General features: G+C 42.5%; 56 protein-coding genes (2 of these 56 only partly in view). 35 read left to right on the top strand and 21 right to left on the bottom strand.

What is annotated here, in order from left to right; all coding sequences use genetic code 11:
• Positions 1–149: the start of a sodium/glutamate symporter gene (gene gltS, locus J6836_RS18895; RefSeq protein WP_206084875.1), read on the bottom strand. The gene continues 1066 nt to the left of window position 1, outside the view; only the first 149 of its 1215 coding nucleotides appear in the window; the start codon lies at positions 147–149; its stop codon lies beyond the left edge, outside the window.
• A gap of 236 nt (positions 150–385) precedes the next feature.
• On the opposite strand from gltS, the gene J6836_RS18890 reads away from it, so the two are divergent.
• Both J6836_RS18890 and J6836_RS18885 read left to right on the top strand, forming a co-directional pair.
• Positions 386–1774 carry a uracil-xanthine permease family protein gene (locus J6836_RS18890; RefSeq protein ID WP_219245400.1) on the top strand — a complete coding sequence of 463 codons (1389 nt, stop codon included), beginning with the start codon at positions 386–388 and terminating at the stop codon, positions 1772–1774.
• 111 nt (positions 1775–1885) lie between these two features.
• Complete coding sequence (locus J6836_RS18885; protein ID WP_219245399.1) at positions 1886–3658, top strand: AsmA family protein; 1773 nt, start codon at positions 1886–1888, stop codon at positions 3656–3658.
• 66 nt (positions 3659–3724) lie between these two features.
• Here J6836_RS18885 and fabY read toward each other — a convergent pair whose 3' ends face one another.
• The 3 genes from fabY to yihX form a co-directional block, all read right to left on the bottom strand.
• Complete coding sequence (fabY, locus tag J6836_RS18880) at positions 3725–4639, bottom strand: fatty acid biosynthesis protein FabY (RefSeq protein ID WP_219245398.1); 915 nt, start codon at positions 4637–4639, stop codon at positions 3725–3727.
• A 23-nt stretch (positions 4640–4662) separates the two neighbouring features.
• Entirely contained in the window at positions 4663–5100 is a 438-nt protein-coding gene (dtd, locus tag J6836_RS18875; protein ID WP_219245397.1) for a D-aminoacyl-tRNA deacylase, read from the bottom strand.
• 61 nt (positions 5101–5161) lie between these two features.
• The gene (gene yihX, locus J6836_RS18870; RefSeq protein WP_219245396.1) at positions 5162–5776 is read right to left on the bottom strand and encodes a glucose-1-phosphatase; all 615 of its coding nucleotides are present in this window, start codon (positions 5774–5776) and stop codon (positions 5162–5164) included.
• 389 nt (positions 5777–6165) lie between these two features.
• Between yihX and J6836_RS23370 the strand changes: the two genes are divergently transcribed.
• Positions 6166–6402 carry a helix-turn-helix transcriptional regulator gene (locus J6836_RS23370; RefSeq protein ID WP_219249551.1) on the top strand — a complete coding sequence of 79 codons (237 nt, stop codon included), beginning with the start codon at positions 6166–6168 and terminating at the stop codon, positions 6400–6402.
• Between the two features lie 91 nt (positions 6403–6493).
• On the opposite strand, the gene typA is transcribed toward J6836_RS23370, so the two are convergent.
• Positions 6494–8317: a ribosome-dependent GTPase TypA gene (typA, locus tag J6836_RS18860; RefSeq protein WP_219245395.1), complete on the bottom strand. Its 1824-nt coding sequence runs from the start codon at positions 8315–8317 to the stop codon at positions 6494–6496.
• A 432-nt stretch (positions 8318–8749) separates the two neighbouring features.
• Between typA and J6836_RS22810 the strand changes: the two genes are divergently transcribed.
• From J6836_RS22810 to J6836_RS18750, 22 genes are all read left to right on the top strand, one after another.
• Positions 8750–9685, top strand: a complete 936-nt coding sequence (locus J6836_RS22810) for a PadR family transcriptional regulator (protein WP_255586263.1) — start codon at positions 8750–8752, stop codon at positions 9683–9685.
• 357 nt (positions 9686–10042) lie between these two features.
• Positions 10043–11452, top strand: coding sequence for a glutamate--ammonia ligase (glnA, locus tag J6836_RS18850; RefSeq protein ID WP_219245394.1), 1410 nt, complete (start codon positions 10043–10045; stop codon positions 11450–11452).
• A 155-nt stretch (positions 11453–11607) separates the two neighbouring features.
• Positions 11608–12657 carry a nitrogen regulation protein NR(II) gene (gene glnL / locus J6836_RS18845; protein ID WP_219245393.1) on the top strand — a complete coding sequence of 350 codons (1050 nt, stop codon included), beginning with the start codon at positions 11608–11610 and terminating at the stop codon, positions 12655–12657.
• Positions 12658–12666: 9 nt separating this feature from the next.
• Positions 12667–14139 (top strand): nitrogen regulation protein NR(I), encoded by a 1473-nt coding sequence (gene glnG, locus J6836_RS18840; protein ID WP_219245392.1) that lies wholly within the window; start codon positions 12667–12669, stop codon positions 14137–14139.
• Positions 14140–14745: 606 nt separating this feature from the next.
• The gene (locus J6836_RS18835) at positions 14746–15276 is read left to right on the top strand and encodes a fimbrial protein (protein ID WP_219245391.1); all 531 of its coding nucleotides are present in this window, start codon (positions 14746–14748) and stop codon (positions 15274–15276) included.
• A 57-nt stretch (positions 15277–15333) separates the two neighbouring features.
• Positions 15334–16002 carry a fimbrial biogenesis chaperone gene (locus J6836_RS18830; RefSeq protein ID WP_219245390.1) on the top strand — a complete coding sequence of 223 codons (669 nt, stop codon included), beginning with the start codon at positions 15334–15336 and terminating at the stop codon, positions 16000–16002.
• Positions 16003–16026: 24 nt separating this feature from the next.
• Positions 16027–18549 carry a fimbria/pilus outer membrane usher protein gene (locus tag J6836_RS18825; RefSeq protein WP_219245389.1) on the top strand — a complete coding sequence of 841 codons (2523 nt, stop codon included), beginning with the start codon at positions 16027–16029 and terminating at the stop codon, positions 18547–18549.
• The gene (locus J6836_RS18820) at positions 18546–19595 is read left to right on the top strand and encodes a fimbrial protein (RefSeq protein ID WP_219245388.1); all 1050 of its coding nucleotides are present in this window, start codon (positions 18546–18548) and stop codon (positions 19593–19595) included. Before J6836_RS18825 ends, J6836_RS18820 begins: the two co-directional genes overlap by 4 nt.
• 9 nt (positions 19596–19604) lie before the next feature.
• On the top strand, positions 19605–20123 hold the full coding sequence (locus J6836_RS18815) for a fimbrial protein (protein ID WP_219245387.1): 519 nt from the start codon (positions 19605–19607) through the stop codon (positions 20121–20123).
• A 16-nt stretch (positions 20124–20139) separates the two neighbouring features.
• Positions 20140–20637, top strand: a complete 498-nt coding sequence (locus tag J6836_RS18810) for a fimbrial protein (protein WP_219245386.1) — start codon at positions 20140–20142, stop codon at positions 20635–20637.
• A 195-nt stretch (positions 20638–20832) separates the two neighbouring features.
• Entirely contained in the window at positions 20833–21102 is a 270-nt protein-coding gene (locus J6836_RS18805) for a helix-turn-helix domain-containing protein (protein WP_219245385.1), read from the top strand.
• A 117-nt stretch (positions 21103–21219) separates the two neighbouring features.
• Positions 21220–21477 carry a helix-turn-helix domain-containing protein gene (locus J6836_RS18800; protein WP_219245384.1) on the top strand — a complete coding sequence of 86 codons (258 nt, stop codon included), beginning with the start codon at positions 21220–21222 and terminating at the stop codon, positions 21475–21477.
• A 567-nt stretch (positions 21478–22044) separates the two neighbouring features.
• On the top strand, positions 22045–22569 hold the full coding sequence (locus J6836_RS18795) for a fimbrial protein (protein ID WP_219245383.1): 525 nt from the start codon (positions 22045–22047) through the stop codon (positions 22567–22569).
• A gap of 57 nt (positions 22570–22626) precedes the next feature.
• Positions 22627–23295, top strand: a complete 669-nt coding sequence (locus J6836_RS18790) for a fimbrial biogenesis chaperone (protein WP_219245382.1) — start codon at positions 22627–22629, stop codon at positions 23293–23295.
• 25 nt (positions 23296–23320) lie between these two features.
• On the top strand, positions 23321–25843 hold the full coding sequence (locus tag J6836_RS18785; RefSeq protein WP_219245381.1) for a fimbria/pilus outer membrane usher protein: 2523 nt from the start codon (positions 23321–23323) through the stop codon (positions 25841–25843).
• Between the two features lie 14 nt (positions 25844–25857).
• Positions 25858–26835, top strand: coding sequence for a fimbrial protein (locus J6836_RS18780; RefSeq protein ID WP_219245380.1), 978 nt, complete (start codon positions 25858–25860; stop codon positions 26833–26835).
• A 10-nt stretch (positions 26836–26845) separates the two neighbouring features.
• Complete coding sequence (locus J6836_RS18775) at positions 26846–27364, top strand: fimbrial protein (RefSeq protein WP_219245379.1); 519 nt, start codon at positions 26846–26848, stop codon at positions 27362–27364.
• 16 nt (positions 27365–27380) lie between these two features.
• On the top strand, positions 27381–27878 hold the full coding sequence (locus J6836_RS18770; RefSeq protein ID WP_219245378.1) for a fimbrial protein: 498 nt from the start codon (positions 27381–27383) through the stop codon (positions 27876–27878).
• 48 nt (positions 27879–27926) lie between these two features.
• Positions 27927–28196, top strand: a complete 270-nt coding sequence (locus J6836_RS18765; RefSeq protein ID WP_219245377.1) for a helix-turn-helix domain-containing protein — start codon at positions 27927–27929, stop codon at positions 28194–28196.
• A gap of 2 nt (positions 28197–28198) precedes the next feature.
• Positions 28199–29194, top strand: coding sequence for a fimbrial protein (locus J6836_RS18760; RefSeq protein ID WP_219245376.1), 996 nt, complete (start codon positions 28199–28201; stop codon positions 29192–29194).
• A gap of 269 nt (positions 29195–29463) precedes the next feature.
• Positions 29464–29712 carry a helix-turn-helix domain-containing protein gene (locus tag J6836_RS18755; protein WP_219245375.1) on the top strand — a complete coding sequence of 83 codons (249 nt, stop codon included), beginning with the start codon at positions 29464–29466 and terminating at the stop codon, positions 29710–29712.
• Positions 29713–29760: 48 nt separating this feature from the next.
• On the top strand, positions 29761–30048 hold the full coding sequence (locus J6836_RS18750) for a helix-turn-helix domain-containing protein (RefSeq protein ID WP_219245374.1): 288 nt from the start codon (positions 29761–29763) through the stop codon (positions 30046–30048).
• 63 nt (positions 30049–30111) lie between these two features.
• Here J6836_RS18750 and J6836_RS18745 read toward each other — a convergent pair whose 3' ends face one another.
• Positions 30112–30993 carry a LysR substrate-binding domain-containing protein gene (locus J6836_RS18745; RefSeq protein WP_219245373.1) on the bottom strand — a complete coding sequence of 294 codons (882 nt, stop codon included), beginning with the start codon at positions 30991–30993 and terminating at the stop codon, positions 30112–30114.
• Positions 30994–31185: 192 nt separating this feature from the next.
• Between J6836_RS18745 and ampC the strand changes: the two genes are divergently transcribed.
• Entirely contained in the window at positions 31186–32325 is a 1140-nt protein-coding gene (gene ampC / locus J6836_RS18740) for a class C beta-lactamase (protein ID WP_425299643.1), read from the top strand.
• 269 nt (positions 32326–32594) lie between these two features.
• Here ampC and hemN read toward each other — a convergent pair whose 3' ends face one another.
• From hemN to greB, 14 genes are all read right to left on the bottom strand, one after another.
• Positions 32595–33968, bottom strand: a complete 1374-nt coding sequence (hemN, locus tag J6836_RS18735) for an oxygen-independent coproporphyrinogen III oxidase (protein WP_219245371.1) — start codon at positions 33966–33968, stop codon at positions 32595–32597.
• Positions 33969–34572: 604 nt separating this feature from the next.
• Positions 34573–35091 carry a Der GTPase-activating protein YihI gene (yihI, locus tag J6836_RS18730; RefSeq protein ID WP_219245370.1) on the bottom strand — a complete coding sequence of 173 codons (519 nt, stop codon included), beginning with the start codon at positions 35089–35091 and terminating at the stop codon, positions 34573–34575.
• A gap of 395 nt (positions 35092–35486) precedes the next feature.
• Positions 35487–36821, bottom strand: a complete 1335-nt coding sequence (locus tag J6836_RS18725; protein WP_219245369.1) for an NCS2 family permease — start codon at positions 36819–36821, stop codon at positions 35487–35489.
• A gap of 182 nt (positions 36822–37003) precedes the next feature.
• Positions 37004–37756: an amino acid ABC transporter permease gene (locus tag J6836_RS18720; protein WP_219245368.1), complete on the bottom strand. Its 753-nt coding sequence runs from the start codon at positions 37754–37756 to the stop codon at positions 37004–37006.
• A gap of 1 nt (position 37757) precedes the next feature.
• Positions 37758–38510: an amino acid ABC transporter permease gene (locus tag J6836_RS18715; protein ID WP_219245367.1), complete on the bottom strand. Its 753-nt coding sequence runs from the start codon at positions 38508–38510 to the stop codon at positions 37758–37760.
• A 111-nt stretch (positions 38511–38621) separates the two neighbouring features.
• Positions 38622–39461, bottom strand: coding sequence for an ABC transporter substrate-binding protein (locus J6836_RS18710; protein ID WP_219245366.1), 840 nt, complete (start codon positions 39459–39461; stop codon positions 38622–38624).
• Positions 39462–40006: 545 nt separating this feature from the next.
• Positions 40007–40717, bottom strand: coding sequence for a phosphate signaling complex protein PhoU (phoU, locus tag J6836_RS18705; RefSeq protein ID WP_206084968.1), 711 nt, complete (start codon positions 40715–40717; stop codon positions 40007–40009).
• Positions 40718–40730: 13 nt separating this feature from the next.
• Complete coding sequence (gene pstB, locus J6836_RS18700) at positions 40731–41507, bottom strand: phosphate ABC transporter ATP-binding protein PstB (RefSeq protein WP_219245365.1); 777 nt, start codon at positions 41505–41507, stop codon at positions 40731–40733.
• A 37-nt stretch (positions 41508–41544) separates the two neighbouring features.
• Entirely contained in the window at positions 41545–42426 is an 882-nt protein-coding gene (pstA, locus tag J6836_RS18695) for a phosphate ABC transporter permease PstA (RefSeq protein ID WP_374445521.1), read from the bottom strand.
• 1 nt (position 42427) lies between these two features.
• On the bottom strand, positions 42428–43384 hold the full coding sequence (gene pstC / locus J6836_RS18690) for a phosphate ABC transporter permease PstC (RefSeq protein WP_219245364.1): 957 nt from the start codon (positions 43382–43384) through the stop codon (positions 42428–42430).
• Positions 43385–43493: 109 nt separating this feature from the next.
• Positions 43494–44537 (bottom strand): phosphate ABC transporter substrate-binding protein PstS, encoded by a 1044-nt coding sequence (pstS, locus tag J6836_RS18685; protein ID WP_219245363.1) that lies wholly within the window; start codon positions 44535–44537, stop codon positions 43494–43496.
• Between the two features lie 981 nt (positions 44538–45518).
• On the bottom strand, positions 45519–46850 hold the full coding sequence (gene envZ / locus J6836_RS18680) for a two-component system sensor histidine kinase EnvZ (RefSeq protein WP_219245362.1): 1332 nt from the start codon (positions 46848–46850) through the stop codon (positions 45519–45521).
• Positions 46847–47566, bottom strand: a complete 720-nt coding sequence (gene ompR, locus J6836_RS18675; protein WP_042847751.1) for an osmolarity response regulator transcription factor OmpR — start codon at positions 47564–47566, stop codon at positions 46847–46849. The genes envZ and ompR overlap by 4 nt, the downstream gene beginning before the upstream one ends.
• A gap of 114 nt (positions 47567–47680) precedes the next feature.
• Positions 47681–48166: a transcription elongation factor GreB gene (greB, locus tag J6836_RS18670; protein ID WP_219245361.1), complete on the bottom strand. Its 486-nt coding sequence runs from the start codon at positions 48164–48166 to the stop codon at positions 47681–47683.
• A 169-nt stretch (positions 48167–48335) separates the two neighbouring features.
• Between greB and J6836_RS18665 the strand changes: the two genes are divergently transcribed.
• The 4 genes from J6836_RS18665 to J6836_RS18650 all read left to right on the top strand — a co-directional run bounded on the left by J6836_RS18665 (position 48336) and on the right by J6836_RS18650 (position 54136).
• Entirely contained in the window at positions 48336–50666 is a 2331-nt protein-coding gene (locus tag J6836_RS18665; protein WP_219245360.1) for a Tex family protein, read from the top strand.
• Positions 50667–51031: 365 nt separating this feature from the next.
• The gene (gene feoA / locus J6836_RS18660) at positions 51032–51262 is read left to right on the top strand and encodes a ferrous iron transporter A (protein ID WP_047756225.1); all 231 of its coding nucleotides are present in this window, start codon (positions 51032–51034) and stop codon (positions 51260–51262) included.
• Positions 51263–51291: 29 nt separating this feature from the next.
• A complete protein-coding gene (feoB, locus tag J6836_RS18655; protein ID WP_219245359.1) occupies positions 51292–53610 on the top strand; it encodes a Fe(2+) transporter permease subunit FeoB in 2319 nt (772 codons plus the stop codon).
• Positions 53611–53902: 292 nt separating this feature from the next.
• The gene (locus tag J6836_RS18650; RefSeq protein ID WP_219245358.1) at positions 53903–54136 is read left to right on the top strand and encodes a FeoC-like transcriptional regulator; all 234 of its coding nucleotides are present in this window, start codon (positions 53903–53905) and stop codon (positions 54134–54136) included.
• Positions 54137–54162: 26 nt separating this feature from the next.
• Here the strand turns inward: J6836_RS18650 and bioH are convergent, their stop codons facing one another.
• The gene (gene bioH / locus J6836_RS18645; protein ID WP_219245357.1) at positions 54163–54939 is read right to left on the bottom strand and encodes a pimeloyl-ACP methyl ester esterase BioH; all 777 of its coding nucleotides are present in this window, start codon (positions 54937–54939) and stop codon (positions 54163–54165) included.
• Positions 54940–54985: 46 nt separating this feature from the next.
• Here bioH and J6836_RS18640 point away from each other — a divergent pair, with 46 nt between their 5' ends.
• The 5 genes from J6836_RS18640 to J6836_RS18620 all read left to right on the top strand — a co-directional run.
• The gene (locus J6836_RS18640) at positions 54986–55669 is read left to right on the top strand and encodes a DNA utilization protein GntX (protein WP_219245356.1); all 684 of its coding nucleotides are present in this window, start codon (positions 54986–54988) and stop codon (positions 55667–55669) included.
• A gap of 63 nt (positions 55670–55732) precedes the next feature.
• A complete protein-coding gene (nfuA, locus tag J6836_RS18635) occupies positions 55733–56311 on the top strand; it encodes a Fe-S biogenesis protein NfuA (protein WP_219245355.1) in 579 nt (192 codons plus the stop codon).
• Between the two features lie 86 nt (positions 56312–56397).
• Positions 56398–56721, top strand: coding sequence for a thiosulfate sulfurtransferase GlpE (glpE, locus tag J6836_RS18630; RefSeq protein WP_219245354.1), 324 nt, complete (start codon positions 56398–56400; stop codon positions 56719–56721).
• A gap of 16 nt (positions 56722–56737) precedes the next feature.
• Positions 56738–57586, top strand: a complete 849-nt coding sequence (gene glpG / locus J6836_RS18625; protein WP_219245353.1) for a rhomboid family intramembrane serine protease GlpG — start codon at positions 56738–56740, stop codon at positions 57584–57586.
• Positions 57587–57614: 28 nt separating this feature from the next.
• Positions 57615–57671, top strand: partial view of a DeoR/GlpR family transcriptional regulator gene (locus tag J6836_RS18620; RefSeq protein WP_004262881.1) — the start only. Its footprint extends 702 nt past the window's final position; only the first 57 of its 759 coding nucleotides appear in the window; its start codon is at positions 57615–57617; the stop codon falls past the right edge of the window.

Here is a 57671-nt window from a genome sequence, read left to right as displayed (position 1 = left end):
AGTAGACTAAAAGCAACTAACAATCCGCCTGCAACAGGCTCTGGAATTGTATATTTTTCTAAAAAAGGAACGGTTTTAACGAGTTTCCGCCCAAGCAGTAGTACTAGTGTTGCTGCTACCAAAGTCCCGTAGACATCGAGATGATACATTTACGTACCTCGTCTGTTGTTAAAATTATTAAATATTAGTAAGACGTTAATATCTTCCTTAAAACGCCAAAAACAGGTGAACAGATTAGAAAAAAAAACTGTTATAAATACAAGTTAAAAGATATAAAAATGTGATGAACTTAGTTTAACCATTTACAATATTTATTTTGCGCAAACGATTGCTTTTTAATTTAGTCGCTTTACAATGCGTTTTTTGTTGGTGGGAAATGAAGGCAATGAATACAGCAACGTCTGAAAAACAAAATACAGAATCAACCATAAATACCCAGAGCGAGCTCATCTATAAATTAGAAGATAGGCCACCGCTTCCCCAAGCGCTCTTCGCCGCTGGGCAGCACCTTCTCGCGATGTTTGTTGCTGTTATCACTCCTGCCATGCTGATCTGCCAAGCCCTTGGCTTGCCTGCACACGATACCCAACGCATTATTAGCATGTCTTTATTTGCCTCTGGCGTTGCTTCGTTAATTCAAATTAGAGCATGGGGGCCGATTGGTTCAGGGCTGTTATCTATTCAAGGAACCAGTTTTAACTTTGTTGCACCTTTAATTATGGGAGGTGTTGCACTCAAGCAAGGTGGAGCGGATATCCCTTCCATGATGGCAGCACTATTTGGTACGTTATTAGTCGCTGCACTCACTGAAGTCATTTTATCTCGCTTCTTGCATTTAGCACGTCGCGTCATTACCCCACTAGTGTCAGGTGTGGTCGTGATGATTATTGGGTTATCATTGATCCAAGTTGGGCTAACCTCCATTGGCGGTGGCTATAGCGCAATTAGTGATAACACCTTTGGTTCCCCCGACTACTTGATTTTGGCGGGTATCGTTCTTGCGGTCATTATTTTACTCAATCGCCAAAAAAACCCATATTTGCGCGTAGCCTCTTTGGTGATTGCAATGGCGGTAGGCTACCTTGCTGCGTGGTGGATGGATATGTTGCCAAATGCGCAACCGACTGAACCAAACCAATCCTTTATTACCGTTCCTGAGCCTTTTTATTACGGGCTGTCATTTGATTGGAACTTGTTAGTCCCACTGATTTTAATCTTTATGGTGACCTCTTTGGAAACCATTGGTGATATCACCGCAACCTCTGATGTTTCTGAACAACCTGTTCGCGGGCCACTTTATATGAAACGCATTAAGGGCGGTGTATTAGCAAATGGCTTAAACTCAATGGTTTCTGCCGTATTTAATACTTTCCCTAATTCCTGTTTTGGTCAGAACAACGGAGTTATTCAGTTAACGGGTGTGGCTAGCCGCTATGTGGGTTATATCGTCGCATTAATGCTTGTTTTGCTGGGCCTGTTCCCTGCTGTTGCGGGTTTTGTACAGCAAATTCCTGAACCCATTCTTGGCGGTGCAACCATTGTGATGTTTGGTACCATTGCGGCATCTGGCGTGCGTATTGTTTCTCGTGAACCACTTAACCGCCGAGCCATTATGATTATCGCACTGTCCCTTGCCGTTGGCATGGGCGTTTCACAGCAGCCACTAATTCTTCAGTTTGCTCCTGACTGGCTGAAAACCTTGTTTTCTTCTGGTATTGCTGCAGGTGGATTAACAGCAATTGTGCTGAATTTAGTTTTCCCACTCGAAAAATAATCTTTCATCTAAACCGCTAGAGTTGAATATTCTGGCGGTTCTTCTGTATGCTATCCTTAAATTGTTGCGATATTAAACGCATTCCCCCACAAATTTGAGGAGCAGTTAGCTGTGAAATGGTTAATTAAATTTGTTACCTATGCATTATTGCTACTGCTGCTCTTGTTTATCGCCGCTTACGTAGGGTTACAAACGCGCTGGGGCGCTTCTTATTCGAGCCAATTCCTTAGCAAATTTACTGACTACGATATCCATGTAGGGATTATGGGCCATGAATTTTCCAATCCCGGGGAATTCATCTTCCAAGATGTTAAATTAGCGTCACAAAACAAAGATTTGTCCTTAGATGCACGCCAAATCGTGGTTGATGTGAATTGGCGCAATATTTTCAGCGGCACAGCAATTCACCGCTTCGTCATCACACAAGGTGAGCTTTCCGCCACCATATCCCCTGAATCAACGCCACTGCCTATTTCGGCGAGTATTCTGCAATTTGAAAATAGCCAATTAACCCTTAACCAAGGTGATGAAACTATTTCCGCCACGGGCTTTACTGGGGGGATCACACCATGGAAACCAACAGTTAATCACCCGTTTGGCTATGGTGATTTTCGGTTTACCGCTAACCAGTTAAAAATTAATGAATTACCATTTAAAAATGTCGCGCTGACTGGGAAATTGCAAGAGCAAGTCACTGAAATCAGCAAAGCAAGTGCCTACCTGAATAACGGTTATATTGCGGGTGAAGGTAAAGTGTTTACTGATGGGGCAATAACCATTGACTCCTTGGCAATGAATAAGGTTGGCTGGGAAAATAATGTTGATTTCGATACATTATTTGATGCGATTAATAGTGATAGAACTATTCAAATCAAAAACCTTGAATTAACCAATGTTGATATTCAAGGAAAAGATTGGGCGCTTTCAGGGCTGAGTACACAAATCGATCAGCTAAGTTTGGTCAGAGGCAGTTGGACAAGCCCTAAAAGTAAAATTAGCTTTAACGTTGACCAGTTGGTCATGAAAGATCAGCAGCTTAGTACACTAATTGGTGACCTAAATATTGATGGAGACAAACTCAACATCAATAAATTATCAGGCTACTACAACAAAGGTGTATTTAATTTAAGTGGTGCTTGGCAACGTAATGACCAGCTTCTTACCATTAATGAAGGTAAATTAGGTGGCATTTTATATACCCTGCCAGAAACATGGCTGACCTTTTTTGCTGAGCCCGCGCCATCTTGGCTGTCTGGCTTATCCATCAAAAAATTTACTGTCTCTCAATCTTTATTAATGAATATCCAGCCAGAGTTCCCGTTCGAATTCACGGCATTAAGCGCCAATATTGAAGATGTTGACCTCATTAAGCAAAAACAGTGGGGAATTTGGAACGGTAAGGCGACATTCAACGCTGATAGCGGCACAATTAACCAAGTTTTAGTCCGCCGTCCGTTCTTAGAAGTACGTCAAAGTGGAAAATCCTCTGCAGCGGCTAGTTTAACGGTCAGTACCGATAGAGGGATCAGTAAAATTGGTGTATTGGTGAAACAAGAACCGAAAAAAGTGCCGTTTTTATTGCGGGCCTCTGGGACTAACATTGATTTAATCGATTTAAACCAATGGGGATGGTCAGGTTTCCCAGCACAAGTTATCGGGGATTTTGATGCAACACTACAGGGCGATTTTCTTGCACCTTCAGTCGCCAAAAGTTTAAATGGCGAACTGATGGCGATGCCACTTCAAGGTAAGCGCTTATATCGCACGGTAGTAAAAGGGGTTGTGACCTCTTCGGTGGAAACACAAGAAGACGTACCAAATATGGAAACAACGCCAGTGCCACAAGATGCAACACCACAAGTTCCTGCTTTAATGGCTCAATAGCGAACAAGCAAAAGGCAGGTCACTTGACCTGCCCTCTTCGTATTATTCAACCAGCAATAATATGTTCTACTTTGTTTTCTCGACAGGCAACACCATATACACCCCGCTGAATACTGCACCAATTTGGTTGTCTGGGTTGCTCACTTCCACTTTTAGTTTTACGCGTGCTTTACTGCCCCGCGCTAAGCGGTCGAGGTCACCACTCATATTCGCTAAATCTGCAATGGCCGTTGGCCTACCACTCACGGGCTTACCATAGCGGATGTTGGCATCCACTAACACAATGTCGCCACCGAGTTGGTGCTCTTGCATTAACAGCCAAATCAGCCCCCAGCCAGTTAATGTAGCGAGTGAAAATTGGCTACCTGCAAAAATGGTTTCATGAGGGTTTTGGTTACCTGCTTCTGGCATCGTCGTAATAAAACGGGTTCCTGTATATTGCTCGATGCGAGCACCCATTTTTTCGCTTAACGGAATGTATTTATACCACGCTTGCTGTAACTCACCACACCAATCAGGGCGATGTAGAATTTGGTCTAGGGTTTCAATCGGCTTGATCATCAAATAGTGGCGAACAGGTGTTTTAAGCTGCCCTGCAACTTGCCCTCTATTTTCAAACCCCATTTTATTAAAGAAAGGAACGGCTTCTTCGCGTACGCTGGAAACAATACGTTTTACGCCTTCTTGCCGTGCAACCGACTCCAGCGCCATAATAATCAACTTACCCAAGCCTTTACCTTGCATAACAGGGTTCACGGCGAGGAAACGAATTGCGCCTTCGTTATCGGCATTAATATATAAACGGCCAATCGCCAAAATGCGATTTTTATCATCCACCACCATTTGGTGATGAGCGGTTAAATCATAGCCATCTTTTTCAGAACCGAGGGGTTGGTTGAAGGGTTTTCGCAACATTTCCCAACGAAAGTGGTAGTAAGTCGCAAATTCAATTTCATCTTTCGGTGTACGTAAATGGTACATCGGCTCCCCCTTTAAAAATGGAATCACACTTGCAGCCAGAAGGTCACAGGGCCATCATTGGTTAAGCTTACTTGCATATCAGCAGCAAATTGCCCTGTTTGGGTCGTGATACCCTGTTGACGACTTTGTTCCACAAAATATTGATATAACTTGTCGGCTTTTTCAGGCTCTGCTCCCCCAGAAAAACTGGGTCTCATGCCTTTTTTGGTATCTGCCGCTAACGTGAATTGAGAGACTACCAGTAAACTGCCTCCCGCTTGCTGAACATTCAGGTTCATCTTCCCTTGTTCATCACTGAAAATACGGTAGCCCAGTACCTTTTCACATAAGCGTTTAGCTTTTTGCTCGTCATCGTCTTTTTCGACGCCAAGCAGAACCAATAAACCGGAGTCTATTTGCCCAACTGTTTTTTCATCAACAACAACACTCGCATGAGTGACTCTCTGGATTAATGCAATCATGATTACTCTGCACAAAAAGATAGAGCAACGTTATCCGTTGCTCCATCATCAATATCAAATGTTATTCAACTTCAGCACTAAAATCGTAAGTACGGAAATATTCAGGAACAGTGTCTTTATCCACGACATGAACGCCATGGATACCAAGGGCTTGTGCTGCCTTGACATTTTCCTCTACATCATCGAAGAAAACTGCATCTGCCGCTTCAAACTCTTCAGATTGCAGAACGTATTTGAAGATTTCAGGGTCGGGCTTACGCATGCCTAAATCTTGGGATAAATAAAGAAAATCGGAGGACGCTGCAATTTCTGGGTAGTGTTCTGGCCAGTAGTCTAAATGTAGACGATTGGTATTCGATAAGACGACAACACGGTGGCCTTGCTCACGCAGGCGTTCCATAATATCAATCACTTCTGGTCTTAACGAAATGAAAATAGCGTGCCAGCCTTCAGCAAAGTCTTCAAAGCTCAGCGTGATCCCCATTTCTTCACAAAGTAGCTCTGCAAACTCTATATCTGAAATTTTTCCACACTCATGTAATTGAAAGATATTGCCAAAAGTAAACCGCGATTTGATTTCTTCACTTGGCGTGCCGCTCAGTTCAGACCATTTATCAAACACACGATTAAAGTCGATATCAATAATCACATTACCCATATCGAAGATATACAGCATAAATTTTCCTCATTGTTATTCACTAAATTTACTTTAATCATTATTCGTCCAACTGAACAGCCCTAATTGGTGATAATTCACGTTATTTTGTCAATTTATCGATTGATGGAATCAGAGTTGGAAAATAAGCTAGCTCATGAATAAAGTCATAACGTTGAATTAGAAAATAGATTAAAAGAATTAACCTCAGAATACGACCAACTTAATCATCATTCTAACCGATTAAAGCTGGAAATCGCTCAGTTAAATCAAGAAAAAAATGCTATTTATACGCAGCGGTTTTCACATAAAAATACTGCCGAAATTACTGTTTTTCAACAGAATATAATTAGATTAAATGAAAATGAAAGCCACATGCTTGATATTTTAACAGAGCTTTTTTAAACAAGATCTCTATCGGTAATACAATAAAAAAACTCAGAGTTAATATATTAAAAATTAATCAAGAGCAGTTTGGTAAACTTGTTGGCATTTCACGAAAGACTATTTCTGAGATAGAAAATGACCGAGGTAATTTATCTGCTGACTCACTCAGTGCCATAATGAAACCGTTCAACCTCAGATTAACACTATTACCAACGTCAAATGATCTTCTCGAACAGTTTAAAAATAGAATAAACCAATAAAAAAGCTAACCTAGATAGGTTCTAGATTAGCTTTTATTGCGAATAATTTTTATCTTGAGGCACCACTAATCGGCACCTCATTATTTAAAAATTAGTCATCTTTAGAACGGCTTGCACGACGGCGATCGTTCTCAGTCAGGTGACGTTTACGCAGACGGATAGACTGCGGAGTCACTTCAACTAATTCGTCATCATCAATAAACTCAAGCGCTTGTTCCAGAGTCATTTTAATTGGTGGTGACAGAGTTGTTGCTTCATCGGTACCTGACGCACGCATGTTAGTCAGTTTTTTACCGGTTAAGCAGTTAACGGTTAAGTCATTAGAACGTGAGTGAATACCGATGATTTGACCTTCATACACTTCAGCACCGTGACCTAAGAACAGTTTACCGCGATCTTGCAGGCTGTACAGTGCGTAAGCAACCGCTTTACCTTGACCGTTAGAGATCAGAACGCCGTTTTGACGACCACCGATTTCGCCTGGGCGAACATCGTCGTAATGGCTGAATGTTGAGTACAGTAAGCCAGTACCTGAAGTCATTGTCATGAACTCAGTACGGAAGCCAATCAGACCACGGCTTGGAATGATGTAGTCAAGACGCACACGGCCTTTACCGTCTGGCATCATGTCACGCAGGTCGCCTTTACGCTCACCTAACGCTTTCATGACATCACCTTGGTTTTGTTCTTCAACGTCTAAAGTCACTTGCTCAAATGGCTCTTGTTTACGGCCATCGATTTCACGAATGATAACTTTTGGACGGGATACTGCCAACTCAAAGCCTTCACGACGCATGTTTTCGATCAGAACAGATAAGTGTAACTCACCACGACCAGATACACGGAATGCATCAGGGTCTTGAGTTTCTTCAACACGCAGCGCAACGTTGTGAACCAGCTCTTTATTCAGGCGGTCAAGGATTTGACGTGAAGTGACGAATTTACCTTCTTTACCACAGAATGGTGAGGTGTTAACACAATAGAACATGCTAACTGTTGGCTCATCAACTGCTAACGCAGGCAATGCTTCAACGCTACCCACTTGGCAGATAGTGTCAGAGATATTCAGTTCACCTAAACCTGTCAGTGCAACGATATCGCCCGCTTCAGCTTGTTGTGAATCGATACGCTCTAAGCCTAAGTGCGTTAATACTTTACCGATTTTACCGTTGCGAGTTTTACCTTCGCTATCGATAACAGTCACTTGTTGGTTAGGTTTAACCACGCCACGTTTGATACGGCCGATACCGATAACGCCTAAGTAGCTGTTGTAATCCAACTGCGAAACTTGCATTTGGAAAGGACCATCGACATCAACGGCTGGTGCCGCGACGTGCTCTACGATAGCTTCGTACAGCGGGGTCATATCTTCAGCCATTTCAGTGTGGTCAAGACCTGCGATACCGTTTAATGCAGATGCGTAAACGATAGGGAAATCGAGTTGCTCATCCGTTGCACCTAAGTTCACGAATAAGTCGAATACTTGGTCAACAACCCAATCAGGACGTGCGCCTGGGCGGTCAACTTTATTAATAACAACAATTGGACGTAAACCGTGGTCGAACGCTTTTTGCGTTACGAAACGTGTTTGTGGCATTGGGCCATCCATCGCATCAACAACCAGCAGAACGCAGTCAACCATAGACATTACGCGCTCAACCTCACCACCGAAATCGGCGTGGCCTGGGGTGTCTACGATATTGATGTGATAACCATTCCATTGGATTGCCGTATTTTTAGCAAGAATGGTAATACCACGCTCTTTCTCCAAGTCGTTGGAGTCCATAACACGCTCATCGACAGTTTCACGTTCGCCGAACGTACCTGACTGTTGCAATAATTTACCAACCAGTGTTGTCTTGCCATGGTCAACGTGAGCGATGATGGCGATGTTTCTTAAGTTTTGAATTGACAAGGATTTTTACCGTTTAATTGACAGGAAAGGAATATGTTTTTTGCGGTATTTTAATTACCCAAACATACTTTCTACGTTAATTTGCTGTTATTTTACACGTTTTTCCGCACAAGTGGAATAAATGTGAAACCCATCACTGTATAAAAAGTTTTTAACGAAAAAACATTCAGTTGCGTAACAGTGCCAGATTCCCTCATAAAATAATGAGCATCATCTCTGCGAAACCACGAAGTGACAGAATAATACGCTAAAAACTTAATATTAGCAGCCCAAAAAAAGAACAAAAAATAGACTTTCTTTCTTAACCGCCATTTTTAATGTCTTTTTATGTTATTTAGATATATCTAAATTGACTAATTAGATATATCTAAATATAGTAAAACCATAAAATGAATTCGATATATCTAAAATTACAAACTAAGGAGTAACTATATGCTAATTAAATCTTGTCGTCATGTATATTATGCACACCATGACGAAAATCAGCGCGGCCACCACGATGGCTGCTGCCATGGTGAAGGCCGTCACGGGCATAATGAACGCCGCCATGGTCATGATGAATGTTGCCATGGAGGCGAGCATCGCAGCCAGGGTGACCATTATTATGGTGATGACCGTCATGGTCACGGACACGGCGAACGTTGCCACGGCGAAGGCCGTCATAGTCACGAGCATGGTGAGCGTTGTCACGGTGAAGGCCGTCATGGTCACGAGCACAGCGAACGTTGCCACGGTGAAGGCCGTCATGGACACGGGCATGGCGAACGTTGTCATGGCGAAGGCCGTCATGGACACGGGCACGGCGAACGCTGCCACGGTGAAGGCCGTCATGGGCACGGTGAACGCCAAAAAGGTCGTGGAAGAGGCAAAGGCCTACGCCGCCTATTCGACCACGGCGATCTTCACATTATGGTACTTTCATTGGTCGCGAAAAAACCGAGCTATGGCTATGAAATTATCAAAGACATCCAAGAAGCCTCAAACGGCCTCTATGTCCCAAGCCCGGGTGTTATTTATCCAACACTAACACTGTTGGAAGAACAAGGCTTTTTAGAGTCTCAAATTGTTGAGCGCAATCGCAAAAGTTTTACGATTACGCCGGAAGGCGCTGCGCACTTAGCACAGAATAAAGAAACAGAAGCGGTAATTGCTCGCAAGCTGGCAAAAGCACGTGATATGCAGCAAGGCAGTAATTTAGCAGAAGACATCGAAATGGCGGTCAGCCGTTTTAAAGCCCTGCTGCGCCACAAAATGGTTCTGAAACAACTGAATGAAGAACAAACGCGCCAAATTGCTTCCATCATTAATGATGCAGTGAAACAAATTGAAGAAGTGAATACATTATTAACCAACAGTGATGATGAATAACATCTCCTCGCGCGTTAAATAATGTCTGCCAATTCAGCTTTGGGCTTATATATTAAGCACAAAGCTGGTCTTTTCTCTCTATCCCCATCCTTGAGCGCACCAAAATAATGCAAACCATCGCAAAACCGCACCAATACAGTGCAATCTGCAGCTATTTTTAACTCAATCGATTGACATTCCTTCGTAACAATCAGTATTTACTCTTCTTTTAAAAGTTGGCACGCTTTTCGCTTATAGTATTCATAGTGAGCGAGCAACGTATATTAATGTGATTAATCACCGCCGCCACGCCAGACAAACCAACAAACGCAAAATATGATGCGATTTGTTGATTAGACCCGACCAGGAGAGCCGAGAATGTCCGCTGAACATGTTTTATCGTTAATTAAAGAGCACAATGTAAGATTTATTGATCTGCGTTTTACCGACACGAAAGGTAAAGAGCAACATATCACTATCCCTGCTCACCAAGTTGACGAAGACTTCTTTGAAGAAGGCCAGATGTTCGACGGTTCATCAATTGGTGGCTGGAAAGGTATCAACGAATCTGACATGGTACTGATGCCAGATGCATCTACCGCAATGTTAGACCCATTCTTTGCTGATGTGACCTTAATTATCCGTTGCGATATTTTAGAGCCGGGTACCATGCAAGGTTACGACAGAGATCCACGTTCCATTTCCAAACGTGCGGAAGATTTCCTGCGTTCAAGCGGTATCGCTGACATCGTGTTATTTGGCCCAGAACCTGAATTCTTCGTTTTTGACGATATTCGTTTCGGTAACAACATGCACGGCAGCTACTACCATATCGATGATATCGAAGCAGCATGGAACACAGGCACAAAATACGAAGGCGGCAATAAAGGCCACCGTCCAGCGGTTAAAGGCGGTTACTTCCCAGTGCCACCGGTTGACTCATCACAAGACTTGCGTTCTGCAATGTGTACCACAATGGAAGAGATGGGCTTAGTTGTTGAAGCTCACCACCATGAAGTGGCAACCGCAGGCCAAAACGAAGTCGCTACGCGCTTTAATACCATGACCAAAAAAGCGGATGAGACTCAAATTTATAAATATGTCGTTCACAATGTTGCGCATGCCTACGGCAAAACAGCGACCTTTATGCCGAAACCATTAGTGGGTGATAACGGTTCAGGTATGCACTGCCACATGTCTTTATCAAAAGACGGCGTGAACCTGTTTGCGGGTGACAAATACGGCGGTTTATCTGAAATGGCGCTGTACTACATCGGCGGTATTATTAAACACGCACGTGCGCTGAACGCATTTACCAACCCAACAACTAACTCATACAAACGTTTAGTTCCAGGCTTTGAAGCACCCGTTATGCTGGCTTACTCAGCACGTAACCGCTCTGCATCTATCCGTATCCCTGTGGTTGCAAGCACCAAAGCACGCCGTATTGAAGTGCGCTTCCCAGACCCAGCGGCTAACCCATACTTGGCGTTTGCTGCGCAGTTAATGGCAGGTCTTGATGGCATCATCAATAAGATCCACCCAGGTGATGCAATGGACAAAAACTTGTATGACTTACCACCAGAAGAAGCGAAAGAAATCCCAACTGTTGCGGGCTCTTTAGATGAAGCGCTGGCTGAGCTGGATAAAAATCGCGAGTTCTTAACCCGTGGTGGTGTGTTTACGAATGACGCTATCGATGCATACATTGAATTAACCCGTGCCGACATCCAACGTGTTCGTATGGCACCGCACCCTCTCGAATTTGAAATGTACTACAGTGTGTAACACGCCGTTCCACTGATAGTCTTTGTTGCCGTGAAGCACTTGCCCCATCTTTTGATGGGGCCTTTTCTCTCTACTGCACCAAAGAGGCAAAATCAAATATCGGTTGTTTGGTCTATCAGGTATAATGCACCAAAATAGTGCAGGAGCAACATTACATGAAAACCGAACATTTGCCAGCACCCGAACAAATTCTCGACTCCCTCATTAATAGCGTGCTTATTTTGGATTACGATTTGGTTATCCATTACGCCAATCATGCTGCATTGCAAATCCTAACCCAAAGCCAGCGCAAACTATACGGAACCCCTCTTCCACTTTTATTTAGCTATTGCTCGCTTAATGATGAATTGATGCTCAGTAGCTTAAAAGAAGGCCACAGTTTTACGGAAAACGAAGTCACGTTAGTATTTAATAACCATTCCCACGTGATGTCATTCAGCGCACAGCCATTTTCAGAACAATTTATTTTAGTCGAGTTATCACAACTCGACAGCCAGCGACGCCTTAGCCAAGAGCTGGTACAAAATGCACAACAGCTTGCTGCACGTGAACTTATTCGTGGACTCGCCCATGAAATCAAAAACCCATTAGGCGGTTTACGAGGCGCTGCGCAACTGTTGTCTAAGGCACTACCTGACCCGCAACTAAATGAATATACTCAAGTTATAATCGAACAAGCTGACCGTTTAAGGGCCTTAGTCGATAGATTACTGGGACCGCAATATCCGGGTCCCAAAACCCAGCAAAGCATCCACCATATAATGGAAAATGTCACTCGCTTGGTTTCGCTCGAAAAACCCGACAACATCACATTAATTCGTGACTATGATCCGAGTCTGCCCGATTTGGAATATTACCCCGATCAGATTGAGCAAGTTTTGCTGAACGTCACCCGTAACGCACTACAAGCCCTTGCAGATACTGGTGGTCATATCACGCTACGCACACGTACCGCATTTCAAGTCATGTTACAAGGTGAGCGTTATCGGCTAGCGGCACGTATTGATATCGAAGATAACGGCCCGGGTATTCCATTAGCTATTCAAGATACACTTTTCTACCCAATGGTAAGTGGACGACCTAATGGGACAGGGCTTGGACTATCAATTGCCCGAAGTTTAGTGGATCAACACGCAGGGAAAATCGAGTTTACTAGTTGGCCAGGGCACACTGAGTTTTCTATTTATCTACCCATCAAAAAATAGGGGATAACCATGTCACAGGGAAAAATTTGGGTCGTAGATGACGACAGTTCCATTCGCTGGGTTCTAGAGCGAGCACTCAACAATGCAGAATTTGTCTGCACCTGTTTTGACAGTGCTGATGCGGTACTTGCTGCATTGGAAAACGCCCTCCCTGATGTTTTGTTATCCGATATTCGCATGCCTGGAACCAATGGTATTGAGCTACTCAATACCATTAAGCAATCACACCCCCTTTTACCGATCATCATTATGACGGCTCACTCAGACCTCGATGCTGCCGTAAATGCCTATCAGTCAGGTGCCTTTGATTACTTACCTAAACCGTTTGATATCGATGAAACCGTGGCATTGGTTGAACGAGCGTTAAATCATAGCCGTGAACAGAACCACACCAGTCGTGAAACAAAGCAAAAAGCGCCGATTGTTTCATCCACCATGATTGGTGAAGCGCCTGCAATGCAGGAGGTGTACCGCATTATCGGTCGCTTATCTCGTTCATCAATCAGCGTACTGATTAACGGTGAATCAGGCACAGGGAAAGAGCTCGTTGCTCACGCTTTGCACCAACATAGCCCACGAGTTAACGAGCCCTTTATTGCCTTGAACATGGCAGCTATTCCAAAAGATCTCATCGAATCAGAACTTTTTGGCCATGAAAAAGGGGCGTTCACGGGGGCAACTCAAGTTCGCCAAGGGCGCTTTGAGCAAGCTAACCGCGGTTCACTATTTTTAGATGAAATTGGCGATATGCCCCTTGATGTACAAACACGATTATTGCGCGTGCTTGCTGAAGGGCAATTTTACCGCATTGGCGGCTACACCCCAGTAAAAGTAGATGTACGGATTATTGCCGCTACCCACCAAGATCTTGAAAAACGGGTCAAAGAAGGTTTATTCCGTGAAGATTTATTTCACCGATTAAATGTGATTCGAGTGCAACTCCCCCCATTACGGGAACGCACAGAAGACATCCCGCGCCTCGCACACTATTTTTTGCAAAATACCGCAAAAGAGTTAGGGGTAGAAAGCAAGGTATTACACCCAGATAGTGAAAAAATTCTGCAACGCTATTATTGGTCAGGGAATGTGCGTCAATTGGAAAATGTCTGCCGCTGGCTGACTGTTATGGCAGCAAGCCAAGAAATTTTACCGCAAGATTTGCCCAATGATTTACTGGAGGAACATACTGCGCACAGCACAAACGTTGCAAAGCCTCAGGTTAATATGGGCACAGAGACCGCACAGCCATACCGCCAATCAAATTACGACGTACAGTGGTTTGAATTATTGGAAGAGTGGGCAGATCAGGCATTAAAAACAGGTAAAGAAGATTTATTAACTCAAGCAATACCCCAATTAGAACGCACAATGCTTAACTGTGCCCTGAAATATACCAATGGACATAAACAAGAAGCGGCACGTTTATTAGGGTGGGGGCGTAATACCCTAACCCGTAAATTGAAAGAGTTGGGCATCGAATAAACCACATTAAAATTAAGTAACTTTACTTGATTTTGGCAATTATTTAAAAAGAAGTAGAGGAAAACTCTACCTCTTTATATTAGTTAAAAAGTAAAGGTACGACAAATTTGTATTAAAGTTTCATATTAGAACAAATAAAAACCATCCATTTCAGACAACCTAAATTCTATTTCATTCTTTATATCGACCATTGAAATAAGATATTCTATTTAGTGCAATACATTAATGATATATTTCACAAACATCACACATCTTATTTAGATCAATAAAATCATTAAATACCCCATGAACACATCATGCGTGAAATATAAAATATAAATGCCATTTAAAAATTAATTTAAACATTTAATTTTTATTTTCATTACTGCTTTAAAAACAAATATTAGCAAATTTGAATTTTAAAAAACTTAGTTAAAGACCGCCCAACCCATAATGTGAATACCAAACAAACCTCCCGTAGATCCAAAAAACAAAACAATTAAACCTAAATTACTCGCATATTGTTTATTATTAAAATAAACGACAAAATATATACCAATTGAGAAAGGCGATATTTAAATCCCCCTCAATATCATCAAATAAAATATCTTCCTTGGAGAGCTATAAATGAAAAAGAATATCATTGCAACGTTAATTGCGACGTCGTCTATTTTTGCTATGAATAATGCATTCGCTGCTGACGGCACTATCGATTTTACCGGTGAAATTACCGACCAAGCGTGTGAACTGGCAACAGGCTCAGATGTATTCACAGTGAACTTAGGTAAAGTGTCAAAAACAGCTTTACCAAGTACAGGAAGTACAGCTGCCGCGACTAAATTCACCATTAAATTAAAAAATTGCCCACAAACAGTCACGAGCGCAACCGTTAAGTTTGATGCTATCAGCTACGCAGGAGACAACAATGTGCTTGAGTTAACTGACCCTACGGCAAATACAACCGCTAAAAATGTCGGTATTCAAATTCAAGATGTAACCGGTGCAACCGTTCCACTGTTTGCTGAGTCTAGTGATTATGAATTAAAACAAAATACAGTCAACAACTTGGATTTTACGGCGCGCTATATTGCGATGTCTGACTCAGTCGGTGTCGGTCAAGCAAATTCAACAGCAACGTTCACAATCAATTATAACTAATTGGACTTTAAGGTTTAAACGGACTTAAACCTTATTCCTGTATTACTAGGTGATAATATGAAACGCTTAATTTGTTTTTTTATGTCTTTATTTTTCTTTATACAAATGGCTAATGCTGGCGTGATTATTGGCGGCACTCGCGTTATTTATAATGAAGGGAATAAAGATGTCAGTATCAGTGTCGAAAACCCCGATAAAATCCCCTACTTAATTCAATCGTGGATTGATGGTATCGACGAGGAAAAACAATCGGATTTTACTATTACACCGCCATTATTTAGATTAAATGCCGATAAAACCAATGCACTGCGTATCTTTTTAACTGCTAACACCTTACCCAAAGATAAAGAGTCTTTATTTTGGCTGAATATTAAAACCATTCCTGCCACCGAACGTACGGAAAACTCGTTGCAGATTGCCTTTAAAACACAAATGAAATTAATTTACCGCCCTTCGACGATTAAAGACGTGAACTTTGAAGAACAACAAAAAAAGCTGACATGGTCTAAATCGGGTAATCAATTAACCGTAAAAAACCCAACACCGTATTTTATGAATTTCCAAAGCATTACCTTTAATGGCAAAAAAGTAAATGATGTGTCTTACGCTACCCCATTATCCAGTACAACCTTTGAGCTGAAGGATAGCGCCGCTCACGGCACCGTGAAATGGGAAGTGATTAATGACTATGGCTCTGCCGCTGAGGCGTCTGAAGCAAAAATATAGCCCAAAATTTTTTAGGTTCTAAACATGAAAATAAATAAAATATGCCTTAGCCTATTCATTTATTTAGGCTATACAGTACCTTTATACGCAGAAAATTCTACAGGTAATAATTCGGTAGAAGAAGGCGCGTATTTTGACCCCGACTTTTTAGAGTTGCCAAATAAAGATGCAGTGGATTTAAGCCAATTTGAAAATAACCAACAATTAGCCGGCAGCTATTATGTCGATATTTATGTAAACACCAATTTAATTGGCGCAAAAAACTTAAAGTTCGATAAAAATAGTGACAATAAATTAGCCCCTTGTTTAACACTGGACGATTTAAAAAGTTTTGATATTAAAGTTGCAGATTATCCTGAATTAAATAATAGCCAAAATAGCTGTGTCAATTTGGCTGCTATTCCCGATGCCAAAAGTGACTTTGATTTTGATTCTCAGCGCCTATATTTAAGCATTCCACAAATCGCACTGGCGAAAAACCCACGGGGTTACGTGGACTTAGCCGATATCGACAATGGCATCACCGCTCTGCTGCTTAATTACAGCTACAGCGGGTCGAAAAACCATGACCGTCAAGGCGGTGACGATACCACGTCAAACTATGTGAACCTACGCCCGGGTATTAACATTGGAGCATGGCGCCTGCGCAACTACACCACATGGTCAAATAGCAGCGGGCAACCCAATAAATGGGACACGATTTACACCTATGCCTCCCGTGGGATCAATAGCTTAAAGAGCCAATTAATACTGGGAGATAGCACATCGCCATCTCAAGTTTTTGATAGTGTGCCATTTCGTGGGGCACAGCTCGCCACGGATGACGATATGTACCCCGAAAGTTTACGTGGCTATGCCCCCGTAGTACGCGGAATCGCACGCAGCAATGCACAAGTCACTATTCGCCAAAATGGGTATACCATCTACCAAACGGACGTGGCTGCCGGGCCATTTGAAATCAGCGATCTGTACCCAACAGGAAGCAGCGGTGACTTGCATGTGACGATAAAAGAGTCGAACGGCAGCGAACAAGTGCAAATTGTGCCGTTTGCATCACTCCCTGTATTACAACGTGAAGGGTATTTGGCCTATAGCGCCACAGCTGGGGAATACCGTTCATATGATAAGAGCGTGGATAAAACCAAATTTGGCCAATTTACACTGATTTATGGCTTACCCCACGGCACTACCGTTTTTGGCGGCAGTCAGTTAAGTGACGATTACCAATCCTACTCCATCGGGGCAGGGAAGAATTTTGGGGTATTAGGTGCCATCTCCATTGACGTCACACAATCCCAAGCGAAGCTACGTGATGACACCAAAAAGCGCGGGCAGTCCTATCGTTTTCGCTATAACAAAAACCTGAATGATATCGGCACCAATATTGCGCTCGCGGGTTACCGTTATTCCACGGAAGGGTTTTACAGCTTATCGGAAGTGTTCGACACCTTCCGTGACAACACTTACACCCCGACTATTGAGCGTCGCCGTAATCGAGGGGAAATCACCTTAAGCCAAAACTTAGGAGATGCCTACGGATCCGTTTCCGCGGGTTTTGTCAGTGAAGACTATTGGAACAGTGACCGCAAAACGCAGTCCGCTACACTGGGCTATAACAATAGCTGGCAGGGTATCAGTTACGGCATAAATTATACCTATAACAAGAATACCAGCAGCTATTCATATAGTGCGAACAGTAAAAAGCAGAGTGAAGATGACCATCAGTTCTCGCTTTCACTCAATATTCCGTTCAGTTTCTTCGAAGATACGGCCTATATCAATTTAAACAGCAATTACAGCAGTGAAGGCGCTCGTTCGGCCAGTGTGGGAGTTTCGGCCTCACAATTGAATAACCGCTTAAATTGGGGCATGCAGCAAAGTGTAGCAAACCAAGGGCAAGGTGGCTCAGGTAATGCCAATGCGTCTTACAAAGGGCGATATGGTGAAATCTCGGGTGGAACAGGTTACAGCAAAAGCAACTACAACCTGTATTACGGCGCCAATGGTAGCCTCGTCGCACACTCTGGCGGGTTAGTGTTAGGCCAACAATTGGGTGAGACCGCCGCCATTGTGGAAATCCCTGATGCAGGGGATGTACCAATTATGAACCAAGCGGGTGTAGTAACCAATAACCAAGGTTATGCGTTAATGCCATACGTGACGGCTTACCGTAAAAATACCGTGGATATTGATACCTCGGCGCTACCCAATAATACCGAAATGGAGTTAACCAGCCAAACCGTCGTACCAAGCCGAGGCGCTCTCGTCAAAGCCAGCTTTGCGGCGAATGTCGGTTACCGCGCGATTATAGCGCTAACCTTTGCAGACGGTAAGCCAGTACCATTTGGGGCGCAGGCCATATTTAATAATAACAACCAATTAAATAGCATTGTCGGCAATGACGGTGAAGTGTATTTATCCGGCTTAGCAGAAAGTGGTCAATTTATTATTCAATATAACGAGAAACAACAATGCCAAGTGAATTATAACTTAGCGGGTATTTCGAATTATATGGGGTTATATAAAACTCAAGGAGTTTGTCAGTGAAAAAGAAACTCATAATAAAGATTTTTTTATTATCGTTAGGCTTATTTATTGTTAATAATAAAGCCAATGCCGCCTATGATTGTTATATTGGGCAACCGATTCGTGCCGCATTAATTAGTGGAACTCATAAAATTAATGTTCCATTCGACAGTAATTTTACAGGTAATTTAAAAACGATAATAGCAACTTCAAGTATCCCTCTTGGTATGTATATAAATAATAATGGAAATGATTATAATAGTCCATGTAAAGGACTCAGTGACACGAACAGTAATATTGGAAAAGTCTTTTTTCAAAGTTTATATGCTAATGGCCAAACATCTCAAACACCTTTACAAACAAATATTCCAGGTATTTCTCAATATGTTAGAATGGTTGCAATTCATTGCCCAGCATGCATGTCAAGTAATCAGTTTCCTTACTCCGGAACTGCGGGTGTTACTTATGGCACCCCAAATACTGAGGTACCAGTCTATTTTTCTTTGACCTTACAACAAACTGGCAAAGTCATAAAATCTGGATATATTGATAGTGGATTAATTGCCACAAAAGGTAATCGTAATGCGGCGGCAGGCGCTGCTTATCATTTAAACACAACACTAACTATTCAACCTAACTCTATCTACATTAATGTACTTAATTGCTCGTTAAATCAGAGTATTTATAATATTAGTTTAAGTGACTGGTACGATACTCAATTTAAAAATATTGGGGATACCAGTGATATGGTTGATATTCCAATTTCACTAAAATGTAACCCTGATACAAATATCAATGTAACCGTGAAAAGTACCAATGGTTCGTCCTCTCCGACAGCAGGCTGGCTTAACTTAGCCACCGAAGAAAATAGTGCAAAAGGCATCGCTGTACAGCTACTCGATAACAATAACAACCCAATAACGTTGGATAAAAAATTTAATCAAGCAAATTCAGTTTCAGAAGGCGATTATATCTTCAACTGGAAAGCCCGTTATATCAAAACAGCAGATAAAATCACACCAGGCTCTGCGAATGCCTCAGCCACTGTTAATATTCGTTATGAATAGGATTAAATAATGAAAAATTTAATAAACTCCTTATTGATAATAAATAGTTTGCTCACGAGCTTTTATGCATACGCTGAAGATAATGTCATATTAAATTTCACCGGCAATATTAAAGCCGCTACCTGTAATATTTCAGGTGGTAGTAATATCGATATTGATTTAAAGCGTTTGCCCATTGATATTTTTAATGGTGCGCAAACAGGTTCTACTTGGAATACGTTTAATATTAACTTAAATAACTGCTCGCAATTTGTGAACCAAATCAAACTGACCTTTACAGGTACGGCGGAAACTGGGGACACCACCAATAGCTTATATAAAAACTTAGGCACAGCAAAAAACATCGCCGTGCAATTACAAAGTGATGACGGGGTAACCCCCTTAGGGAATTTAAAAACCTTACAAGTTCCACTGAATGGACAATCAGATATTGCGATTCCATTACGTACCCGTGCTTACAGCGCCGTGGGCAATGTGGTTCCGGGGTCAATTTTAGCCAATATTACCGCCACCATTACCTATTTATAAGAAAAGGAAAGAGATAGTGAAAAAAATCGCGCTTTCATTATTGCTGGTATCTGGCTCCTTGTTTGCCGCCGACCAGCAAATCAATATTAATGTCCATGGGTATGTCACCGCAATGCCTTGTGAACTCGAAACCACAAACTACGTTATTGACCTGAAAAAAATTAATATCTGGAATATTCGTGATAGCCAAAAATCCCCATGGGTGGATTTTTCGGTAAAATTAAAAAACTGCCCTGTTGCAACTAAAGAAGCCATTATGACCTTATCAGGTACTCCAGATACCACTACGCCAGACTACTTTATTAATAATGGTACAGCAAAAAATGTGGCATTAAATTTAGCCGATAGGACCAATAAAACCACTATCAAAAATGGCTCTAAAATCACTATTCCTGTGAACAGCCAAACTCGCAGTGTGGAGTTCCCATTTTCTGCTCGCGTAGCCGGTTATGGCAGTGGTATGGAGCCCGGTTCTTTTCGTAGCCATTTAGAGTTTAATTTTATCTACCATTAATTATTAATCGTAGTTTTAATATCTATTTAATTTTGATGTTCATTTAAAGATATATAATATGTTGCCTGATCAATAAATTCATCAATATTTAAATTGATTTATTACCACTACTGTATATTAATAAACACCTAAACTTATATTTACGTAAACTAAGTAAATATAACTAAAAAGCACCAATATATCAGGAGTTAGATTATGCCTCGTTGTTATCCTGTATCTGAAGTCATTGGCCATAAATTAAGATCATTAAGAAAAGAACAAGGGCTTTCATTAATTAATGTTGCTCAAGAAATTGGCATTAGTGAACAACAGCAACTACGTTATGAGAGAGGTATTAATCGCATTTCGATTGACAGATTAAAGCAATATTCTGATTTTTTTGAAGTCAATATAACTTTATTTTTTCATTTTAGTGAAAATGATAAAGAAAAGATAAAAAAACACATAGTTGATAATAAATTCTAAACTTATTTTCCGTCTGAATAACAAACAAATTAATCAAATCAGGTAAGAACAGTTAATGAATAAAAAACATCAAAAGTTATTGGCACTAAGATCCGCTTATTACGAAAAAACCACCAAATGAGTATTCAAGAATTAAGTAACCTTTTAGGCATTAGCCAACAGCATCAATCACGCCATGAACTGGGGGAGATACGCATTCATGTTGATACGTTATTTCGTATTGCTGAAATCTTTGAGGTCAGTGTAGAAGAACTCATGTCTGATTTTATCCCTCCGCCTGAAGAACAAAGCCCTAAGTGCCAACTCATCAATAAACAACTTATTGAAGCGGAGCTATTATTATCACCCAAACAGCACTATTTCCTCTACAAATAGGTTAATTTCACTTTATGATTAAAACCTAAAAATTAACGACTAAAATAAACATCTTCTATATCGTGATTTTTTTATCATATGACCGTAAGCACTTTTAGCAATAATGAAGATGTTTTTATAAAAATACCGTAATTCGACCATACTATTTTGAGTAACCTTTTCAGATAATACAATACCAATCATTATTTTCTGTTATTTCCCCATCTTTTTAAACAAAAATAAAATTTGACTTAAGATTAAAAACCCAAAAATCACATTATGCGAGAGGAATAAAACTTAAAAATCATGCTAAAATTATTACTGGTTTTTTATTTTTATTTAACTTTAGTGACTCATGAATAAAAAATGAAAATTCTTTTATTTTAAAATATAACCCCATTCTCTAACACATAATGTGTTTTCTATTTTAAAACAACCAAAAATAAAATTAAATTATTATTTAATGCTATTTTTCCGGTGACTTGTTTATTTAAAAAAATAACCACAAAATACTCTCCAATTGAGTAGGCTGATATTTACCCCGCACTCAATAAAATCAAATAAAATATCTTCCTTGGAGAGTCATAAATGAAAAAGAATATCATCGCAACGTTAATTGCGACGTCGTCTATTTTTGCTATTAATAATGCATTCGCTGCTGACGGCACTATCGATTTTACTGGTGAAATTACCGACCAAGCATGTGAATTAGCAGCTAGCTCTGATGCCTTAAAAGTGAACTTAGGTAAAGTGTCTAAAACTGCATTACCAAGTACAGGAAGCACTGCCTCTGCCACTAAATTCACCATCAAATTAATTAACTGCCCAGCGACTGTCACAACTGCGTCAGTAAAATTCGATGCAGATTCCTATTTAGGTGATGACACTGTCATCAAGCTGAAAGAAGAAGCAGGTGTTGCAACAGGCGTGGGTATCCAAATTACGGATGATCTGAATACGATTGTTCCATTGTTTACTGCATCTAAAAACTACCCATTAAAGCAAAATGTGGAAAATAACTTAGATTTTAGAGCGCGTTATATTGCTAAGTCTGACACTGTGACAACCGGTCCTGCTAACGGCACAGCAACGTTCACAATCAATTATAACTAATTGGACTTTAAGGTTTAAACGGACTTAAACCTTATTCCTGTATTACTAGGTGATAATATGAAACGCTTAATTTGTTTTTTTATGTCTTTATTCTTATTTATGCAAACGGCTAACGCTGGCGTGATTATTGGCGGTACTCGCGTTATTTATAATGAAGGGAATAAAGATGTCAGTATCAGTGTCGAAAACCCCGATAAAATCCCCTACTTAATTCAATCGTGGATTGATGGTATCGACGAGAAAAAACAATCGGATTTTACTATTACACCGCCATTATTTAGATTAAATGCCGATAAAACCAATGCACTGCGTATCTTTTTAACTGCTAACACCTTACCCAAAGATAAAGAGTCTTTATTTTGGCTAAATATTAAAACTATTCCTGCTACCGAGCGCACGGAAAACTCTTTGCAGATTGCCTTTAAAACGCAAATGAAATTGATTTACCGCCCTTCAACGATTAAAGACGTGAACTTTGAAGAACAACAAAAAAAGCTGACATGGTCTAAATCGGGTAATCAATTAACGGTAAAAAACCCAACACCGTATTTTATGAATTTCCAAAGCATTACCTTTAATGGCAAAAAAGTGAGTGATGTTTCCTATGCGGCTCCCTTTTCTAGCGCGACTTTCGGCATCAATGACAACGCCGCTCACGGCACCGTGAAATGGGAAGTGATCAATGATTATGGCTCTGCCGCTGAGGCGTCTGAAGCAAAAATATAGCCCAATATCTTTGTAGGTTGTGAACATGAAAATAAATAAAATATGCCTTAGCCTATTCATTTATTTAGGCTATACGGTACCTTTGTACGCGGAGAACCCGACCAACAGTAATACGGCTGAGGGAAAAACATATTTTGACCCCGATTTTTTAGAGCTGCCCAATAAAGATGCGGTAGATTTAAGCCAATTTGAAAATAACCAACAATTAGCCGGCAGTTATTATGTCGATATTTATGTGAACACCAATTTAATTGGCGCAAAAAACTTAAAGTTCGATAAAAATAGCGACAATAAATTAGCCCCTTGTTTAACACTGGACGATTTAAAAAGTTTTGATATTAAAATTGCGGATTACCCTGAATTAAATAACACCCAAAATGGCTGTGTCAATTTAGCCATTATTCCTGATGCAAAAAGTGACTTTGATTTTGATTCTCAGCGCCTATATTTGAGCATTCCACAAATCGCACTGGCGAAAAACCCACGGGGTTACGTGGATTTAGCGGATATCGACAATGGCATCACCGCCCTACTGCTCAATTACAGCTACAGTGGGTCGAAAAATACTGACCGTAAAGGCGGCGAAGATACCACGTCAAACTATGTGAACCTACGCCCGGGTATTAATATTGGGGCATGGCGCCTGCGTAACTACACCACATGGTCAAATAGCAGCGGGCAATCCAATAAATGGGACACCATTTACACCTATGCCTCCCGAGGGATCAACAGCCTAAAAAGCCAGTTAATACTAGGAGATAGCACATCGCCATCTCAAGTGTTTGACAGCGTGCCATTTCGTGGGGCACAGCTCGCCACGGATGACGATATGTACCCCGAAAGTTTACGCGGTTATGCCCCGGTGGTCCGCGGAATAGCGCGCAGTAATGCGCAAATTACCATTCGCCAAAATGGGTATACCATTTACCAAACAGACGTGGCCGCAGGGCCGTTTGAGATCAGCGATCTGTACCCGACAGGGAGCAGCGGTGACTTACATGTGACGATAAAAGAGTCGAATGGCAGCGAACAAGTGCAGATCGTGCCGTTTGCGTCACTCCCTGTATTACAACGCGAAGGGTATTTAGCCTATAGCGCCACCGCGGGTGAATATCGCTCTTATGATAGCAACGTAGATAAAACCAAATTTGGCCAGTTTACCTTGATTTATGGCTTACCCCACGGCGTAACCGCCTACGGTGGTAGCCAGTTAAGTGAAGATTATCAATCCTATTCAGTAGGGGCGGGGCAAAACTTAGGTCAATTTGGGGCAGTGTCTATTGACGTCACCCAGTCCTACGCTAAGTTGCGTAGCGACATCAAAGAACGCGGGCAATCTTACCGTTTTCGCTATAACAAAAACCTAAATGATATCGGCACCAATATTGCGCTCGCGGGTTATCGCTATTCCACAGAAGGGTTTTACAGCTTATCGGAAGTGTTCGATACCTTCCGTGATACCAACTATGTGCCTGAAATCGAACGCCGCCGTAATCGCGGGGAAATTACCTTGAGCCAAAATCTGGGAGATACTTACGGTTCAATTTCAGCGGGTTATGTTAACGAAGATTATTGGAATAGCGACCGCAAAACGCAGTCTGCTACGCTGGGTTATAACAATAGCTGGCAAGGGATCAGCTATGGGCTGAACTATACCTATAACAAGAACACCAGCAGTTATTCATACACAACGGGAACGAAAAATCAGAGTGATGAAGACCACTTATTCACATTCTCGGTCAATATTCCGTTTAGTTTATTTGATGATACCGCGTACATCAACTTTGTCAGCAATCACAGTAGCCGAGACTCCAGCACAGGCAGCATGGGGGTTTCTGCATCCCAGCTGAATAACCGTTTAAATTGGAGTATGCAACAAGGCTTTACCAACCAAGAGACAGGAACTACAGGTAACTTGAATGCCTCCTATAAAGGGCAATACGGTGAAGTTTCTGGTGGTTCGGGTTACAGCAAAGACAACTACAACCTGTATTACGGGGTGAACGGCAGCTTAGTTGCACACTCGAACGGGTTAGTATTAGGGCAGCAGTTGGGTGAGACTGCCGCCATTGTAGAAATCCCGAATGCAGGGGATGTACCGATTATGAACCAAGCGGGCGTGGTGACGAATAACCAAGGTTATGCGTTAGTACCGTACGTGACGGCCTACCGCAAAAATGCCGTGGATATCGATACTTCCTCGTTACCCAATAATACCGAAATGGAGTTAACCAGCCAAACTGTCGCACCGAGCCGTGGTGCCTTAGTGAAAGCCAGCTTTGCGGCGAATGTCGGTTACCGCGCGATTATGGCGCTCACCTTTGCAGACGGTAAGCCAGTGCCATTTGGAGCGCAGGCCATCTTTAACGATAACAACCAATTAAATAGCCTAGTCGGTAATGATGGTGAAGTGTATTTATCCGGTTTAGCAGAAAGTGGTCAATTTATTATTCAATATAATGAGAAACAACAATGCCAAGTGAATTATAACTTAGCAGGGATTTCAAATTATATGGGTTTATATAAAACTACTGCAGTTTGCCGGTAATAAGGAAATAAATCATGAATAAATTAATTTATCACTCGATATTAGCAGTAGGGTGTATGTATTTATATTCCGGGTATGCTGAAGCAGGCTGCACACAAAACCCTAATTTTAATAATATTCAAGTCAATATTCCATCAGCAACATATAATATTCAGTATGATGATTTATCTTCAAGAGATCTCGGACAATTGGATGTTCGTTATTTATCAGGAGCATCTTCATATACATATTTAGATGGTTCGACTTGTGGTACCTCGTATCTTCGTGGCAACTTTATTAACAATTGGGTTCCAACGAATAAAATTGCGCCAAGTAATATACCTGGTATAGGTCTCAGCGTACAAACTGCTGCTATTGGTGACTTTGATCAAGTATGGGGGCCATCCAACCCAACTAAAAATCCATGGGAAATATTTAGCACATCGTGGATTATCACGATCAAAAAAACAGGGCAAGTTACCACATCTAATACAATTCGTGCCGGTTCCGTCGCACGCTTAACTCAAACAAATAGCTCACCTGTCAGTACATGGTATTTAACGACTCTGAATATGCCTGCTAATGCAATTCGTATAAATGTATTAAGCTGCTCATTAAAAAGCCCTGTTCCGACGATTAACTTAGGTGATTGGTATGATACTCAATTCCCTACAGTTGGTAGCACCAGTACAGAAGTCGATATCCCCATTACTTTAACCTGTCTGGCAGGCACCAATATTAAAGCAACCATCACTGCAACCAGCGGTACCATTAATGCAACACAAGGCCAATTAGCCTTGTCAGGGGGAGCAGATAAAGCCACAGGGGTTGCTATACAAATTGTCGACACCAATAAAAACCCTATCCCTTTAAACAGTAAGCGAACCATAAGGGATAATGTCGCCGCAGGCGATTATATTTTCGGCTGGAAAGCGCGTTACATTAAAACCGCTGATAAAATTACCCCAGGCCCTGCAAATGGTACTGCCACAATTAATATTCGCTATGAATAGGAATAATTGTATGAAAAAAATATTGCTCACTATTTTATCGTTAAAATTACTTACCCTACCTTTTTCATCATTTGCAGGAAATGATGTTGTGGTTAATTTCACAGGTAATATTAAAGCTGCCACCTGTAATATCTCTGGTGGTAATAATATTGATATTGATTTAAAGCAATTACCTGTAGATACATTTAATAACCCTCAAACAGGTTCTGCTTGGAAAAGCTTTAATATTAATTTAAATAACTGCTCGTCATTTGTAAACCAAATCAAACTGACCTTTACTGGCACAGCTGAAACAGGGGATACCACCAGTAGTTTATATAAAAACTTAGGTACCGCAAAAAATGTTGCTGTGCAATTACAAAGTAATAACGGTGTAACACCCTTAGGTAATTTAAAAGTATTGCAGGTACCGCTAAATGGACAACCTGATATTGCAATCCCATTACGCACCCGTGCTTACAGTGCTGTGGGTAATGTAGTACCTGGGTCAATTTTAGCCAATATTACCGCCACGATTACCTACTTATAAGTAAAGGAAGAAAATCATGAAAAAAATGATGCTTTCATTATTGCTGGTATCCAGCTCACTATTTGCAGCTGACCAGCAAATCAATATTAATGTCCGTGGCTATGTCACCGCAATGCCGTGTGAATTAGAAACCACAAACTATGTGATTGACCTGAAAAAAATTAATATTTGGAATATTAAGGCAACTCAAAAATCCTCTTGGGTCGATTTTTCAGTAAAATTAAAAAACTGCCCTGTGGCAACGAAAGAAGCAGTGATGACTTTATCTGGCACACCCGATACCACCACACCTGACTATTTTATTAATAACGGCACGGCAAAAAATGTCGCCTTGAATTTAGCGGATGGTACTAGCAAAACCACCCTTAAAAATAATGCCAAAATAACCATTCCCATCAATAGCCAAACTCGTAGTGTGGAATTCCCATTTTCCGCTCGTGTAGCTGGTTATGGCAGTGGTATGGAGCCAGGGTCTTTTCGAAGTCATTTAGAATTTAATTTTACTTACAATTAACAACGTTAATAAATAATACGTTTTTCTATTCCAAATTAGAGGTGATAAATGCCTGAATGTTATCCAATATCTAGAATCATTGGAAATAAAATAACTTATTATCGAAAAATGAAAGGCATGTCCCTGCATGAGCTGGCCAAAATAATTGGTGTTAGTGAACAGCAGCAGTCCCGTTATGAAAGGGGGGTTAATCGTATTAATTTAGATAGATTAAACCAATATGCAACTTTTTTCGAAACAGAACTCATTCATTTCTTTAATTTTTCAAATGAAGAAAAAATGAAAATAACTGAAACTTATTCATTAATGTATAAATAGCAATGAAAATCAAAAAAAGAATATTTAACTATAAAATACTGCCTGCATTAATATTATTAAATGCAGGTTACGCTAATGCTGCTTGTATCCAAAATCCTAATTTAAACAATGTTGTAGTTAATGTGCCTGCAAGAACATATTCACTTCAATATGATGATGCAGGAGCTCGCGATTTAGCGACTATTCAAGTCAACTTTAAAAGCTCACGAGTCAACACATATTCTGGCCCAATGAGTAATGGCAAATGCGGGAATGCCTATTTATATGCTGATTATGTCAATGGCTGGGTACCAAATGGGAATAAAATTGCTGCCAGTAATATACCCGGTATCAGCATTCAAGTGAAAGCAACAGAAATCGGTTTCTTAAATACACGCTATGGGCCACCAACAGCAGATAATCCCGCCGCTTGGGGCATACCTAATCCATATTGGACGATTACTATCAAAAAAACAGGGCAAGTCACGCAAGCAGGCAGCTTAAAATCAGGGCTTGTAGGTAGATTAACACAGCGAAATCCCGCACCATATAACAGTACTTGGAATCTTACATCGTTGAATATTCCAGCGAATGCAATAAAAATCAATGTATTACGGTGTTCGACAAAAGCCAACAGTTACAATGTTAACTTAGGAACTTGGCATGATACACAGTTTTCAAGCATTGGTAGTTTTAGCAACAGCTACAACATCCCTGTCACGCTAAGTTGTGCCGCGGGTACAAATCTAAAAGTCACGGTCACAAGTAGTGCCGGGTATGTTGATACCAACACAGGGAAAATTAAGCTATCTGGTCAAGGCCAAGCAACGGGTGTAGCAATCCAGTTATTAGACAGAAATAGTAATCCGATAAAACTCAATTCAAAATTCACGTTGCAAAACAATGTTGCAAATGGCGATTATAACTTCAATTGGAAAGCGCGCTATGTCAAAACTGCGAATAAAATAACACCTGGTACTGCAAATAGTACAGCAACTATAAACATCAGATATGAATAATCGAAATTATACTCATCAGCATTTATTTATTAATAAGAATTTTTTATACATGTCAAATAGTGAGTATTATGTTTCAATTTGGAATTAATTTGGTTGAATTTTAATATCAAGTTAATTTTTCAAAATTTAATAATTAAACCCTATGTTAATACCAATTACTCTTTGCTAGAGTAATAACTTAATATAAAAATCTAACTTTTAGTTAATATCCTTTTTTATATCAAACCAATCACTTTTAAATAGTTTTATCGATATAAAAGGAGTCTACCATGCAGAAATATTACCCTGCATCAAAATTAGTCGGTCGTAAAATAACTTATTATCGGAAAATGAAAGGAATTCCATTATCTAAAATTGCTAATGATTTTGGGATTAGTGAACAACAACAATCAAGATACGAACGGGGGATAAATCGCATTAATTTAGATCGTTTAGCACAATATGTTAATTACTTTGAAGTTAACTTTTATGATTTACTATCTAATAAAGACATAAAAGAATTAACAAAATTAGAATAAGTAAAAACACCCAATGGAATATTAATTAACTATTTATTAAGGCATATTATGAGCAAAAAAATATCCACATCAGTAGGTGTGAAAATTAGGTCATTAAGAGAAAGTTACGGCATGAGTGGCAAGGAGCTCAGTGCTTTGTTAGGTATTAGCCAACAACATCAATCTCGCTATGAAAATGGGGAAGTAAATATCCATGTTGATACGCTATTCCAACTTTGCCAAATATTCGATATCGACCCCGCCTACTTTTTCTCTGACTATAATCCATTACATCATGCCAACAATGTTATTCATGACAAAAAAAGTTTCTATGAGGCCGAAACGCTCGTATTTTAAAGCATACCATTCAGATAAGCTGCAAAATACCCCCACCTAAGCCAGTCACATTATTGTGCTGGCTTAACAATGTTGTGCCTCTGCTAGTATCCATTGCTGGAAAATATTCATTGCTGAAGTCATCGGCTTTGACTTTAAACGGCTTAGCCAGTAACCACCCAATGTGACCCCGATATCAAAAGGCTGAACAAGCGTTCCAGCGCTGAGTTCATGCTCAAACATACAACTTGGCACTAATGCGACACCATCTGTGAGTATCGCCGCTTCAACCATTAAGCGCGAAGAGTCAAACACAGGCCCTTTCACTCGCCATGGATCTATTTGTGCGGCAAAAAACCATTTTTCCCACTCATCTTTACGATAAGATCGCAGTAAATTGTGGTCTTTTAAGTCCAGTGGTGATGCTAAATTGACAGCAACTTTTTCTGTGCATAACACCGTATGGGAAGTCGAAAATAAAGGTGTATTTTCCACCAATGGCCATAAGCCCTCACCAAAGCGGATGGCAAAGTCAACACCCTCTGCCGCCAAATTGACCACGTTATTGTGGGTCATAATCCGCAAATCGATATAGGGATATAAGTTAGAAAACTTGCTTAAACGGGGTAACAACCAGCCGACAGCAAAGGTACCTACCACCGAAATACTCAGTACTTCATGGTAATGGCCATCTTCAAATTGCGTTAATAATGCCTCGATTTGATCAAAAGAACGGCTCAATACGGGCAATAAAGCCAAGCCTTCATCTGTTAACGCCAAACCTCTTGATAAGCGAATAAATAACTCTAACCCTAATTGCTCCTCCAACAAGCGAACTTGCTGGCTTACCGCAGCCTGAGTCACATTCAATTCCAGCCCCGCTCGCGTAAAACTTAAATGCCGAGCAGACGCCTCAAATGCGCGAAGTGCATTCAGCGGAAGGCGATGACGATAATTTCCTGACATAAGATTTTCTTTTGGCTCATCGAATTTTATATCGTTTTAAAAAATAATTTAAAACACGCATACTCTTGCTCAACAACTACTTGAGCTAGCTAATTGTGATATTACGGTAGTTATCCGTCGCACAGAAGCACTTTTCAAAATCAGTTAGCAATAACTTAAACTTTTATTTAATTGGACAACTCTATGAAAAATATTTTTCGTCAGGGGCGGATTTTTGTCGCTCTTAGTTTGGCTTTTACGACTCTTTCAGCCAACGCGTTAAGCCAACAGGATGTCGATAACATCATTAAACCGTTGATGAAAAAGCAAGGTATTCCGGGGATGTCTGTTGCAATCTCCATGGAGGGCAAACACTATATTTACCACTATGGCGTACAATCCAAGCAAAACCAAGAACCTGTAAATGACAACACATTGTTTGAAATTGGCTCTTTGTCTAAAACCTTCACCGCGACTTTGGCTGCCTATGCACAAGTACAGGGTAAATTAGATTTTTCACAAAAAGTGAGCCACTATATACCTGAATTAAAAGGCTCTGCATTTGACCATATCACGGTAATGAACCTTGCAACCCATACATCAGGTTTATCCTTGTTTGTTCCTGATACGATTACAAATTCAACGGAATTAACCCGTTATTACCAAAATTGGATCCCTGAAAAAGCAATTGGTCAGTTTCGTTCATATTCTAATTTAGGGACAGGTTTATTAGGTATTGTGACAGCAAAACAGTTAAAAATGCCTTTCGAACAAGCCATGGAAAAATTGATGCTGCCTTCCCTTGGACTCAAGCACACGTACATTCATGTGCCAAAGAACCAGCAAAAAAATTATGCGCAAGGCTACAATAAAAAAGACCAACCTGTTCGAGTTACCCCGCAAATTTTAGATGCACAAGCTTATGGTTTGAAATCAAATGCGAAGGATTTAATTCGTTTTCTTGAAATTAATATGCAAACGGTAAAAGTGGCAAAACCGTGGCAAGAAGCGGTGGAAGATACCCATACAGGGTTATATTTAACCGATTCATTTGTGCAAGATATGATGTGGGAAAGCTATCCATGGCCAGTATCGCTTTCGCAATTACAGCAAGGCAACCGCGATGAAATGGCATTGCAGCCACAAAAAGTGGACGCTATTCAACCCGCATTACCACCAGAAACCCGTGCTTTTTATAATAAAACAGGCTCAACCAATGGCTTTGCCACCTACGCAGTATTTATCCCTGAAGAGCAAGTCGCGGTGGTGCTCCTTGCCAATAAATGGTATCCAATCCCTGACCGCATTAATGCTACTTATCAGCTAATTGAAAAGATTGATAACCAGAATTGATACCAGCATTCAATGTGTTAAATAGTTCGTTCTGTCGCTAGGCGGCAAGAGAAGCTAAGCCCTAGGAGCATACATAAAGTATGTGACTAGGGTTAGCGAACGCAGCCAACAACGCGACAGGGCGAAATATGACGAGCATTCAATACTCTAAATAGTTCGTTCTGCCGCTAGGCGGCAAGAGAAGCTAAGCCCTAGGAGCATACATAAAGTATGTGACTAGGGTTAGCGAACGCAGCCAACAACGCGACAGGGCGAAATATGACGAGTATTTAGATAACACGGGAAAACTGCCTCTGCCTCATCTGCCCCCGCAAATACACATCAAAACACATACACACATTACGGATCAACAAGCGCCCTTGCGGAGTCACTTTGATACCTTTGTCTGAGATTTCCACCAGCCCATCTTCCGCCATTGGCTTCAATAATTCCAAATCTTCTTTAAAATAAGATTTAAAATCAATCGGGTATAGAGCTTCTATTTGTGCAAAATCCAGTTGAAAATTACAGATTAAGGTTTTTATCACATCACGGCGCAAGCAGTCATCATTGGTTAGGACCAAGCCACGCCATAGGGCATGCCCTTGTTCTTCCACCTGCGCATAATAGGTTTTTAAGTCTTTTTGGTTCTGCGCGTAGTTATCACCTAACATGCTGATTGCCGAAACGCCTAAACCTAGCAGGTCGCAATCCCCTTGGGTGGTGTAACCTTGGAAATTACGGTGCAAAATTCCCTCACGCTGCGCGACTGCCAGCTCATCTTCAGGGCGAGCAAAGTGATCCATCCCGATAAACTGATAGCCACCTTTGGTTAGTGTCGCAATTGTGTCTTGTAAGATATCGAGTTTTTGCTCTGCACTCGGCAAATCTGCATCTTTGATTTTGCGCTGCGCAGCAAATAAATTTGGTAAGTGAGCATAATTAAATACGCTTAAGCGGTCAGGTGATAGCTCTGCGACTTTTTTCAATGTAAAGGCAAAGCTTTCGGGGGTCTGTTTTGGTAAACCATAAATCAGGTCAATACTGGTTGATGTAAAGCCAGTTTCTTTCGCGCGTTTAATTAAGGCAAAAATGAAGTCTTCATCTTGTTCGCGATTTACCAATACCTGCACTTCTTTATTGAAATCCTGCACGCCCATGCTTAGGCGGTTGAAGCCTTCATGGCGTAAGTGGTCAATCATATCGAGTTCGATTTCACGCGGGTCAACTTCAATGGACATTTCCACATCATCAGCAAAATGAAAATGTTTTTTCAATAAGCCAACTAAATGGCTAACTTGGGCTTTATCAAGATAAGTCGGTGTACCGCCGCCCCAATGCATTTGCGTGACCGTGCGGTTTTTTAATAAAGATGCTCGTTGAATAATTTCTTTTTCAATAACTTTTAAATATTCATCCGCCTTATGTTTTTGACGGGTAACTAATTTATTACAGCCACAGAAATAGCAGAGTTTATGGCAAAAAGGAATGTGCACATACAGGGACAAAGGGCGTTCAGGATAACGCGCTGTCGCGCTAATAAACGCTTGTTCATCATAGTCTTGATTAAATTCCAAGGCGGTTGGATATGACGTATATCGCGGCCCTGAATAATTGTATTTCTGAATGAGAGAAAGATCCCAAACAATATTTTGCTCTGACATAACATTCCTCAATTGACCAAAAGCTCAAACCATTACAACAGGTTGTATCTTATTTAATTTGTTATTCGGTAGTGTGAAATTTTATTGCATACATAACGTTATAGACTCTAAATATTTCAAGTTGCGGCTAGGCGGCAAGTGAATGAGTCGCTAGGGGCTGTTTATCTTTGCTGCTGATTTTTACCGCTAAAAAAGGTCAAAAAACAATTAAAACAATGATAAATGTGTCAATCAAGATGACTGACTATTATCTACGTTAACTATTGTGCTTAAACGCTGCCCTGCGGGTTCGATTAAAGCACGTTTCACTCATTTGATGCTGTGTTGAGAGGCTCTTGCCTAGTTCACTAGGCGGTGAACCTCTCGCCTTGCCTAAAATGGCTTTAATTCGAATAAAAATTGACAATCAAAGATAAACAGCCCCTAGGAGTATCATAGTATATAACTAGTGCGAATGAGTGTAGCCAACAACGCTGCAGCTTTAAATATGACGAGTATTATAAATATGTTAGAGAAAAGAGACTTGATGCAACATCAAAGAAAAGTGAGTTTGTAGAAAAAAACAGACTCATCCCCCGCTTACACGAGGGATGGTTAAACGAAGTTATTTGCTTTTTAAGATGCGCATGATGTCATCTAATTTATCTTCGTCTTCTTCCTCTTCTTCTTCTTCAGCATATTCAATGCCTAAGATATTCATCAGTTCATCAATACGGTCTAAACAGGTATTGATGTATTTTTGCTCTTCTGCATTAACCGTTTCGCCATCTTCTAGGCGCGCTAATAAGCTATCTAAGCGATCATCGCTTTCTAACTGCTCTAACTCTTTTTCAGGCGTCAGTTTTTCTTTAACGACTGGCTGTTTTTTCTCAACAACAGGCTTAGACACTTGTTTTTCATCGATAATTAAAGGGATCGGCTTTTTGCTGCCCAAACGTGGGTCAACTAACGAATTCTGTCCACTCTTTTGATTATTCGATGATGAATCTTGATTACGGCTACCTGACTTATTCCCACGATGTTTTTTCTCGCGTTTACGTTCACGGCCTTCCGCGTTTAATTCTTCTTTGGTTTTACGGTATTTTTTCTTTGGCTTAGCTGCCGGTTTTTTTGGTGCATTCATGGTCTGATACCTTGATAAAGTCAGTTTCTGCTGCGAAATCTAGCAGGATCCCATAAAGGGGGAAAGCACTAGTTTGCAATTTCAGCGGATTTTTTATTCCACCCTGCCTTCGCAACAGTACTTTATTGATTATACCTTAAATAATTCGAGTTGCATGTAGAGGATAAGAAGTCATTCAGAAAGGAAAAATCAATAGTCCACTGCCACAGTTCATAATATGGGAAGAGCTAGTGCTCCAATGCTCTAAATAGTTTGTGCTGTAGCAAGGCGGCAAGAGTTGCTAATCCCTAGGAGCATACATAAGTATGTGACTAGGGTTAGCAACCGCAGCCAACACCGCTACGGCGCAAAATATGACGAGCATTCACGCCACAGCTTGAAGTATGAAGAACATTTTAGGCGTCGACTAAAATCATTTTAAGCAGGAACATCGCCGCCACTAAAATCACGCATAGACCCAGATCACGCCAGCGCCCTGTCCCGATTTTCATCGCACAGTACGCAATAAACCCTAACGCAATCCCTTCGGTAATCGAGAAGCTAAATGGCATCATCACTGCGGTAATAAATGCAGGGACAGATTCCGTTAAGTCATCCCATTTCACGCGAGTCAGGCTTGATGTCATTAACACGCCCACGTAAATCAATGCACCCGCGGTTGCATAAGCTGGAACCATACCCGCAAGTGGAGAGATAAACATGGTCAATAGGAATAAGATACCAACAACGACAGCAGTTAACCCTGTACGCCCACCGACTGACACCCCTGAAGAGCTTTCAATATATGCCGTTACCGATGAGGTTCCCATTGCCGAGCCAGCGACTGAGCTTAAGCTATCGACATATAGGGCTTGCTTCATGCGCGGGAATGTTCCGCGTTCATTGGTGATGCCAGCTTTGTCTGTCACACCAATCATAGTGCCCGATGAGTCAAATAAGTTGACTAACATAAAGGCAAAAATCACGCCAGATAACGCTAAATCTAATGAGCCCGAGAAGTCCACTTGCCCTACTACGCTAGTGATACTTGGTGGAATAGAGAAAATGCCCGTGTATTGCACATCCCCCAGAGCCAGACCAATTAAGGTAGTCACGGCAATAGACACTAACACGGCCGCATGGATATTACGCGCCGCTAAGATAGCAATAATAAAGAAGCCCAGCGCCCCTAACCACACGTTATGGTGCGTTAAGTTACCGATAGACACCAATGTGTCTGGGTTTGCCACGATAATACCAGAGTTTTTCAGCCCCATCATCGCGATAAATAAACCGATACCACTGGTGATCCCCACACGTAAACTCAGTGGGATATTAGCAATAATCCAGTAACGAATGCGGAATAATGTCAGGATAAACAAGCCAACTGCGCCCCAGAAAACAGCGCCCATAGCCACTTGCCATGAATAACCCATCGCGCCAACCACCACAAATGCAAAGAAGGCATTCAGCCCCATCGCTGGTGCGACCGCAATCGGTAAGTTAGCCAGTAAGCCCATCAAAATACTGCCGATAGCCGCAATCAAACAAGTGGTAACGAACACCGCTTTGATATCCATGCCTGCAATTGACAAAATTTGTGGGTTAACAAAGACGATATACACCATCGTCAGGAAGGTCGTGAAGCCAGCGACAACTTCAGTTCGTGCGGTTGTACCGTGTTCTTGTAATTTAAAAACACGCTGAAACAAGCTCTGCGGTTGTGCCGAGCTAGAAGATTGATTACTCATTAGATATCGCGCCCAAAAAAAGTTTTTTTCGCCCTATACTACAATTAAAAATCGCAAAAGAAAACGATTGCGTGAAATTCAACAGGCAAAATGTCCTAACTAACTGATACAACGCGATGAATTATGAAAAAGAATTAAAATGAGATTTGAAAGGATGGCGGTATGAAAACCGCCATCAAAATTTAGGATAGCGCCAGTAGTTTTTGCCTACGCCAAAATAATAAGCTGCGTTTTGCTGCCAATTTGTGCGGGTCATTTTGCGTACTGAGTTTTTTCGCCACCACATTGGCAATAATTTCCACCGCAAAACACATCACAAAATAGATAAACGCCACGAATAAGAAAACTTCCAGCGGGTATACCATTTCACGGTTATTCACTTGAGTAGCCAAGAAAGAAAGCTCAGCCACACCCACAACATAGGCTAATGAAGTGTCTTTAATCAACGCCACCCATTGGTTGATAAACGACGGCACCATCATACGCAATGCTTGGGGTAAAACGATGTTCCACAGTACCTGCCAGCGGTTGAAACCAAGGGACAAGCCTGCCTGCCATTGCCCTGCGCCTATCGCTAAGATCCCTGCTTTTACAGCATGGGCTAAGTAAGCAGAGGTGATCAAGGCGAGTGCACAGACCACCGTGGTGATCCCGGGGATCTCTGTGCCTAATAAAATTGGCAGCAAGAAATAGGTCCAAAAAATTAACATAATGACAGGAATTGCACGGAAAAAGCCTAAAACTGCCGCAAATAGGTTAACCCAAAAACCGCGTAACATAGCTAATGCAATACCGCCTAATGTACCCAAGACAATGGATGCCGCCCCTGCCAACAAGCTAATCACCAGTGTCAACGCTGCCCCTTCTAATGGGCCATCAGGGAAAGTCCCAAACAGTAAATATTGCCAATTTTGTTCGATTACTGAAAAATCCATGTTACACCCCCTGAGCCAAGTTACGTTGCAACCGCCATTGTCCCCAGCCTTCCATCAACGCAATAATGGCGATATACAGCACTGTTGCTACCCCAAATGCAGTGAAGGTTTGTAAGGTTTGGCTATCCACTTGGCGAGACACATAAGAGAGCTCCGCGACGCCAATCGCCATGGTTAATGACGAGTTTTTCACCACGTTCATATACTGACCAAGTAACGGCGGCATGGCGATTTTGACCGCTTGAGGCAATACCACTAATTTCATCGCTTGCCACGAAGTCAGCCCCAGCGCAAACGCGGCATATTTTTGCCCTTGGCGTACCCCTCGGATCCCCGCGCGAATTTCTTCTGCAATAAAGGGAACGGTGTATAGCGTTAACCCAATAAAACCAGCTAAAAATTCAAAAGAAGGCCAACCTACAGTGAGCCCAAATACGTTGATTTCATGGGGTGTATTTAGCCATTCCATCGCCGCAGAAGGGAGAATTTCCCCCGAGGCGAAATACCAGAAAAATAACTGCACCAACAAAGGCGTGTTTCTAAAAATAGAAATATAGATGCTCACTCCCCAGCGTAGAGGGGCAATCTGGCTATCCTTTGCTGATGCAACTAAAAAGCCTAAAAAGGTGGCAGCAATAATGGTGCAAATCGAGATCCAGACTGTTAAAACAAAACCATAGCCGAACCATTCAAGGTACTGTGGCGCTAATAAATGCGCAGACCAAAAATCACCGCTGACAAATTTCTCAAACATAGTTCACGACCTATTTCTTTCACATCCTGTGACTAAAAAGCTCACCCCGTATAACCAAGAACCCCGCACACAGTGCAGGGTTTCAAATCACTTAATTCTTGCCACTATCGATTAAGACTGTGGTTGTTGTTCGCTCAGTGGGGCAAATTTAAAGTCACCGCGTGGTTGGGCAGCTTTGGTGTCTGGACCAAACCAACGGTTATAAATCACCTCGGCTTTACCGTCTTTTTCCAGTTTCAGCAGAGTTTCATTCACGTTTTCAACTAAACGCGTTTCGCCTTTGCTGGCAGCCAGAGCTTGGTACTCTTTGGTTAAACTAAATGGTGAAATTTCAAAATCTACTTTTACTTTTTCTGGCAAATTACCTAATAAGCCAACCAGTTTTGCATCGTCTTGGGTAATCGCTTGGACGTTACCATTACGCAGCGCAGCAAATGCTTGCGGGGTATCGTCATAAGAAATCACTTTGGTATCTGGGAAACGTTCACGCAGCGTGACTTCCTGCACCGTTCCTTTATCAGCACCAATGCGCAGTGGTTTGATGTCATCAGGGGTTTTTAACACGCCTTTACGAGCAATAAATTTTTGCCCTGTGGCGAAATCAGGGATGGAGAAATCAACCTGTTTTGCACGCTCATCGGTAATGGTGAAGTTCGCCCCAATCAGGTCAACTTTACCCGAGGTCAGCAGTGGAATACGGTTTGCAGGGTTTGTTGGACGCAGTTCAAGTTTCACCCCTAAGCTATCTGCAATTTCTTGCGCGATATCAACGTCATAACCCGCTAATTTTTTAGTCTGTGGATCAATAAAACCAAACGGTGGGTTGCTATCAAATACGGAGATGCGGATCACACCCGCTTGTTTAATATCATCTAATTTATCTGCGCTAGCGACATTCGCTGTCAGCGCCAAACCTGTAAGTAAAACAGTCGTCAGAATACGAGCTTTCATTGAATACCCCTAGTGGTAAATTTATGTAAATCGACCACCACACGCTATCAACTATCTCTTAGCACTTGAAATAATATTAAATAATATATTTATAACCAAATGGAATATAAGAAAGTACAAAAAAGGGGCAAACTCTATAACAAAGGCCCCCGAATATGGCTTTCACCATCAATAGACTCTTATCGAGCAAGAAGAAAGTCTGTATAAAAACCTTAAGCTAAATTTTTAGATACATTGTACCTAAAAATATACACCAATAGTTATTAAGGAAATAACTGTTCAAATGTATCAATGCTCTAAATAGTTCGTGTTGTAGCAAGGCGGCAAACACAGTTATCCCTAGGAGCATACATGAGTATGTGACCCAAGTAGCCGAATGAAGCCAACACCGCCACCGCATGAAGGATAACAACCATTTAATTTTCTAAATCATTCGTGTTGTGGCTAGGCGGCAAAATGAGGATAGCTTGGGGAGCATACATAAGTATGTGACCCAAGTAGCCGAATGAAGCCAACACCGCCACAGCACGAAGGATGACGAAAATTTATTTGGTGAGCATTTTTTCTAAATTATCCCCACCCACATGACGGAAATCCTGCCCCTTCACATAGTAGAAAATAAACTCACAGATATTTTGGCAGCGGTCACCGATACGCTCGATTGAGCGTGCGCAGAACAGCGCTGTTAACACACTTGGAATGGTACGTGGGTCTTCCATCATGTAGGTCATTAGTTGACGCACAATACCTTCGTACTCTTGATCCACTTTTTCGTCTTCGCGGTAAATACGGATGGCTTCTTCGAGATCCATACGCGCAAACGCATCCAGCACATCATGCAGCATTTGCACTGTGTGGCGACCTAGTGATTCTAAACTAACTAGAAGTGGCTGATGTTGCTGCGAAAATTTCTCCAATGCGGTTTGACAGATTTTATCGGCAACGTCACCGATACGTTCCAATTCCGCAATGGTTTTGGAAATTGACATAATCAGTCGCAAGTCACTCGCCGTTGGCTGGCGCTTGGCAATAATTTTGACGCACTCTTCATCAATAGCCACTTCCATCATATTGACTTTGTGGTCATTTTCGATAACTTCACGCGCTAGAGCTTCATCCTGATTATGCATTGCCGTGATGGCTTTGGTGAGCTGTTCTTCGACCAGCCCTCCCATTGTCATTAATTCAGTATGGATATGTTCCAGTTCCGCATTGAACTGCCCAGATATATGTTTGTTGTGATTCAGCGTATCCATCGTCGGCTCCATATCAACCGTAGCGGCCAGTAATATAATCTTCAGTTTGCTTCATTTCTGGGGTGGTGAACATCTTATCGGTATGATTAAACTCAACCAATTCACCTAAATACATAAATGCTGTGTAATCAGAACAGCGTGCCGCTTGTTGCATGTTGTGGGTAACAATCACGACGGTATACTCTGATTTTAATTCACTGATTAACTCTTCAATGCGACCCGTGGAAATAGGGTCCAAAGCTGAACAAGGCTCATCCAGCAATAACACTTCGGGACGAATAGCAATACCACGCGCAATACACAGGCGCTGTTGCTGACCACCCGACAAGCTGTAACCGCTTTGGTGCAGTTTGTCTTTAGTTTCATTCCACAGTGCTGCTTTGGTTAACGCCCATTGCACACGCTCATCCATTTCTACACGAGACAGTTTTTCAAACAAACGCACGCCAAACGCGATGTTGTCGTAGATAGACATTGGGAATGGCGTTGGTTTTTGGAACACCATGCCCACTTTTGCACGTAATAATGCGATATCTTGTTTGTCCGTCAGAATGTTTTGACCATCCAGTAAGATTTCGCCTTGTGCGTGTTGTTCGCCGTACAGCTCATACATTTTATTGAACGTGCGTAATAACGTGGATTTACCGCAACCCGATGGGCCGATAAACGCCGTAACTTTGTTTTTCTCAATGTCTAAAGAGATATTTTTCAGTGCGTGAAACTTGCCATAATAGAAGTTGAGGTCACGGACTTTAATTTTACTGTTCGCAATTTCGTTTGCATTAATCATGGTTACTTTCTCTCTAAATCTTTATTTATCCGGGCGCTTAGTGTTTTTTCTGTGCAAACACAACGCGGGCAATGATGTTAATAAGCAGGACACACAGGGTAATCAACAGCACCCCAGCCCATGCAAGCTCTTGCCATTCGGAGAATGGACTCATTGCGAATTTGAAAATAGTCACAGGTAAGTTAGCAATTGGCTCGCTCATATCTGTACTCCAGAACTGGTTCGACAGTGAAGTAAACAGAAGTGGTGCGGTTTCCCCCGCGATACGTGCAATTGCCAGTAAAATCCCTGTAATAATCCCGGATACTGATGCTTTTAATGTAATGGATAAAATCATTTTCCATTTTGGCGTTCCAAGAGCATAAGCCGCTTCACGCAAGCTATCCGGTACCAATTTCAGCATGTTTTCAGTGGTACGAATAACAATTGGAATTTGCAGCAATGCCAGTGCAATCACCCCAGCCCATCCGGAGAAGTGCTGCATTTGTGCCACCACGATGGTGTACACAAACAAGCCAACAACGATAGATGGTGCTGATAACAAAATGTCATTAATAAAGCGGGTTACAGACGCTAACCATGACTTACGGCCATATTCCGCCAAGTAAATCCCCGCTAAAATCCCTAAAGGCGTTCCAATCACGGTTGCCCATAAAATTAATAAACCACTTCCGACGATCGCATTCGCTAAACCACCACCTTCGGTATTTGGTGGCGGGGTCATTTCGGTAAACAGGTTGAGGGACATGCCGTCAATCCCTTTGGTCACCGTCGAAAATAAAATCCACACTAGCCAGAACAACCCAAATGCCATGGTCAGCATTGAGACAAACAGCGCCATTCTATTCACTTGGCGGCGCCATGCTTGACGGCGGGCGCGTTCTTTCTCATTGACGATAAAAGGTTGAGATTCAGACATATTAACGGCCCTCATTCTTCGCAAGACGCATTACCATCAACTTGGAAATTGCCAACACAATGAACGTGATAACAAACAGGATAAGCCCAAGTTCCATCAGTGCGGAGGTATGTAAGCCGCTTTCTGCTTCCGCAAACTCATTTGCCAACGCAGAGGTAATACTATTCCCTGGCATGAAGAGGGATACGCTATCGAGTTGGTAGGTATTACCAATCACAAAAGTTACCGCCATGGTTTCACCCAATGCACGGCCTAACCCTAACATCACCCCACCTATTACCCCATTTCGGGTATACGGCAGTACAATGTTCCAAATCACTTCCCACGTGGTACAACCAATTCCGTAGGCTGACTCTTTCATCATCACCGGGGTTTGTTCAAACACATCACGCATCACAGACGCAATGTAAGGAATAATCATAATCGCGAGGATAATCCCCGCCGCTAAAATACCAATCCCGAATGCAGGGCCTGAAAATAATTCACCGACAATCGGAATACTCGACATCACATTGCCGACCGGCTCTTGGAAGTATTCTGCAAAAAGTGGTGCGAAAACGAATAAGCCCCACATCCCGTAAACAATACTGGGAATGGCGGCAAGTAATTCAATAGCAATCCCTAATGGACGTTTTAGCCAATTTGGTGCGAGTTCCGTTAAGAACAGTGCAATACCAAAACTGACAGGCACCGCGATAATCAGGGCGATTAACGAGGTTACAATGGTGCCGTAAATCGGCACAAGGGCACCAAACTGTTCCGCTGGTGCATCCCACTCTTTGGTCCATAAAAACGAAAACCCAAACTTCTGCATACTTGGCCAAGACGCAAAAATAAGGGAAATAATGATGCCACCGAGCATTAACAAAGTGATTAGCGCGGCAATCTTTACCAGTGCACCAAAAATTACATCACCTGATTTGCTGGGAGCTCTAAATGCCGTTGTTTTTTCGGCCATGCGCTTTGTTCTCTTTCCATTCCTACTTGGTTTGTAGGATTGCGTTACAACAATGAGCGGGTAAGTCCTGTTCCTCAGTGCTTACCCGCCATTTCCAACCCGAGGCGCATTAGAACAATGCTTTACCTTGGCTATCTTTAATTTCTGTTTTCCATGCTGCACGAACAGCTGTCACAACTTCTTTTGGTAACACGGCGTAATCCAGTGCTTCTGCTTGTTTGCCGCCTTTATCGTACGCCCAGTTATAGAAGTCGAGAACCGCTTTGCCTTTCTCAGCATTGGCTTGTTCTTTGTGTACTAAGATGAACGTCGTTGACGTGATTGGCCATGCGTTCGCGCCGTCACGGTTAGTCAGGTCTTGTGCAAACGACTTAGACCAGTCAACTTTTTTCGCTGCTGCGCTGAAGCTTTCACCCGTTGGTGATACCGCTTCGCCATCCGCAGAAACTAACTTAGTATACGCAAGATTATTTTGTTTTGCGTAAGCATATTCAACATAACCGATAGAGCCTGGCAGACGTTGTACGAATGCAGCAACACCGTCGTTACCTTTACCGCCTACGCTGTTTTTCGGCCAGTTAACGGTTGAACCCGCACCGATTTCATCTTTCCAACCTGTGCTGACTTTTGCTAAGTAGCTTGTGAAGACGAATGTGGTACCTGAACCGTCAGAACGTCTTACCACTGCAATAGTTTGGTCTGGTAAGCTCACTTTCGGGTTTAATTTTGCAATAGCCGGGTCATTCCATTTGGTGATTTTACCCAAATAGATATCACCTAATGTGTTGCCATCTAAAGTCAGTTGGCCTGACTCGATGCCTTTTACGTTAACCGCCAGTACCACACCACCGATAACGGTAGGGAATTGGAACAGGCCATCTTCTTTTAATTTTTCGTCAGTCAATGGTGCATCAGACGCACCAAAATCAACGGTTCTTGCATTAATTTGTTTTACACCACCAGAAGAACCGATCCCCTGATAGTTCACTTTATTACCTGTTTCTTTCTGATAAGAGTCTGCCCACTTCGCATAGACAGGAGCAGGGAAGGTCGCGCCAGCTCCGGTCAGGCTGGTAGCAGCAAAAGAAGACATTGCAGTCAGAGATAAAGTTGCTGCCATTACGCTTGCTAAGGTGGTACGCGTCATTTTCATAATCCCTCCGGGGATGTATAGAAACAATCAAGTATAAAATTGTTGGGTGTATGTCACGGTAGGAAAAATAGGACAATTTAGTTACGACAACATGTCGTTTTTATGACAGTTTTATGACAATTGATTATTTTTTCACTGAGGAAGAGATAAAATCAGGCAGGATAAAAATAAAAATAATTTAAATTCAATTAGTTAGAAAAATATCATATCAAGATAAGTTTGAAAAAGAAAAATGACAGACTGTCATAAAAGCGAAAATATTTTTAGTCTAGGCAAAAAAGGATAGCGCTAAATAGTTCAAGTTATCGATAGGCGGCCAAGTAAGGGTATCTCGGGGAGCATACACAAGTATGTGACCCAAGTAACCGAGCGCAGCCAACAACGCTGTAGCGCAAAGTGTGAAGTGTATTTAGCTAAATACAGATAATACTCAAAACAATTTGTGCCGCAGCTAGGCGGCCAAGTAAGGGTATCTCGGGGAGCATACACAAGTATGTGACTCGAGTAACCGAGCGCAGCCAACAACGCTGCGGTGCAATGTGTGAAGTGTATTTAGCTAAATACAGATAATACTCAAAACAATTTGTGCCGCAGCTAGGCGGCCAAGTAAGGGTATCTCGGGGAGCATACACAAGTATGTGACTCGAGTAGCCGAGCGCAGCCAACAACGCTGCGGTGCAATGTGTGAAGTGTATTTAGCTAAATACAGATAATACTCAAAACAATTTGTGCCGCAGCTAGGCGGCCAAGTAAGGATATCTCGGGGAGCATACACAAGTATGTGACTCGAGTAACCGAGCGCAGCCAACAACGCTGCGGTGCAATGTGTGAAGTGTATTTAGCTAAATACAGATAATACTCAAAACAATTTGTGCCGCAGCTAGGCGGCCAAGTAAGGGTATCTCGGGGAGCATACACAAGTATGTGACTCGAGTAGCCGAGCGCAGCCAACAACGCTGCGGTGCAAAGTGTGAAGAGTATTTAGTCTTCTTTTTCTTTGAGGGGGAGAAGAGCCCTAATCGCAAACCCGCCACGCTCACTTTTGTGGATCTCTATACTCCCTTCATGGGCATCCACTATACGGCGTATAATCGCTAGCCCTAAGCCAGTTCCCGTATTACTGCGTGCTTTTTCACCTTGTACAAAGGGTTGGAACAAGCGGTGTATATCTTCTTCTTTGATACCTGCACCATCATCTTCCACTTGGAACCAGACAAAATCCTCAGTTTTACCGCTGCTCACTTTGATCCAGCCATTCCCATAACGATAAGCGTTCACAATCATATTGGTGATTGCACGCTTAATCGCTAGCGGGTTACCGTTCACGACCATTGAGCCCGGTTCTAACGCCGTTTCGATTTCGCCGATAACATTGCTTTCTGAGTTGACCGCTTCCATTAAGATAGCGTTGAGGTCGCAGAACTCCATATCCATCTCTTGTCCTGTTTTCAAGTAAGACATGAATTGGCCGATAATCGCGTCACACTCTTCAATATCTTTATTGATAGACTCCGCCAGATAGCTGTCTTCTGGGCTCATCATTTCTGTCGCTAAGCGAATCCGGGTTAGCGGTGTTCTTAAGTCATGACTGACCCCTGCCATCAAGACAGTTCGGTCATTTTCTAGGGTTTTGATCCCTGCGGCCATGTGATTAAAAGACCGAATTGCGGCTCTAACTTCCGTTGCCCCCTTTTCTTGCATTGGGGGCAAAACAAAGCCCTTTCCGACCTCCCCTGCATGGTACTCCAATTCAAGCAATGGCTTGTTTTGGTAGCGGATATACAGCCATACCCCCGCAAAAATTGTGAGGAAAATGGTTAAGGTATATCTGAAAACAAGGGAAAATTGATTTTGACCAATTTCGGTCAGGGGAACTCGCACCCAAATATCGGGGGCGAGGTAAGATGTTAACCACAAGATCGGATACTCACGGCCAAGTTCAAGATGAACACTCGCCTTTCCACCTAAGTATTGCGACATGTGGTCGCTCAGAAAATCATACTCTTTAGCCCAGTTCAGCCCCTCTTCCATTGCAGCTGAGTGGGCATAGAACGTAATACCTAATTCGTTGTAGATTTTCTTACGCAAAGCGGGGGAAACCCGCACTGAGGTTCCATCTTGCAGCACCATTTTCTCGGTCATCAATGTTCTTACTTCATACGCAAGGACTTTATTGAATTGCTGTAAGCTTGGCATCACAACAAAATTCAATACAACCATGTAGCTGGTCACTAAACTGGCGAACAGCAGCGCAACAAACAAGAACAACGAGCGAGAAAATGTACTACGTCGAGAGAACCTCAGTCGCTTCATGCTTTACTTCCATCCGGAACAAACACATAGCCCAAGCCCCAAACTGTTTGAATATAACGTGGGTGCGCTGGGTCTTCTTCAACCATACGACGCAAGCGTGAAATTTGAACGTCGATAGAACGCTCCATCGCACTGTACTCGCGGCCTCTCGCTAAGCTCATCAGCTTGTCACGAGATAACGGTTCCCTTGGGTAAGAAACCAACACTTTTAATACCGCGAACTCACCGCTGGTCAATGGCATATTTTCATCACCTTGGAACATTTCACGCGTTCCGAGATTCAGTTTAAATTTACCAAAGGTAATCACTGCATCATCTTGAGATGGCGCACCCGGTAATTCATTCGCTTGACGACGTAATACCGCACGAATACGTGCAAGCAATTCACGTGGGTTAAACGGTTTTGGAATATAGTCATCCGCACCGATTTCTAAACCAACGATACGGTCAACTTCTTCACCCTTCGCCGTGACCATAATGATAGGAATTGGGTTATTTTGGCTACGTAAACGACGGCAAATTGATAAACCATCTTCACCCGGAAGCATTAAATCTAACACGATCAGATGAATAGATTCCCTCGTCAGGATCCTGTCCATTTGTTCAGCGTTTGCAGCACTCCTTACCTGAAAGCCTTGTTCAGTGAGGTAACGCTCCAGCAGTGCACGTAAACGCATATCATCATCGACGACAAGAACTTTATAACTTTCCTGCATTTTGTAGCCCTCAAGATGTGCATCTTTCAAATTATTGTTCTAAATGTGAACAAAAACACGTTTAATGTTCACTAATTTACCACTAACCATAGATTTAATGAATCATTTTACACTTCAGTCGGTTAGTGGCTTATAGCTTATATCTAACACAAAATAGGTGACTTCACCGCCCGGCGTATTCACCGTAATTTCATCATCGACCTGCTTGCCAATCAGGGCGCGAGCAACGGGTGAGTCAATTGAAATCCATTGTTTTGCAGGGTCAAACTCGTCTGCACCGACAATGCGGAATATTCTGATATTTTCATTATCATCTTCAAGTTTAACCCATGCCCCAAAAAAGACACGGCCTTCTTGGCGAGGATCGGGCTCGATAATCCTGAGTTGATCTAACCTTTTGGATAAAAAACGAATACGTCGGTCTATCTCACGCAGCCTTTTTTTACCATAAATATATTCTGCATTTTCTGAACGATCCCCTTGTGCCGCAGCTTCTGACACGGATTGAGTGACTCTAGGCCGTTCCTCTTTCCACAGATACTTTAGCTCTTGGTCGAGCGCATCCCAACCTTCACGCGTTATTAATAGACTTTTCGCCATAACCTTAGAATATTAGTCAAAGAAAACAATAATTATAATATTTTATAGAATATAATCTGAGACTTTCCTACCAATAGACCGAAATTCAATCTGGAAATTCTCGCTACCACCAAGTATAACAGTGCAGTAAATTTTTTAACTGTTCTTTCAGTAGGTATTTAAACACGACATGAATGAAACTCTAAGCCAAATCATTGCAGCTGAACTGCAAGCCCAACCGAAACAGGTTTTTTCTGCCATCACGTTATTGGATGAAGGCAATACTGTCCCGTTTATCGCGCGTTACCGTAAAGAGGTTACCGGAGGGTTGGACGATACTCAGCTTCGCCAGCTAGAAAGCCGCTTAGGGTACTTACGTGAACTAAACGGCCGTAAGCAAACCATTCTCAAATCGATTGAAGAGCAAGGGAAACTCACGCCAGAATTGGCTTCTGCAATTAATACCACGCTTAACAAAACCGAACTTGAAGACCTGTACTTACCTTACAAACCGAAACGTCGTACTCGTGGGCAAATCGCCATTGAAGCGGGACTTGAGCCATTAGCGGATACGTTGTGGACAGACCCAAGCCAATCTCCTGAAGCACTCGCACAAACTTACGTCGATGCAGATAAAGGCGTTGCTGATGTGAAAGCGGCCTTAGATGGCGCACGTTATATCCTGATGGAGCGTTTCGCCGAAGATGCAGCCTTATTAGCCAAAGTTCGTGACTATATTTGGAAAAATGCCCACCTTGTTTCCGTCGTTGCAGAAGGTAAACAAGCAGAAGGCGTCAAATTTAGCGATTACTTCGAGCATCACGAACCTGTTTCACAAGTGCCTTCACACCGAGCACTGGCCATGTTCCGCGGTCGCAACGAAGGGGTTTTACAGCTTTCGTTAAATTGTGACCCTCAATTCGATGAGCCACCAAAAGAAAGTTATTGCGAAGAAATTATTACTCGCCACTTAGATGTCCGTTTGAACAACGCCCCTGCTGACCAATGGCGCAAAGCGGTGATCAGTTGGACATGGCGCGTCAAAGTCTTACTACACTTAGAAACGGAAGTGATGAGTTCTTTGCGCGAAAAAGCCGAAGAAGAAGCGATTAACGTTTTTGCCCGCAATCTCAGTGACTTACTGATGGCAGCACCCGCAGGTATGCGTGCTACTATGGGCCTCGATCCGGGCCTGCGTACTGGGGTAAAAGTTGCTGTCGTGGATGCGACAGGGAAACTTATTGCCACCGACACAATCTACCCACACACTGGCCAAGCAGCAAAAGCGGCAACCATCGTGGCCGCACTGTGCCAGAAACATAACGTGGAATTAGTGGCAATTGGTAACGGTACCGCTTCCCGTGAAACGGAGCGCTTCTTTGCAGAAGTGCAAAAACAATACCCTGAAGTGACTGCGCAAAAAGTGATTGTCAGTGAAGCGGGTGCGTCAGTGTACTCCGCCTCTGAACTGGCTGCGCTAGAATTCCCAACCTTGGATGTGTCATTACGTGGCGCTGTATCGATTGCCCGCCGTCTGCAAGACCCGCTGGCTGAGCTGGTTAAAATAGACCCGAAATCTATCGGGGTAGGCCAATACCAACATGATGTCAGCCAAACTCAACTCGCCCGTAAACTGGATGCCGTTGTTGAAGACTGTGTAAACTCGGTAGGTGTGGACTTAAATACCGCCTCAGTTGCCTTGCTGACTCGCGTTGCAGGCCTGAGCAAAATGATCGCACAGAACGTGGTTGATTGGCGCGATGAAAACGGCCAATTCAATGACCGTAAACAGTTACTGAAAGTGGCACGCCTTGGGCCTAAAGCCTTTGAACAGTGCGCTGGGTTTCTGCGTATCACTAATGGCGAGAACCCACTGGATGCGTCAACGGTTCACCCTGAAGCTTACCCTATCGTTGAAAAAATTCTGCAAACCGTCCGCCAGCCACTGAAAGACATCATGGGTAATTCACAAGCGCTCAACGCGCTGAGCCCGCGTGATTTCACAACAGAGCAGTTTGGTGTCCCAACGGTTACAGATATTATCAAAGAGTTAGAAAAACCAGGTCGTGACCCACGTCCTGAGTTTAAAACAGCCACCTTTGCTGAAGGCGTGGAAACGATGAATGACCTCGTTTCTGGCATGATATTAGAAGGTGCAGTGACCAACGTGACCAACTTTGGTGCATTTGTGGATATCGGCGTGCACCAAGATGGCTTAGTGCATATCTCTTCACTCTCCAATAGTTACGTCGAAGACCCACATAAAGTGGTGAAAGCTGGCGATATTGTGAAAGTAAAAGTGTTGGATGTGGATATTGCCCGCAAGCGTATCGCCCTCACCATGCGCTTGGACGAACAAGCAGGTGATTCCAACAGCGCACCTCGTAAAGCTGCACCTGCACAAGATAAAAACGCACGTAAATCCCCTGCACCTCGTGGCAACTCACGCCAAAACGATAATTCATCAGGCAACAGTGCCATGAGCGACGCCCTTGCTGCTGCATTTGGCAAAAAAAAGTAATCTGATTAAGCTAAATACCCCAATAAATTCATTGGGGTATTTAGTATTCACTAGAAATATCTTCACTGCTAAATTAATAAGCAAACTAAATGTATTGTTTAAAAACCAATCCGATTAATTCTTTCCGCCTTATCCCATCACTATCTAAAAAAACACCGCTAACTCCATGCTTCGTTGATCCACATCAAGTCAAATTGACGAAAAAAGAGGCTAAATATAACAAAAGGTGGATGATTATGATTCTCATTGTTAATTAGATTTATTTTTGCTTTTCTCAGTATTTTACTTGTAGATAGAAACTTTTCTAACAATAATTATCAGTATCATTATGAATTGAATCATTAGGAAGAAAATAGGAAGACACTATGGCTATACTTCCTCAATGCAGTTACAAAATTTTGGGCTTTTCCCCTGAGATAAGCCCTGCATACCGACAAAAATTATTGTCTCTCGGTTTATTACCGGGCTCCGTTTTTAAAGTGGTGCGTTTAGCGCCTTTTGGCGATCCTGTGCAAATAGAAACCCACCGCGTCAGCTTAGTGCTACGTAAAAAGGATCTCGCCCTACTAAACCTTGATGAAGCGCCTACCGCTTAAGTCTTCTTTTTTGATTATTGGCAAACACTATGAAACGATTGACTATCGGCTTAATTGGTAACCCCAATGCAGGTAAAACAACCCTTTTTAACCAGCTAACAGGATCAAGACAGCGCGTCGGTAACTGGGCTGGCGTCACCGTTGAGCGCAAAGTTGGCCGCTTCCATACGGATGACCACAAAATTGAGCTTGTCGACCTCCCCGGTACTTACTCGCTCACCACCATTTCTGAACAGACTTCCCTCGACGAACAAATCGCCTGCTACTTTATTTTAAGTGGCGAAGCCGACATGCTGATTAACGTTGTGGATGCGTCTAACTTAGAACGCAACCTCTACCTGACATTGCAATTAATTGAGTTAGGCGTCCCATGCATTGTCGCTCTGAATATGTTGGATATTGCCCAAAGCCAGCACATAGATATCGATATTGCTGAGCTGGAAAAACAACTGGGTTGCCCTGTGATCCCAATGGTTTCAACCCGTGCAACGGGCATTGATAAACTGAAAAAAGCCATTGATACTCACCCGCAAAATAACCAAAAAGCCCTTGTTGAATATCCACCACAGCTATTACAAGCTGTTGATTCATTATCTGAACAAATTTCAGCACAACAATTTAGCCAACAACAGCGCCGCTGGTTAGCCCTGCAAATTCTAGAAGGGGATATTTATAGCCGTCAGCGTGCTGAAATTTCGGAAACGCAATTACAAACAACTCGCCAACAGCTCAATGAAACATTGAATGAAGAACCTGAACTGCTGATTGCTGATGCGCGTTATCAATCTATTGCAACCATCTGCCAAGCGGCGATCAACAATAGTGCGGCTGAACCTAACCGACTCACACAATCACTAGATAGATTTATCCTCAACCGCTGGTTAGGCGTACCGATTTTCTTATTTGTGATGTACCTAATGTTTGTCCTTGCCATCAATATTGGTGGGGCACTTCAGCCGTTCTTTGAAGGGGCTTCTGAGGCGATATTTATCCATGGTATTCAGTGGGTTGGTGCCTATTTCAGTTTCCCTGATTGGCTCACAATATTCCTCGCACAAGGTGTCGGCGGCGGTATTAATACCGTTCTGCCATTGGTGCCACAAATCGGGATGATGTACCTATTCCTCTCCATCCTTGAAGACTCTGGCTATATGGCTCGTGCGGCTTTTGTGATGGACAGATTAATGCAGGCGTTGGGTCTACCGGGCAAATCGTTTGTTCCATTAATCGTCGGCTTTGGTTGCAACGTCCCATCGATTATGGGCGCTCGTACCCTTGATGCCCCACGTGAAAGGCTAATTACCGTTCTGATGGCGCCGTTTATGTCTTGCGGTGCAAGGCTGGCAATCTTTGCGGTATTTGCCGCAGCCTTCTTTGGTAAAAATGGCGCGAGTGTCGTGTTCTCTCTGTATATTTTAGGGATTGTTGTGGCTATCCTCACGGGGCTTTTACTCAAACACACCCTTATGCGTGGTGAAGCATCGCCATTCGTGATGGAATTGCCGGTGTACCACGTGCCACACGTCAAAACGTTGTTAATTCAAACGTGGCAACGCTTAAAAGGCTTCGTGGTGCGTGCAGGTAAAGTCATCGTCGTGGCGAGTATCTTTATCGGCGCGCTCAATAGCTTCTCGTTCTCCGGTAAACCCGTTGATAACATCAATGATTCCGCTCTGGCTTCCGTCAGTAAAGTGATCACCCCTGCATTGCAGCCAATCGGTGTTCATGCCGACAACTGGCAAGCAACCGTGGGCTTGATTACCGGTGCGATGGCAAAAGAAGTAGTTGTTGGGACGTTAAACACCCTGTATACCGCCGAAGCGATTACCTCAGAGCCGTTCGATGCAGAATCTTTCAACTTATGGGAAGAACTGGAAGATGCGGTCTCTGAAACATGGGATAGCTTAAAAGGCACCTTTACCTTAAGCGCGTTATCAAACCCAATCGAAGCCAGCAAAGGTGATGGTGAAATGGAATCAGGCTCAATGGGCACCATGGCAGCGAAATTTGGCACTGGTATTGCCGCCTATAGCTACCTGATTTTCGTCTTACTGTATGTGCCTTGTGTGTCAGTCATGGGGGCGATTGCTCGCGAAACAAACAAAAGCTGGATGAGTTTCTCCATCTTCTGGGGACTGAATGTGGCCTATAGCCTGTCAGCGCTGTTTTACCAAACCGCGACGTTTAGTGAGCACCCGCAAAGTAGCTTAATTACCATCATCGCTGTTGTGGTATTTAATATTGCCCTGTTCATGTTCCTGCGCCGCATACGTAGCCGCGTGACGTTGAATATTAAAAGCAAAACCGCACAGCAGTGCTCTGGCTGCTCGAACACTGCATGCCATTAGGGGCTGTTTATATTTAATGGCCAATTTTTATTCGAATTAAAGCCATTTTAGGCAAGGCGAGAGGTTCGCCGCCTAGTAAACTAGGCAAGATCCTCTCAACGCCGCATCAAATGAGTGAAACGCGCTTTAATCGAACCCGTAGGGCAGCATTTAAGCTCTGTATTTAACACAAATAAGTAGTCGGTCAGCTTGATTGACACATTTATCCATTGTTTTAGTTGTTTTTTAACCGTTTTTAGCGGTAAAAATCAGCAGCAAAGATAAACAGCCCCTATACATGAAGGACTAAACGATGATCAGCTTGCTGCAAGTAAGAGATTTGATTGCTTTATACGGGCAAGCTGACATCGCGTTACTCAGCGAACAACTCAAAACCCCAACGCCAATGATAAAAGCGATGGTGGAAAAGTTGGAAAGCTTGGGGAAAATTGAGCAGGTAGATATGAGCGCCTGCTTAACGGGCCCTAGCTGCAAAGGCTGCCCAGAAAGCACCGACTGCGCCCATTTTGTTTATAAGATAAAGTAAGCCACAACCTCAGTGGCTTACTATTTTTACTCTTCCAATCGGCTTTGAAAATCCAGCAAATATTCACAAAACTCATCGGGATGTGAAATAAACGGCGCATGGGCGCTATTGCGCATAATAACGGACGGGGAGTTTGGGTAAAGCTCATCCAATACAGGCACCATCTTACGAGGCACAAGGCCATCAAGGTAACCATAAATCCGTAAGAACGGTACTGGTAGGCTTTTTAATTCTTCTCGTAAATCTTCTGTTCGTAATGATTCAAGCCCTGCATTTAACGTTTCCACCGTTGGGATAGGTTGTTCAAGCACCACCGATTTTAAGGTACGCGCATCATTGCGGGCGCTTTCTGTGCCTAAGGTTTGCAACGCTAAAAAGCGTTCGACAGTGCGATGAAAATCCGCGGCAAGCTGCTGCTCAAAGCCCAATAACACTTCGGGCCGAATACCCGCCCAGTTTCCATCGGCTTTAAAGCAAGGGGAAGATGCCACGGTGATCAGGCCTTGAACTTCATAAGGGTGATCCAGTGCAATGCGACTGGCAACTAACCCCCCCAGCGACCACCCTAACCAAATGGCGTTTTTCGGGGCGTGTTCCCACAGAATATCCGCCATGGATTGAATGTTCATTGGTGCAAAATCTTGGCTTCGGCCATAGCCTGGCAAGTCAACGAGATGAACACGAAAATGCGAAGCGATTCGAGGAATAATGGTTTGCCAAACTTGCGCATTCAACCCCCATCCGTGCAGCAACACAAGATCTTGTTTTCCTTCGCCGACGGTCTGCCAATATAGCTTTGCCATGGTTACACTCTCTTTATTCAATCAACATTTTTAACGGAATATCATCATGCTATCAATGGAAGGGGCGTGTTGGCTTTGCCATCAATCACTTAACTTAAGCAGCCAAAGCATTTGCAGCTTTTGCCTTAAAGGCTTACCAACCATGCCGAAGTGCTGCCCACGCTGCGCATTACCCAGCGAACTCGATATGCTGCACTGTGGTCGCTGCTTAAAACAGCCCCCTGCTTGGCAACGTTTGATTACCGTCACACCCTATAAAAACCCATTACGTAAGCTTATTCATCACTTTAAGTTTAATCAACAATCTCAGCTCGCTTTTGCTTTAGCGCGCATTTTTGTTTTGTTTTGGCTGCGGGGTTACCGTGAAAATACATGGCAAAAACCCGATCTCATCGTCACCATTCCCTTGCATCGCCACCGATTATGGTGGCGAGGATTTGACCACATGGCATTAATAGGCGAAAATTTATCCAGATGGTTAAATATCCCCTATTCGCAAAATTCATTACTCCGTAGTCGTGGTACACTGGCGCAGATTACACTAAAACGTGAACATCGCCGAAAAAACCTAAAGGGAGCATTTACCTTAGAAACTGCGGTTTCTGGCCTACATGTCGCTATTCTTGATGATGTTATCACGACAGGTTCGACAATGAATGCGGCGGCACAATTGTTGATTTGTGCGGGTGCACGCACTGTTGATGCGTGGTCACTCTGTCGCACCTTGTAGGAAAGGGGTAAATGGGCGTATTATAACCAACTAAAGCAGTCAACTATTATTGAGCAAATGATTATGATTAATATTACTGAAGCAGCACAGGCTCATTTTGCCAAGTTGTTGGAAACTCAAGAGCCAGGAACCCAAATCCGTGTATTTGTCATCAACCCAGGTACACCGACAGCTGAGTGTGGCGTGTCATACTGCCCACCGGGTGCCGTTGAAGCAACAGATAAGGAACTGAAGTTCGAGAAATTATCTGCTTATGTTGATGAAATTAGCGCACCTTTCTTGGAAGAAGCGGAAATTGATTTCGTTACCGACCAGCTGGGCTCACAACTAACTCTTAAAGCACCAAACGCGAAAATGCGCAAAGTCTCTGACGATGCACCATTAATCGAGCGTGTTGAGTACGTTTTACAGTCACAAATTAACCCGCAATTAGCCAGCCACGGCGGTCGTGTTTCCCTGATGGAAATTACCGATGAAGGCTTTGCTATCCTGCAATTTGGCGGTGGTTGTAACGGTTGTTCTATGGTCGATGTCACCTTAAAAGAAGGTATCGAAAAAGAATTACTGAAAATGTTTGATGGTGAGCTAAAAGGCGTTAAAGACCTGACTGAACACCAACGTGGCGAGCACTCTTTCTACTAATTGCCACTAACATCTGGCACCTGTTTTTCTGCTTACAGGTGCCGAATTCGTTTTTTATGGGGGTTCCCCACTATATTCGGTATTTTATGGACCATTTTGAGACACTAACACCAGAGCAAGCTTATCAACATTGGTTGGAAAGCACTGCCGTACTTGTTGATGTACGTGATCCACAAAGCTTCCGCGCAGGTCATGCCAGCGGCGCTTATCACCTCACCAATGAGTCGCTGAGCCAATTTTTAGAACAAACGGATTATGAACAACCCGTTATGGTTATGTGCTACCACGGGCACAGCAGCCAAGGCGCAGCACAGTATCTTATCAATATCGGCTATGAATCTGTTTACAGCATTAATGGCGGGTTTGAAGCCTGGTTAAGGGAATATCCACAAGCCGTCACGGCGCTCTAGACGAGAAAACGCATTCATGATCCACATCACTTCCTTTGCTAACCCAAGAATGGCGCAGGCATTTGTTGACTATATGGCAGGGCAAAATATTCATTTAAGCCTTCAGCCATCTCAAGAACAAGCGCTATATGAACTTTGGTTGGAAGATGACCAATTTCTTAATCAAGTCCGTCAAGAACTTGATACTTTCCTACAAAACCCTAATGACCCACGCTACCTTGCTGCCAGTTGGCAAACAGGTAATGCCGATACGCAATTTCAATACCGCAATTTCCTCACTTGGGGCTACCTAAAAGAACAATCGGGCCCACTAACAATTGCTGTTATTCTGCTATCGATTATTGTATATCTTTGGGTAGAAATGACCGATGCGCGGGAAGTATTGCGTTACTTAGCGTGGCCAATTGGCGACCAACAATCCGAACTTTGGCGTTGGATAAGCCCTGCATTTGTCCATTTCTCATTGTCGCATATTGGGTTTAACCTTGCGCTATGGTGGTTTCTGGCAGGCCAAGTTGAACGCAAGCTAGGAACAGGGAAGCTCTTTACCATTTTATTAGTCTCCGCCCTGTTTAGTAACTGGGGGCAATCGCTGTTTAGCGAAAACAACTTTGGGGGCTTATCGGGTGTCGTTTATGCCTTGGTCAGCTACGTGTGGTTGACGGGTGAGCGCAACCCAGAAAGCGGTGTGAATGTCCCCCGAGGGTTAATGATCTTCTCAATTATCTGGCTCTTTTTCGGTTACTTCGATATTTTAGGTATGCATATTGCTAATGCCGCACACACTTCAGGGTTAATTATCGGCTTATTGATGGGAGTGTGGGATAATAGGCACAGTTTTATAAAACACCAGAGCTCCAGATAATACATTTTAATAATTAGAGGCTAACGCTGTGAAACAAACCCAGAGACATGATGCAATCGTTGAACTTGTGCGTCTTCAGGGATAT

Source organism: Providencia sp. R33, from assembly GCF_019343475.1.
Taxonomy (GTDB): domain Bacteria; phylum Pseudomonadota; class Gammaproteobacteria; order Enterobacterales; family Enterobacteriaceae; genus Providencia.
This window is presented reverse-complemented; position numbering and strand designations above follow the sequence as displayed.

Bases quoted from the DNA above. Each gene is read 5' to 3' on its own strand.
- J6836_RS18890 (WP_219245400.1), top strand. From the start codon at position 386: ATGAATACAGCAACGTCTGAAAAACAAAATACAGAATCAACCATAAAT.
- fabY (WP_219245398.1), bottom strand. From the start codon at position 4,639: ATGTACCATTTACGTACACCGAAAGATGAAATTGAATTTGCGACTTAC.
- dtd (WP_219245397.1), bottom strand. From the start codon at position 5,100: ATGATTGCATTAATCCAGAGAGTCACTCATGCGAGTGTTGTTGTTGAT.
- yihX (WP_219245396.1), bottom strand. From the start codon at position 5,776: ATGCTGTATATCTTCGATATGGGTAATGTGATTATTGATATCGACTTT.
- J6836_RS22810 (WP_255586263.1), top strand. From the start codon at position 8,750: ATGCTAATTAAATCTTGTCGTCATGTATATTATGCACACCATGACGAA.
- glnA (WP_219245394.1), top strand. From the start codon at position 10,043: ATGTCCGCTGAACATGTTTTATCGTTAATTAAAGAGCACAATGTAAGA.
- glnL (WP_219245393.1), top strand. From the start codon at position 11,608: ATGAAAACCGAACATTTGCCAGCACCCGAACAAATTCTCGACTCCCTC.
- glnG (WP_219245392.1), top strand. From the start codon at position 12,667: ATGTCACAGGGAAAAATTTGGGTCGTAGATGACGACAGTTCCATTCGC.
- J6836_RS18835 (WP_219245391.1), top strand. From the start codon at position 14,746: ATGAAAAAGAATATCATTGCAACGTTAATTGCGACGTCGTCTATTTTT.
- J6836_RS18830 (WP_219245390.1), top strand. From the start codon at position 15,334: ATGAAACGCTTAATTTGTTTTTTTATGTCTTTATTTTTCTTTATACAA.
- J6836_RS18825 (WP_219245389.1), top strand. From the start codon at position 16,027: ATGAAAATAAATAAAATATGCCTTAGCCTATTCATTTATTTAGGCTAT.
- J6836_RS18815 (WP_219245387.1), top strand. From the start codon at position 19,605: ATGAAAAATTTAATAAACTCCTTATTGATAATAAATAGTTTGCTCACG.
- J6836_RS18805 (WP_219245385.1), top strand. From the start codon at position 20,833: ATGCCTCGTTGTTATCCTGTATCTGAAGTCATTGGCCATAAATTAAGA.
- J6836_RS18800 (WP_219245384.1), top strand. From the start codon at position 21,220: ATGAGTATTCAAGAATTAAGTAACCTTTTAGGCATTAGCCAACAGCAT.
- J6836_RS18795 (WP_219245383.1), top strand. From the start codon at position 22,045: ATGAAAAAGAATATCATCGCAACGTTAATTGCGACGTCGTCTATTTTT.
- J6836_RS18790 (WP_219245382.1), top strand. From the start codon at position 22,627: ATGAAACGCTTAATTTGTTTTTTTATGTCTTTATTCTTATTTATGCAA.
- J6836_RS18785 (WP_219245381.1), top strand. From the start codon at position 23,321: ATGAAAATAAATAAAATATGCCTTAGCCTATTCATTTATTTAGGCTAT.
- J6836_RS18780 (WP_219245380.1), top strand. From the start codon at position 25,858: ATGAATAAATTAATTTATCACTCGATATTAGCAGTAGGGTGTATGTAT.
- J6836_RS18775 (WP_219245379.1), top strand. From the start codon at position 26,846: ATGAAAAAAATATTGCTCACTATTTTATCGTTAAAATTACTTACCCTA.
- J6836_RS18770 (WP_219245378.1), top strand. From the start codon at position 27,381: ATGAAAAAAATGATGCTTTCATTATTGCTGGTATCCAGCTCACTATTT.
- J6836_RS18765 (WP_219245377.1), top strand. From the start codon at position 27,927: ATGCCTGAATGTTATCCAATATCTAGAATCATTGGAAATAAAATAACT.
- J6836_RS18760 (WP_219245376.1), top strand. From the start codon at position 28,199: ATGAAAATCAAAAAAAGAATATTTAACTATAAAATACTGCCTGCATTA.
- J6836_RS18755 (WP_219245375.1), top strand. From the start codon at position 29,464: ATGCAGAAATATTACCCTGCATCAAAATTAGTCGGTCGTAAAATAACT.
- J6836_RS18750 (WP_219245374.1), top strand. From the start codon at position 29,761: ATGAGCAAAAAAATATCCACATCAGTAGGTGTGAAAATTAGGTCATTA.
- J6836_RS18745 (WP_219245373.1), bottom strand. From the start codon at position 30,993: ATGTCAGGAAATTATCGTCATCGCCTTCCGCTGAATGCACTTCGCGCA.
- hemN (WP_219245371.1), bottom strand. From the start codon at position 33,968: ATGTCAGAGCAAAATATTGTTTGGGATCTTTCTCTCATTCAGAAATAC.
- yihI (WP_219245370.1), bottom strand. From the start codon at position 35,091: ATGAATGCACCAAAAAAACCGGCAGCTAAGCCAAAGAAAAAATACCGT.
- J6836_RS18725 (WP_219245369.1), bottom strand. From the start codon at position 36,821: ATGAGTAATCAATCTTCTAGCTCGGCACAACCGCAGAGCTTGTTTCAG.
- J6836_RS18720 (WP_219245368.1), bottom strand. From the start codon at position 37,756: ATGGATTTTTCAGTAATCGAACAAAATTGGCAATATTTACTGTTTGGG.
- J6836_RS18715 (WP_219245367.1), bottom strand. From the start codon at position 38,510: ATGTTTGAGAAATTTGTCAGCGGTGATTTTTGGTCTGCGCATTTATTA.
- J6836_RS18710 (WP_219245366.1), bottom strand. From the start codon at position 39,461: ATGAAAGCTCGTATTCTGACGACTGTTTTACTTACAGGTTTGGCGCTG.
- phoU (WP_206084968.1), bottom strand. From the start codon at position 40,717: ATGGATACGCTGAATCACAACAAACATATATCTGGGCAGTTCAATGCG.
- pstB (WP_219245365.1), bottom strand. From the start codon at position 41,507: ATGATTAATGCAAACGAAATTGCGAACAGTAAAATTAAAGTCCGTGAC.
- pstA (WP_374445521.1), bottom strand. From the start codon at position 42,426: ATGTCTGAATCTCAACCTTTTATCGTCAATGAGAAAGAACGCGCCCGC.
- pstC (WP_219245364.1), bottom strand. From the start codon at position 43,384: ATGGCCGAAAAAACAACGGCATTTAGAGCTCCCAGCAAATCAGGTGAT.
- pstS (WP_219245363.1), bottom strand. From the start codon at position 44,537: ATGAAAATGACGCGTACCACCTTAGCAAGCGTAATGGCAGCAACTTTA.
- envZ (WP_219245362.1), bottom strand. From the start codon at position 46,850: ATGAAGCGACTGAGGTTCTCTCGACGTAGTACATTTTCTCGCTCGTTG.
- ompR (WP_042847751.1), bottom strand. From the start codon at position 47,566: ATGCAGGAAAGTTATAAAGTTCTTGTCGTCGATGATGATATGCGTTTA.
- greB (WP_219245361.1), bottom strand. From the start codon at position 48,166: ATGGCGAAAAGTCTATTAATAACGCGTGAAGGTTGGGATGCGCTCGAC.
- J6836_RS18665 (WP_219245360.1), top strand. From the start codon at position 48,336: ATGAATGAAACTCTAAGCCAAATCATTGCAGCTGAACTGCAAGCCCAA.
- feoA (WP_047756225.1), top strand. From the start codon at position 51,032: ATGGCTATACTTCCTCAATGCAGTTACAAAATTTTGGGCTTTTCCCCT.
- feoB (WP_219245359.1), top strand. From the start codon at position 51,292: ATGAAACGATTGACTATCGGCTTAATTGGTAACCCCAATGCAGGTAAA.
- J6836_RS18650 (WP_219245358.1), top strand. From the start codon at position 53,903: ATGATCAGCTTGCTGCAAGTAAGAGATTTGATTGCTTTATACGGGCAA.
- bioH (WP_219245357.1), bottom strand. From the start codon at position 54,939: ATGGCAAAGCTATATTGGCAGACCGTCGGCGAAGGAAAACAAGATCTT.
- J6836_RS18640 (WP_219245356.1), top strand. From the start codon at position 54,986: ATGCTATCAATGGAAGGGGCGTGTTGGCTTTGCCATCAATCACTTAAC.
- nfuA (WP_219245355.1), top strand. From the start codon at position 55,733: ATGATTAATATTACTGAAGCAGCACAGGCTCATTTTGCCAAGTTGTTG.
- glpE (WP_219245354.1), top strand. From the start codon at position 56,398: ATGGACCATTTTGAGACACTAACACCAGAGCAAGCTTATCAACATTGG.
- glpG (WP_219245353.1), top strand. From the start codon at position 56,738: ATGATCCACATCACTTCCTTTGCTAACCCAAGAATGGCGCAGGCATTT.